Raw genomic sequence first — 54,412 nt, 5'->3', positions numbered from 1 at the left:
CGCGCAAATGTGGAGTTCTTCGACGACCTCGGCTCTCCTGGCGGTGCCGCCAAACTGGGCAAGATCGAGAAGGACCATGAAGTGATCGCTGTCCTGCCGCCGCAGGCTCACGACGAACACTGATTCCCAAGGTCTGACACCTTCCATGCTCACTCTCCCCGAGTACCCCTGGGACGCCATGACTCCCTACCGGGAGTTAGCGGCTGCCCACCCCGGCGGCACAGTGGATCTCTCCATCGGCACCCCGGTGGATCCCACCCCGCAGGTGATCCAGGATGCTCTGGCTGCTGCCAGTGACGCCCCCGGGTACCCCACCACTCACGGCCGGCCCCAGCTGCGCGAGGCTGTGGCTGACTGGTTCGCCCGCCGTCGCGGTGTGCCGAATCTCGACCCTGAGGCGGTGCTGCCCACCATCGGATCCAAGGAGCTGGTGGCCTGGCTGCCGACTCTGCTGGGCCTGGGGGAGGGCGATATTGTGCTGCGCCCCCGCATCGCCTACCCCACCTATGACATGGGTGCGGTGATCGCCGGCGCTGAACCGGTGGCCACCGATGACCCGTTCAGCCTGGATGAGTCCGTGCTGGCCCGGGTGAAGCTGATCTGGCTGAACTCTCCGGGTAATCCCACCGGAAAAGTCGACGACGCCGCCTATATGGCCCGCGTAGTGGAGCTTGCCCGCCGCATCGGCGCCGTCGTGGCCTCTGACGAGTGCTATGCGGAGCTGCCCTGGGAGCTCGAGGATGTGCCCTCGATCCTGGACCCCCGCGTCGCCGGTAACTCGCACCAAGGCCTGCTGGCGGTGTATTCGGTGTCCAAGCAGTCCAATCTGGCCGGCTATAGAGCCGCCTTTGCTGCTGGCTGCCCCGAGCTGATCAAGGGGCTGGTCAACACCCGCAAGCACGCCGGGATGATCATGCCAGCCCCGGTGCAGGAAGCGCTGCGAGTGGCACTTTCCGACGACGACCACGTCCGTTCTCAGCGAGAACTGTATCGCCGCCGTCGTGCCCTGTTGAAGCCCGCTCTGGAAGCTGCCGGCTTCACCGTGGAACATTCGGTGGCGGGTCTGTACCTGTGGTGCACTGACGGCTCCATGACCGAAGATGGACGCGGTGACACCTGGGCTCAGGTTCAGCGGATGGCAGAACGCGGGATCGTTGTGGGACCGGGAGTCTTCTACGGTGAGGCCGGGGCAGGCTACGTCCGAGTAGCTTTGACGGCCTCCGATGAACGAATTGCGGCCGCCGCTGAGCGTCTCGCAGTCTGACAACCTATTGGCGCGTGTGTCTGGTCACACGGTAGGTTGTTTCATGTTGTCACCCACGTGTTTGTCCGCGCGGGGCACCGACGTGCCCCGAAGTGGACCTGACGCAGCCGCAGGATCGGTAAGGAAGCGAGCGAACGATGACTGAGCAGAACTCAGCCCGCCTGGACTATCAGGGGCATGAGCTGGAACTACCGGTGGAAACCGCGGTAGAGGGCAATGATGGCCTCGATATCGCCCCGCTGCTGAAGACCACCGGTGCGGTCACCTACGACCCGGGCTTCATGAATACGGCCAACACCAAATCGGCCATCACCTACATTGACGGTAACGAGGGCATCCTGCGCTACCGCGGTTACCCCATCGAGCAGCTGGCGGAGAAGTCCAGCTTCCTTGAGGTTTCCTACCTGCTGATCTACGGCGAGCTGCCTACCCCGGAGCAACTTCAGGACTTCGACAACGTCACCCGCCGGCACACTCTGCTCCACGAGGAGCTCAAGGATTTCTTCGGCGGATTCCCGCGCGATGCACACCCGATGCCGGTGCTGTCCTCGGCTGTCTCGGCGCTGTCCACCTACTACCCGGACTCCCTGGATCCTTTCGATGCGGATCAGGTTGAGCGTTCCACCTACCGGCTGCTGGCTAAGGTCCCCACCATTGCGGCTTACGCCTATAAGAAGAGCATCGGCCAGCCCATGCTCTACCCGGATAACAATCTGAGCCTGGTGGAGAACTTCCTGCGCGGCTGCTTCGGCGTTCCGGCGGAGAACTACGAGATTGACCCCGATATCGCCAAGGCCCTGGACGTCCTGCTCATCCTGCACGCAGACCACGAGCAGAATTGCTCCACCTCCACGGTGCGACTGGTGGGCTCCTCGCAGGCGAACATGTTCGCCTCCATCTCCGCAGGCATCAACGCGCTCTACGGCCCCGCCCACGGCGGTGCGAACGAGGCTGTGCTGAAGATGCTGCGCCAGATCCAGGCAGGTGACGTCAGCCCCGAGGCCTTCATGGAGAAGGTGAAGAACAAGGAGGACGGCGTCCGCCTCATGGGCTTCGGTCACCGCGTCTACAAGAACTACGACCCGCGTGCTCGCGTGGTCAAGGGCCTTGCTGATGAGCTGCTGGGCAAGCTGGGCGGCGACGACGAGCTCTTCGATATCGCGCAGCGCCTGGAGCAGAAGGCCCTGGAGGATGACTACTTCGTGGAGCGCAAGCTCTACCCGAACGTGGACTTCTACACCGGTCTGATCTACAAGGCCATGGGCTTCCCGGAGAAGATGTTCACCGTGCTGTTCGCACTGGGGCGTCTGCCGGGCTGGATTGCCCAGTGGCGCGAGATGATGGGCGATCGCAACACCAAGATCGGCCGTCCCCGGCAGATCTACGTGGGCGAGCCCAAGCGCGATTACCCCGCCTGAGCTTGTTCATCCAGGAGCGCCCCGGCCAGTTGGTCGGGGCGCTCCTGTGTCTCCTCGTTCGGTCACGCATTTTGACGCTACTTTGACCCGCTAAGCATCGAATCCAGGAGGAAACGCCGTCATATCGCGTGACCGTATGCGTTGTCGGCGCAGAATCAGCTGCGCCACCCCTGTTTCCGCAGTGCCCGGGTGATCTTCGCTATGGCTCCAGCCCCGCTGTGTCGCATGTGTTCTTTGGTGATGCGCAGCTCAACCCAGCCCAGAGCTTCGGTCCGTTCCTGACGCCGGACATCGCGCAGCACCTGTTCCGGGTCCGAATGAACAGACTGCCCCTCATACTGGATCGCCAGCCGGTACTTCTCCACGCTGAGGTCTGGCTGCACGATACGTCGACCGTGCTCGTCCAGCAGCCATACATTTACCTGCGGCTCCGGAAGGTTAGCCTCATACATGTAATAGCGGAGCGTGGTTTCCTGGGGTGAATCGGCTCCGGGGCTCGCCAACAGGCTCGCAGTTCTTACGGTTTTTGCGCCGTTGGCTCGCCCCCGGGCTTTAGCCGCATCCCGTAAATCTGACAACAGCGTCAGTGATCCCGTTGTTTCGCCGAACTCAGTGCGCCCTGGACGCACCGCGATATCAGCCAGAATGAGCGCCTGAAGCATCGGCAGCTTCAATGCCAAGTCTGTCCAGGTCCAAGCGGGATCAGTCACCGGTATCGACTGGTATGTGGCGCAGAAACGCTCAGGCACATCGGCGGTATGAGAGACCACCAGCCCCGAGCGTCGCGTACGCGCCCGACCGCGTGCATGAATCAGATGGTAGGGCGGACCCAGCGGAACTGGCATCAAGCCCCAGAGTGCGGCCGCCGTCTCATGTCCTACGGTCCTGCCGCCTATCGCGGTCAGTGCCTGGAGAGTGTGCAGCGCGGAAAGGCTAGCATTATTCGTTTCTGGTCCCAGAATGCCGTGGCCGAGGGAGATGAGGGAATCATTGGCTAGCGCGTGCCTGATATCTCGTGCTGGCAGTTGCTCCAGGGCTTCCCTTCTGGTCAGCCGTGGCGGGGCACGAGGTAGTTATGGGCGCGTCGTCGTCGATCCTCGGGGGACTTCATGCTCCTCATCCTTGGTCGGCTCTGGCCGGAAGGGGCAGAGGCGGCACCTCAGATGTGGAAGAGCGGCCGTGGTGGACTGCCGAATCATCACTGGGGAAAACTCCCGGACGTTCGGTCACGCGTTTTACCGGTAATAAACCGCCGCGATCGCTGAAAATGGCGCGAAATCTCGTAATAACGCGTGACCGAAAGAGGTCTGCGGGAGGGGTGGCCGGTGGGCGCTGCTTAGTCGCGGGAGAAACCGATGACGACGGCGTCGTCGCTCACTGTCTCCTGGCGCTCCCAGGTCCCGGAATCGCGGTTCCACTCATATGGCCCCGCCGCCACTGACTGCACGCCGTAGTCATAAGCTGCGGCCACCGCCCAATGCGCCACCATCCAGAGGTAGTCATAGTCCCCGCTGCGTTCAGGGACATGAATCACCATCTCCGCAGTGGAGCCTTCGCCGCTGAGTTCCACCACGCCGTCCAACACCGGCTCGGGCTCGAACTCCTCGTCGTCCTGCCCCTCGGGCGCTTCGGTGAAGCTGACCCCCAAGGCGTTGGGCATCAGCGCCACCAGCTCCTCGGTGAGACCCTGGGGATCTGCCTCCGGGGCATCCAGCTGCGGCAGCGTACAGCTCATCACCACTGGCTGCTGGCCGGCTAAGGGCAGCGCAAAAGCCCGCGCTCGGTCAGTGTGCTGGGGATAGAAGCTGGGATTGTGCGGCCGGTCCAGGGCCTCAGCGGCCTCATCCAGGCTCAGCTCCGGAGTCCAGGCTGATCCCTGCTCAGCGTCCTCGTTCTGCTCTTTCTCAGCGTCGCCGTCTCCAGCGGCCCAGCGTTCTTCGAGCATGTCATAGAACCCGTCGATGCTGGCTTCAGCCACCTGGGCACTGGCGCCCTGGGACCAGTCCCGCGCACCGCGGGCAAATAACACCCGGGAATCACGCTCATTGGTCGCCTGCCGTACCGTCAGCTCGGACTCCTGCAGGGAGATCCCCACCGCGTGGACAGCCGCCTGCGGGGGCAGCTCGCGGTCCACCGCAGACACCGAGATCATCGCCGCATTATGCGCCTGTGCCGGGCTCAGTCGCTGGACCTGCTCCGGCAGCGCCACCTCGCAGCGCTCATCCAGCAGATACTCGTTCTGCTCGATGTACTGCCAGGCGCCGTAGCCGGTGCCGGCCACCAGAGCGGTGGTGATACCCAGGGCAACCAGGGCGCGACGACGACGGCGCCGCCGAACCATGGGGCGGGTGGCGACGACGCTGCGGTGGCGGGCGTTCGGTCTCATGACTCAGTTGGCGTGCAGGGCTGCGTTGAGCTCGACCTTCTGGCCCTTACGCGGCCGGGCCTGCACCTGACCGGTGACGGAGTCGCGCAGGAACAGCAGCCCGGAGGAGCCGGAGAGCTCACTTCCCTTAGCGGTGCCGGAGACCTCGCCGTTCTCATCGAGCACGGTCACTTTGGTGCCGGCGGTGATGTAGAGGCCCGCCTCCACCACACAGTCGTTGCCCAGGCTGATACCCACACCGGAGTTCGCTCCGAGCAGCACGCCCTCGCCGAGGGTGATCTTCTCTTTGCCGCCGCCGGAGAGGGTGCCCATGATGGAGGCGCCGCCGCCCACATCGGTGCCATCGCCGACGACGACGCCGGCCGAGATCCGTCCTTCCACCATGGAAGCGCCGAGGGTGCCGGCGTTGAAGTTGATGAAGCCTTCATGCATGACGGTGGTGCCTTCGGCCAGGTGTGCACCGAGTCGCACGCGGTCGGCGTCGCCGATGCGTACGCCCTGCGGCGTGACGTAGTCCACCAGGCGCGGGAACTTGTCGATGGAATGCACCGTGACATGCCCGCGCGCACGCAGCTTCAGACGCGTGGTCTCGAAGTTCTCCAGGGGGCAGGGCCCGAAGTTGGTCCAGACCACGTTGGTCAGATGCCCGAAGATGCCATCGAGGTTGATGCTGTTGGGCTTGACCAACCGGTGGGAGAGCAGGTGAAGTCGCAGCCACACATCGGAGGTCCCGGTGGCTTCGGCATCCAGGTCAGCCTCCACGGAGACGACCTTCAGGGTGACCCCGCGCTCAGCGTCCTGGCCTTCGGCCTCCCGCAGCGAGGACAGCAGGGCGTCGTCGTCGTTCTGGCTCAGCGGTGCAAGAACAGGTGCGGGAAACCAAGTGTCCAGAACGGTTCCGTCAGCGGTGACAGTGGCCAGGCCGTGGCCGGATGCGATGCGTGCGTCAGTACTCATGAGCCCCATCCTACGTGCGCGTTTTATGCCCTCCCAGCGGAGGTCACAGACTGCCCGTCATGTAACAGTTGTGTTTCACGCCACTCACCGGGTAGCCCAAATTCCGCCTGGTGCCTTAGATTGATCACCAACGGATTGGCTGGGGGCACCCTGACTACGTGCTGGACAGCAGGTGGAACTCGCCCATTCCGAACACTTACTCGACCAGGAGGAACACATGAGCATCCGTCGAAAGGCTGCAGGTCTAACCGCAGTCGCAGCGATGACTGCACTTGCCGCATGCGGCAACGGCAACGGCGACAACGAGGCCGCCGACGGCGACGTCCAGGTGGGCGACGAGGACAGCTTCGTCACGGACCTGGAGTTCACCACAGGCGGCACCGGCGGTACCTACTACCCGCTGGGCGGTGAGCTGTCCACGATCTTCTCGGACAACACCGAGGCATCCGTCAACTACGTGGAATCTGGCGGTTCAGCAGTGAACCTGGGCCGTATCCTGCAGGAACAGTCCCAGCTGGCAATGACCCAGAACGACACCGCCGTCAACGCCCTCACCGGCGATCTCGGTGAAGACCTCGAAGGCGTCACTGTCGATAACTTCGGCTGGATCTCGAACCTCTACCCTGAGGCCATGCACATCGTGGTGCGTGAGGATTCCGGTATCGAGACCATCGAGGATCTCGAAGGCGCTACTATCGCCGTCGGTGACGTCGGCTCCGGCACCCGTGCCATCTCCGATGCCATCCTGGACTACTACGAGATCGAATACACCCCTGAGGAGACCGACTTCGCAGCCTCCACCGAGATGCTCGGTGACGGTCAGATCGATGCCTCCATGTTCGTGGCGGGTGTGCCCGTGGCCGCGCTGACCAGCCTGGCCGCCACCACTGACGTGCAGCTGATCTCCCTGCCGCAGGATGAAGCTGAAGAGATCGGCGAGGGCGGCCTGTACGAGGCTTATGACATCCCTGCTGACTCCTACGATTTCCTGGATGAGGACGTCACCACACTGTCGGTGTTCGCCGCCCTGGTGGCCTCCACCACCCAGGTGAGCGAGGATCTGGCGTATGAGATCACCGCAGCACTGTTCGAGCACTCTGACGAAGTGACCCTGGATGTGGGACGCAACATTGACCTCGAGAACGCGCTGACCGGCGTAGGCGAGATCCCGCTGCACCCGGGCGCACAGCGTTACTTCGAAGAGCAGGGCGTCGAACTTCCGTGATGCAGACTGCTGCAGCAGAGCAGCCCCGGGCTTCCTCCTTCCCCAAGGATGCGAAGCCCGGGGCTGCTGCTGAGGAGAAGGCCGAGGACGTCCTCCGCGAGCATGACATCTCCAGCCGGTTCCGCACGGATCTGGGCTGGTGGGGTTGGCTTATCGGAGGACTCTCGGTTGCCTTCACGCTTTACCACCTGTTTTCGGCCTTCTACCGGCCGTATAACACCTGGATGCACGGGTCGCTGCACGTGGCCGGCGCACTGGCGCTGATCTTCCTGCTGTACCCGGCTTCCAAACGGCTGCTCCGACCGTCAGAAGGAAACCGCTGGCTCAATATCCTGCTGGGACGTCACCGCGGCATCGCGTGGTACGACGTCATCCTGGCAGCCGCAGCTATGTTCTGCAGCCTCTACATCTTCTTCAACTATGAATACCTGGTCTCCAACCGGGTGCAGATCCTGGGCTACAGCGACACCGACATTCTGGTGGCCAGCATCGGTCTCATCCTGGTGCTGGAGGCAACCCGCCGTTGCGTGGGCCTTCCCATTGTGATTGTGGCCGGTGTGGCTATTTCCTATGCCCTCTTCGGCAACCACATCAGCGCTGAGGGGTGGGGCCATCGTGGTCAGGACTGGAGCGAGTTCGCCACCAATACGTTCTTGTCCTCCGGCGCTGGCGTCTTCGGCACTCCGATCCAGGTCTCGGCGAACTTCATCTTCCTCTTCCTGTTCTTCGCGGTAGTGCTGTTGCGCACCAATATTGGTCAGTTCTTCAATGACCTGGCTTTCCGCGCTGCCGGCCGTTTCTCCGGCGGACCGGCCAAGGCCGCAGTGGCCGCATCGGGTCTGCAGGGCATGGTGTCCGGCTCCTCAGTGGCAAACACTGTGGCCTCGGGTTCCTTCACCATTCCCATCATGAAGAAAGCCGGATTCAAGCCGCATATCGCAGCCGCTACCGAGGCCACGGCCTCCACCGGTGGCCAGCTGGTGCCGCCCATTATGGGCGCAGCCGCTTTCATCATGGCCCAGAACATCCCGAATCTTGAGTACAACGAGCTGATCGTCATCGCGGTCATCCCGTCGATGCTCTACTTCCTGGGCGTGTTCCTCTCGGTGCACTTCGAGGCCAAGCGCAATGAGCTCAAGGGCCTGCGGCCAGAACAGCTGCCCAGCTGGCGTTCGCTGCTGGTTCGACTGGATATGCTGCTGCCGCTGATCGTCATCATCTCCTCTCTGCTGGTGGGCACCAGCGCCATGCGTGCGGCCCTATTCGGCATCGGAACGGCCCTGGTGCTCAGTTTCGGCCGTGCGGTCATTGAGCACATGGTGCCGGTGGTGATGGAATCTCGTTCCCGCGGAGGCCAAGCTATGGCCGTTGAGATCGGGAAACTCGCGCTGGCCCTGCTGCATGTAGTGATCAACATGCTCATTGCTGGTGCGCGGACTGCGTTGCCGGTCATTGCAGCATGTGCCTCGGCAGGCATTGTGGCCGGTACGGTGACCTCCACCGGTCTGGGCGGTCAGCTCGGCGCGGGTCTGGTGGATCTGGCCGGAGGCAACTTCCTGCTGGTGCTGGTGATGGTCATGATCGCCTGCATCGTGCTGGGCATGGGGCTGCCGACCACCGCTAACTACGTGGTCACCGCAACCATTGCTGCACCGATCCTCTACAACCACTTCGATGTGCCGCTGATCGCCGCGCATATGTTCGTGTTCTTCTTCGGCATCCTTGCTGATGTGACTCCACCGGTGTGTCTGGCGGCCTTCGCCGGTGCTGGTATCGCCAACGCGAACCCCATGCGCGCTGGTGTCAGCGCATTGCGAATGGCGATTGCAGGATTCCTGATTCCGTACGCCTTCATCTTGGAACCGGCTCTGCTGCTGCAGGGCGAGGTGGGGGACATGGTCCTGCCACTGATCACCGTGGTCCTGGGCATGATTGCCGTCTCCTCCGGCCTAGCGGGATATCTGATTGCCCGCGGCACGGTCCTGGACCGGCTTCTGCTGGTGGTCGGCGGCGTCATGATGATTCTGCCGGACCTGGTCATCTCCGGGATCGGCCTGGCGCTGGTGGCAGTTGCCGTGGTGATTCAGGCAGTGCTGCGCGCCAGGGGCCGCGGCAACTCGACGAATACCGACGAAAAGCTGGACATCGAACTGCCCACTACGGCGTAGTCGTTCACACACCCGAAGGGCCGGTACTGCGAATAAGCAGCACCGGCCCTTCGGTGTATGTACCTGATGACTCAGCGCTTCAGCGCCTAGCACCTAGTCCTAGGCGTTGAAGCGCTGCAGCCGAGTTTCGTGCTCGTCGATGACCTCGGTACGGATCTCTGCGCCCAGTCCCGGGGCCGTGGGTACCTGCACCACGCCCTGCTCGGCTGTGACCGCCGGGTCGATGATGTCGCGCGCATAGTACTTCTCACTGGCGGAGACATCCGAAGGCAGGCTGAAGCCGGGCAGCGAGGAGAGCGCCACATTGGCCAACCGTCCCACGCCGAATTCGTGCATTCCTCCACACCACACCGGCCACCCCGCCTCCGTGGCAATCTTGTGGGCCTCGCGGGCGGGACTCAGCCCACCCATGCGCGAGACCTTGATATTGAGCACACCGCCAGCTTTCAGGGCGACGGCGGTGCGCAGATCGTCCAGAGTTTCCACGGATTCGTCCAGGCAGACCGGAGTGTTCAACTCCTTCTGGAGCCGGGCGTGATCCAGCAGATTTCGCGGCGCAAACGGCTGTTCGATCATCGTCAACTCGAACTCATCCAGCGCCCGGAAGACTTCGAATGAAGCCGTGTCGCCCAGGTAGGCGCCATTGGCATCCACGTGGACATCCAGATCAGGAAAGGCCTGACGCACTGCCCGCACCGGCTCCACATCCCAGGCCGCCCCGGTGGAGGACGACGGCGCGATCTTCAGTTTGACCCGGGGATAGCCGGCGGCGACATGCTTCTGCACCTGGCTCAGCAGTTCATCAATGCTTGGTTCGATTCCCAGCGAGACTCCCGCGACTACCGAGTCCCGGGTGCCGCCCAGCGCCTTTCCCAGGGGAGTGCTGGTCTTCTGTGCAAACAGCGTCCAGGCCGCCATATCCAAGCCTGCCTTGGCAAAGAAATGCCCGCGGATCTTGCTGAAGAAACCTGCAACCTCCGTCGGATGCTCCCATTCTTTGCCCAGCACCGCGGGGATCAGGTATTCACTGGCCACGTACCATGCCGTCGTCGTGGTTTCTGGAGCGTAGTAGGGCCCGGCAGGGGAGGCGATCTCGCCCCACCCTCGCGCGCCGTCGGCATCGATCATCTCCACCAGCAGGTGGCGCAGCGAGGACTTGCGGTGGGAGCTGGTCTCAAAGGAATGGACCAGCGGCAGCTCCACATCGTGGAGGATCACATCGGTGATACGCATCAGATATACAGTCCCATCTGTTCAATCAGATCTTCTCGCTCGGCCAGCCGGCGTCGGCTGCCCTTGGAGCTTGCGGTGGTCAGAGCGGTCAGTAGGTGAATGACAGCGACGACGCCGGTGGCTGAATCGGTCACTGAGGCTGAGGCTGTGGGCACAATGATGTGCTCTGCGGCAAACTGCAGCACCGGTGAATCGGCGGCATCGGTCACGGCCACCACCTGGGCGCCGCGCTCGGCGAACTGCTCGGCCAACTGGACCGTCTCTCGGCGGTAGCGCCGCATAGCGAAAACGATCAGCGCATCCGTGGCGCGTACGTCGGGGAGCACATCCAGCGGCCGGACGGTGGTGCCATCAATATGAGTCACATGTGGGACCCCGTGGGAGAGGTCCAGGTCCAGCAGGTGGGCAAAGGCTGCTGATCGCCCAGCCCCGGAGATGAAACGACGGCGGGCCCCGGCCAGCACTGCAGCGACTCGAGCCACCGAGTCTTCGGCCTGGATCTCATCAAAGAGCTGGTCCAAAACGGTGCGTTCCTGTTTGATCAACCGAGCCTGCAATGCGGCCGAGGACGACCGAGCACCCATCCGGCTGCCATAGCGGGCTGCGGGATTATCCGGTCCGCGGGCACCAGCGCGATCCTGTCCTGAGGTGCTCACTGAGGTCTCCTGAACTCATACACGGCCTGGTCCTCGCCCAGGCGACGGCAGGAAACTGCCACGTAACCGGCGGCGAAAAGCTGCTGGAAGCGATCCCGCAACTGCTGAATCAGCTCGTCGTCAACACCGGCAAGAGGCTTGACCGCAGGGATAACAAGCTCTTGGGTGTCCCCGCCGGTGGGGGAGTCCGGAGCAGAGTGCGCGCTATCGGTGAGCGCCCATTCCACGGTGATTCGGTCGGTTCCGGGCAGCCCCTGTGCATCTTGGACGAACCAGCGTCCGCGGGCGCCGAGTACATCGAGGTTGAAGTGGGCGTTGCGGCTCAGCAGCGGATCATAGGTCCAGCGCATTCGAGTGGCCCCAGCGGACGCGGCCACCGCCGCCTGAACCTTCTTCATCGCACGGCCCACACCTTTGCCTTGCAGCGAGGCTGCTACCACTGCTGCCTGCGAGAAGTGGTAGACATGCGGATCCGCTGGGCTCTGGTCAACTGCTGTCCAGCCGTAGGCCATCGCAAGTACAACTCCTGCAGGATTGACTGCCCCGACTACCGAACCACCGTGCTGGGTGAGGCTCAGCAGCAAGCGGGGATTCAGCCCCTGGTCCTCACCGGTATAGGAGAAGACCTCCCGGTAGATGCGACAGGCTCCACGGAGTTCCTCGATCCCGGACAAAGGGCGCACCACCAGGCCCTCATCCAGGGTGAAGGTGTGCTCGTCACCCATGACTGCCGCCTTTCTCGTCAAGACTTTACGTTTCGTATCATAAGCCCAGAATGCTGCTTATGGGGAGCTTTCGCTCAACAATATTGACGGCTTCTCAGCTGCTCGTCAGTGATGTTACGTTCCGTATCATCCGCAGCTCTCAGAAGGATCGGGGGCGCGACTAAGCTGGGCGCATGAGCACTGACACCGCCGCTAAGCCTGTTGCCCTGATCACCGGCGCCTCCCGAGGCATCGGGCGAGCCATCGCCGAAAACCTTGGGCGCGACCACCACATCCTGGTGGGCGGGACCAACGCTGAGCGAGTCCAGGCCGTCGTGGAGGCACTCCCCAGTGCCGAAGCGTTCATCGCGGATCTGGGCGACGCCGAAGCAATGAAGCAGGCCTGGGAGCAGACCGGGCTGACGCGGCTGGATGTGCTGGTGCATTCGGCGGGTCTGGCGTGGATGCGTGACGTGGCCGAGGCCCCCCTGTCGGAATGGCGGCAGATGTTTGAGATCAACGTATTCGCCGTCGCGGAGCTGACCCGGCTGACCCTTCCGGCGCTGCGCGCAGCCCGCGGAGAGGTCATCACCATCAACTCCGGGTCCGGTTACCGTTCCCGCGGGGGAAGCGCCCTCTACTCCGGCACCAAATTCGCGCTGCGTGCTTTTACTGACGCGCTGCGGGATGAAGAGCGCGGGACCGTGCGAGTCACCTCCATCCACCCAGGGCAGGTGGACACTGACATGCAGGTGGCGCTGCAGGAGTCCTATGGCAATGCCAACTACGACGGCGGCCGCTACATCGCACCAGAATCTGTGGCTGATACTGTGCGCCTGGCCATCGAGATGCCCGCGGCCTCCATGGTGGAGGAGCTGGCAATCCGTCCGGTGAACCCATGAGTGAGGCTGCAGCTGCCGCAGTTGAGCAGAGCCTGCAGATCCGCCCACTTCAGGCAGGGGAAATTGACGCCGCCGTCGCCCTCTGGGAAACAGCGGGGCTGACCAGGCCGTGGAATGACCCGCACCAGGATTGCCGGCGGGCCATGGGCGGTCCGGCCTCGGATGTGCTCACCGCCATTGTTGGTGGCCAACTGGCAGGCACAGTCATGGTGGGTCATGAAGGACACCGCGGCTGGATCTACTACCTGGCGGTGGAGCCTAGCCTGCGCGGGCAGCAGATCGGCGCTCAGTTGGTGGCAGCAGCCGAGGACTGGCTGCGTGAGCAAAACATCCCCAAGCTGATGCTGATGGTGCGCGAGGGCAATGACGTGGTCGCTAGTTTCTACGACAAGCTCGGCTACAGCAGACAGCAGGTCATGACCTTCGGCAAGTTCCTCTGAGTCTGTACCGCCGGCGCGAGTCGTCAGCTGAAGAGGTCAGTCGAAACGGACGAAGGAGCGCAGCGCACTGCCGCCGACTTCACGAATCTCGGTGAAGCCTAAGGATTCGTAGAAGGCACGCTGACCGGGCTCGTCGTCGGTCAGCAGCACTTTCTGGCGCACATGGGCGAAGGGGGTGGCCGCACGGATGAACAGCTCCCGGCCGATGCCGCGGCGCTGATGCTCAGGGTCCACCAGAATGTCCTGCAGATACGCGATGGTCTCACCATCGCTGATGACCCGCGCGAGCCCTAACAGCCGGCCGTGCTCCCAGGCGCTGATGACCAGGGATGAACCGGCCGCAGCCCGCACCAGCTGCTCCGGATCCTTGGTGTAACTGGTCCAGCCCACCGCGTTGTAGAGCCGCACCAGCTCTTCGGCGGCCGGGATCACGTCGTCGTGAAACTCCATCAGGTCACATCCTCTGCTGGGGGCTCCCAGGCGCGCAGCTGGCTGATCAGATCCTCAGGGGTGTCGGCGATGACCAGGGCGTCGCGGCGCCAGCCGGCGATGAAGCCCTCATCCACCTGGTGATCGATCATCTTAAGCAGCGGATTCCAGAAGCCCTTGGTGTTGTACAACGCTACGGGCTTGGCGTAGATCCCCAGGTACTGCCAGGTCCACACCTCAAAGAGTTCTTCCAGGGTGCCCATGCCACCAGGGAGCGTGACGAATGCATCACCGAGTTCTCCCAGGCATGCTTTGCGGGTGTGCATATCTGCCACCACCTCAAGCTGGGTCAGCCCGCGGTGTGCGGCCTCGCGCTCCACGAGAACCTCGGGGATCACTCCGATGACTTCGCCTCCGGCCTCCAAGGCGGCATCGGCGATCTGGCCCATGAGCCCGACCTTGCCGCCGCCGTAGACCACGCCGACTCCGGCCTCGGCCAATGCGGCCCCGAGTGTGCGCACTTCCTGTTGGTAGGTCAGGTCATGTCCAGAGGCGCTGCCGGTAAAAATCGAGAGCCGGTTCAGTTCAGTCACAGCCTCCATCCTATGGCGGGAATCCCGCGCTGAGGAGGCCGATTTCCCTCCCCGGCCATTTCCCTGCTACCATTTTTTAGTCGCTTTCCTCCGTAGCTCAATGGCAGAGCACCCGACTGTTAATCGGGTGGTTGTTGGTTCGAGTCCAACCGGGGGAGCTCATAATGTGAAAGGTCCTCACCATGTGGTGGGGACCTTTTGCTTTCCCGGCTAGACTGTCCGGCTGTGACTGCCTCTGCCGATATCGCCCGCCTCATCATCTCCTGCCCCGACCAGCACGGCATCGTCGCTGCTGTATCTCAGACCATTGCGGAGCTGGGGGGCAACATCATCTCCTTGGACCAGTACTCCACCGGTGTGGAGGGTGGTCAGTTCTTCCAGCGCACGGTGTTCCACCTGCCCGGCTTTGCCGCCGCGAGGCCCGAGGTGGAGGCTGCCATTGAAGCCAAGCTCGCCGGACGGTTCAGCATGGACTGGCAGCTGACCGACGCCGCCCGGCCCAAGCGGGTGGCAATCTTTGCCTCCAAGACCGATCACTGTCTGCTGGACCTGCTGTGGCGTCACCGGCGCGGCGAGCTGCCGGTGGATATCGCCATGGTGATCTCCAACCACGCGGACCTGGCCGACGACGTGCGCACATTCGGCATCCCGTACTTCCATGTCCCGGTGGATAAGCACAACAAGGCCGCTGCCGAAGCAAAACACTTGGAGCTTCTGCAGGGGAATGTGGACCTGATAGTCCTGGCTCGATACATGCAGATTCTCTCCCCGGAGTTCCTGGAGCAGGTCGGGGCGCCCATCATCAATATTCACCACAGCTTCCTGCCCGCCTTCATCGGCGCTGGGCCCTACCAGAAGGCCAAGGATCGCGGTGTGAAGCTTATCGGTGCCACTGCTCACTACGTGACGGAGGATCTGGATGAGGGGCCGATTATTGAGCAGGATGTCATCCGGGTGTCCCATGCCGACGACGTCGCCCAGCTCACCCGCTACGGAGCCGATGTGGAGCGAGCGGTGCTCTCTCGTGCGGTGAAATGGCACTGCGAAGATCGGGTGATACGGCACGGCAACACCACGATCGTTTTCTGACCCCATGAACGAGGGCCGCCCGAACTGGGCGGCCCTCGCCTGTCACCAAGGCATTAGACGGCTGCTGCGTTACGCGGCGATCTGCTGCTTCTCGTCCGTGGCGACTTCAACCTGGTCCTTGCTTCCCGGGTGCTCGGAGCGTATGCCCGCGGTGATGCTGATCTTGCGAGGCTTTTCCTCCGCGTACACCCCTGTGACCCGAACGCTGAGAACGCCGTCGGTGTAATCAGCAGAGATCGACTCCTCAGCGACCTCTCCGGGCAGGGTGACAGTGCGGGAGAAACGCCCATAGCGGATCTCTCGCAGGCCTTCGGCGTCATTGCGGCTGCGACGCTCACCGGAGATGGTGAGGGTGCGGCCGCTGAGCTCCACAGAGAGGTCCTGTTCGGGATCCACGCCCGGGAGGTCTACGGCCAGTACCAGGTCCTCATCCTCGCGATGGGCGTCTACAGCCGGTACGAATCCAGCATTTCGCTGGACGTCCTGGCTCAGCGGGCTGCGCATTGAGCGCATCATGTCATCAAAGATCGAGAACGGGTCCAGGCGCGTCAGGTTGGTGGTCATCATCAGCAATCAGCTCCTTCAGCTCATCGGAACTCACTACCGACAACGTTGCCGTTGCGGGGTACCGCATGTTTACGGTGCCATCTATCTCAACAGAGCCGCGCCACAGCATATTCCAAAACTTGAGTGAATCCCGCTCAACTTATGGCGCACGGCGGAAGAGGCCAACGATTGCGTCACAGCAATGTTCGCTAGTGTGCGGCTTCGAGGTAAGGTATACCTTCCTGTAGGCTGGGGGCATGTCCGCTGAAGTCGCCGCTGCTCCCGCCCGCCCTCGTAAACCTCGTGTGCAGACTCTCATGGAGGTGGTCCGCACCGAGCAGTTGACACCGCATATGGTGCGCGTGGTCTTTGGTGGAGCGGGATTCGAGCAGCTGGAGTTCAAGGACGCCACGGACCACTACATCAAACTGCTTTTTGCCGATCCGCAGCTTCAGCTGCAGCGTCCCTACGACCTCGATGTGCTACGCGAGCAGCTGCCTCAGGAGCAGATGCCTGTGACCCGCACCTATACCGTCCGGCACATCGACCGGGAGAACCAGCAGCTCTGGGTGGACTTTGTGATTCACGGTGATGAAGGCCTGGCCGGCCCCTGGGCGGCACAGGCTAAACCGGGGGATCTGATGAGCTTCTTCGGGCCCGGTTGCGGGTACGGCCCGCGTCCTGAGGCCCAGTGGCATCTGCTGGCAGGTGATGAGGCGGCGCTTCCAGCAGTGGCCGCGGCCTTAGAGGCCATGCCCGAGACTGCCCAGGGCGTGGCCCTTCTCGAAGTTCGCGACGCCGCCGAGCAGCTCCCGATCAGCGCACCTGTTGGCATCGACGTCATCTGGTTGTACCGCGGTGCAGACTTCAGCCCTGAGACAACATTGCTCGCCAGCGCGATAGCGCGGCTGGAGATCCCCGCCGGTGATGTGCAGGTCTTCATCCATGGTGAACGCGAGCAGATGAAGCAGGTGCGACGCCTTCTGGTGCAGGAGCGCGGACTCGAGCGCCGGGGCATGTCACTCTCGGCCTACTGGGCTCATGGGCGAGTCGAGGATCAGTTCCAGGCGGAGAAGCGCACGCCTATCGGCCAGATCGACGCTGAGTAGTTCCGATCGGCACTGAGTAGTCCCGCGGGCGAGGAGACCTCGCCACTGCGGGTCGGTTAGTTCCCGGAGACCGCTGCGGAGGTGCCGACCACCATCGCCACCACGACAAAGCCTACGAGGACCAGGACGGTTAATGCCGCGCAGATCCCGCCGTACTTCGCGTAGCCGGCGAGCCGATGATCTTTGCGGTCCCGCATGGTTCCCGAAAGCAGCAGGAACAGGTCGATGATGGTCCATGCGCCCACCACGCCCAGCAGTGCCAGTCCAGGAGTGACGGCTTCCAGCACGAGCAGAACAGCGCCGCCGCAGCACATCAGTGTTTTCAGCATCGCGGTGGGGAGAAAACCCAGATAGTAGCGCTGGGCACCTATGGGACCCAGGAACAGGGCTAGGGCCCAGGCCACAAGGAACTTCTTCTCCGAGGTCGGCTGATTCTCAAAAGCCCGCCGGTCCTCTTCGGTGTAGGTGTTGGCATAAAGCTCGTCGAGGTCATAGTCCCGGGCCATAACATCTATGCTACGCCGTCCTGAGGAGGGTGCTTTATGGGGCTTCAGTGGTAGTTTGGTCCATATTGGACCGCCCGATTCAGGATGGAGGCGCTGTCGTGGTGCAGCAAGCGACGTCGCAGAATAAGAGCACAGCACGCCGCCCTTCGCTGTTCGACCTCATCAAGGTTGTCCTGCGGCTGGGCCCGAAGCAGATCAACGATGAGATTCAACTGGCCATCGGCCAGATGAAGGCCAAAGGCGTTGCCGCTGGTATCGCCGCTGGTCTGATGGTGGTTGGCCTGGTCTTCGTGACCTTCTTGGTGGTGGCGCTCATTGTGGCCGCCATCGCCGCTTTGTCTCTGATCTTCCAGCTCTGGGCTGCGGCACTGATCGTGGCTGGAGTGTTTCTGATCATTGCGCTGATCTTCGCGCTGATCGGACTGCAAAAGCTGAAGAAGACCATGCCCCTTGTCCCGGAGGACGCCATCCGAGGCCTGCGCATGGATCTGGGTATCGCCCGCGAGGGCACTGACTTCGATCCTCGTTCACTGGATCGCGCCGATGAAGAGAAGCGCCGTCAGAAGGAAGAGGCTAAGCGCCGGGCTGCCGAAGCGCGCAAGAAGCCCGGTGGTGGATCACCGCAGAAACCGACGTACCGGGAGCTCCTGCGTCGCACCAGCCTGCGCCGTGATCACCTGGCCGGACTGCAGGATCAGCTGGTAGCCCGACTGCCGAAGAAGCAGGCCGATGACGAGCTGGCCTCCTCCCCGCTGAATCAGGCACAGAACACGGCAGAACCTGCCCAGTCCACTCATGAGACCACTGACAAGGCGCGCGAATTTGTTGCCCAGCGTTGGAAGCCTTTGAGTGTAGCTGCAGGCTCTGTGGCCGCAGGCGCGGTCTTCCTTCGCGAACTGATGAAGAAATAGACTTAATTCTGTGAGACTCATTGGTGCCGGAACCCGGGAGGGTTTCGAGTACACCGTGCGCACTACATTCTGGACTGTTCCGAATGTCATCACCGTACTGCGGTTCCTGCTAGTTCCGGTTTTCGTGTGGTTCGTCAGCGAATCCGAATATATGCACGCCTTCTGGGTGCTGGTAGCGCTGGGGGCCACTGACTGGATCGACGGGTTCGTGGCGCGCTTCTTCAACCAGCTCAGCACCGTAGGCCGCTGGCTGGATCCGCTGGCCGACCGTCTGGCGATGGTGATCGTGACCCTGAGCTTGGTCTACTTCCAGGTTCTTCCGGGTTGGCTTTTCTGGGTCATCTTTGTGCCGGACCTAGTGCTCTTCCTCAACGCGGCGCTGCTATTTGTCGGAACACCGCACCTGCCGGTCTCCGCTATGGGGAAGGTGCGCACCGCAGGGCTCATGGTGGCGCTGCCGCTGATGCTCCTGGCGCGGACTGAGCGCTTCGCTGCCCACCTGGACGGTTTGTTTCCCTTGGTGGCTGAGTCGTTGTTGATTGCGGCATGCGTGATGCATGTGATCGCTTCGGTAGATTATTTTGTGCAGGCCCACGCCAAGTTCCGCCGGCTACGCCGTCATGGCATCAACCCATGGGATCGAAAGAGCTGGGCCCAGCCCCGACCATCCGCTGAGACTGCAGAGGTAAGCGCCACGTGAATTCCGGGAAGCCGCTGCGCATCCTTATTGCTGCCGATACTTATCCACCAGACGTGAATGGGGCGGCTGTATTTGGCTACCGGCTGGCCAAGCATATGAACGCCCGCGGCCATGAGGTCCACATTGCCGCAGCCCGTCCGGGCCCCGGGCCTGACACTGTGGAACAGCGCGATGAGGCCACGATCCACCGTTTCCGCTCCTTCAAAGCGCCCACCCATGAGTATTACAGGCTGTGCCTGCCGTGGCTGGTGGAGCCGGCGATGGGTCGATTGATGGACAGCATCGAGCCGGATGTTGTGCATGTTCAGTGCCATTACATGATCGGCAAAGCCGCGATCGAAGCCGCGGAAGCCCGGCGCATCCGCACTGTGGCGACCAACCACTTCATGCCGGAGAACCTGGATCCGTTCCTTCCTTTCCCGCGGTGGTTCAAGCGCATCGTCTCTGCCAATTCGTGGCGAGATATGGGACGGCTCATGGGGAAGACTTCAGTGGTCACCACTCCTACTCCGCTGGCTGCTCGCACTATGGTGGAGAAGGCCGGTTTCGACCGGGTCCTGCCGCTGTCCAACGGAATCGATGTGGACTACTACACGGTGCGGCCGGGCGAGAACGTGCCAACCCGAGACAAGCCCACCGTTCTTTTCGTGGGTCGGCTGGCGGTTGAGAAGAACGTGGACGTTCTCATTGACGCGATCTCCAAGACCGACCCGGTGCTTGACATTTCTCTGGAGATCATTGGTGATGGGGAGCAGCGCGACAAGCTGCGTGATCAGGTGGAGGCTCTTGGGCTCCAAGATCGGGTCAACATGCGCGGTCATGTCGACGACGTCGAACTGCGGCGTGCCTATATCGCTGCCGATGCTTTCTGCCAGCCTGGCACCGCCGAACTGCAGTCTCTGGTATCGCTGGAGGCGATGAGCGCCGCCAAGCCTGTGGTGCTCGCCAATGCGCTGGCCCTGCCGCATCTGGTCTCGGAGGGGGAGAACGGTTACCTGTTCGAGCCCAATAACAGTGCCGATCTTGCCGAGAAGCTGAATCAGATCTTCCGAAAGTCCGCGGTGGAGCGTGCAGCTATGGGAGCTGCAAGCCGTGAGAAGGCCAACCAACACGCCATCGGTAAGACCATGGCAGCTTACGAGGCTCTCTATGAGGGGGCCGACTGGGTGGAGCTGGACCAGTTCCACGCGTAAGCCGTCTTCCGCGTGGAGGAACTTCTCAGTAATTGCACAGCTAAAACCCCTGGTGAGCCACTGTTCCGGGTCAGTAGAGTCGCGAATATCGCGGTGTTACCGATCCGCCGCGCCGACTAGACAATCCGTAAGGAGAAGTCATGACCACCAAGGTTGACAAGACCGTTGTTGTAAATGTCCCGCTGAGCACTGTGTATAACCAGTGGACCCAGTTCGAGGATTTCCCGCACTTCATGGGCGGGGTGGAGAGCGTTCGCCAGGTCACTGACAAGCAGTTGGAGTGGAAAGCCTCTATCGGCGGAGTCAGCCGCGAATGGACGGCGGAGATCCTGCGGCAGGAGCCGGATGAGGTGATTTCCTGGGCAGCCACAGAAGGCGCCACGAACACTGGCACCGTGACTTTCCGCCCGGCATCACCGGATAGCACCGAAGTGCATCTGGAGCTGGAGTATGAGCCCGAGGACTGGGTGGAGAAAGTGGGCGACAAGCTCAACGTGGTGGAGAACCGCGCAGAGAAGGACCTGGAGCGGTTCAAGGAGTTCATCGAATCTGAGGACTACGCCACAGGCGCGTGGCGCGGCCGAATCTAATCCGCGGGGCGAGCCTTCAGCCCATAAGTGAAGGTCCTTGTACAGCACGAAGCCCGGGCTCAGAAGCGCACGAATCGCTCTGAGCCCGGGCTTCGCTGTGTCAACGAGCCTGACCGGCTGCTCCCATTGGACGCACCGCAGGCCAGGCGTTCTCAACGCGGATAACCGAACACTTCCGTAGGGAGTGCGGGACTTGAACCCGCGACCAAGGGATTATGAGTCCCCTGCTCTAACCAACTGAGCTAACTCCCCGTAAGCCTGACGGCTTCAGCTGCATAAGGCAGCCGTCCCATCCTATCGGAGGGAGAGAATAACCTCAGCGGCCTGTCCCCAGGTGGGCAGATGATGACGACGCCGCTGCGCCGCCTGGTTCAGTTCGTGACGTAGCTCGGGACTTGTCAGGAAGCGATGCAGCGCGGTGGTCCAGGCGTGCGCATTCCGCGGATCCAGCGCGAGACCTGCCTCGCTGGCTGCCTCGACGGCGCCAGTGCCGGAGGCGACAAAGGCCGGAACGCCATATGAGCAGGCTTCGGTCACCACCATGCCGTAGGTCTCCACAAGCGACGGTAACAACAGCAGATCCGACTCTGGCCATAGTGCACTAACACCCTCGGGGCTCAGCAGACCACGGTGATCCACGTGTCCTGCTAAGTGCTTCTCCATCTGGGCAAGCAGGCCCGCTCCGGGCTCCTGATCTGCACCAGGACCAGCCAAGACCAGTCGCCAGTTCATGCCCACCAGCGGTCTAAGCGCCTCCAGCAGAAGACGATGATTCTTCAGCGGGTTCCACGTGGCCACACAGGCGAAACTCAATGGGGCGTCGTCGTTCTCTCTGACGGAGACGGAGGAAAGGGCCTCCGGCACCTGCACCCCCGGTTCTGCCACGGCGATCTCCTGACGACGGTAGCGCCGGCGCAGTTCTGCAGCACCCCATTGGCTCACGGCCACCACATGGTCTGCTTCCTGCACCGCAGTGCGTTCACGCTTGACCGCCTCGGGATCGCCCAGGCCCTCAGCCTCAAGCTCAGCCGCCACCGGCAGATGAACCAGGAGCACCTGGCTCGGCGCGGACGGCTCATCCATGCGGAGGAATAGCTCGGGCATTCTCGAGCCCAATAATCCATCCACCACCGTCAGCTGTGGAGTGAGCTCGCGCTGCTGACTCCGAATGAGTTCCAGCAGATGCGCCACGTCGTCGTCGGTCTGCGGGGGAGGGACGCTCAGCGTAGAGGTCTGCGCTCCAAGCCGATCCAAGGCCTCACGAAGCTGCTGGTTATAACGCAGCCCGCCGCTGACAGTGCCACCGTTGACACTGTCTAAGGCGGGCTCCACCCAGAGGATCACCGCTGCGGATCCAGCTCGATTCGCACACGGGCGCGGGCGCGCGGGTGCTCCTCGGCCTCCACCTCCACAGCGCGCAGACCATGCCCCTGCGGCAGCGCCTCGGCCAGGCGCAGGGCAACATGCTGGACGACCACTTCAGTGGTGGAGAGCTTGTTGACGAAATCAGGGTGCTCATCCAGGTTCCGGTAGCGCAGCGGTTGCAGAACCTGTGCGAGCAGTTCAGATGCTAAGCCGATGTCCATCACCACTCCGTGCTCATCAAGTCCCTGACGCTCGAAGCTGGCATGAATGGCCAAAGTGGCGCCGTGCAGTTGCTGGGCGGGGCCGAAAAACTCGTCCTGCAGCGAATGCGCGATCATCACATGGTCATCTACTGTCAGGGTGAACACCGGGGTGTACTCGATCATCAGTCTGTTCCTCTCGTCGGGACTCATCAGGGCGCTCAAGCATGGGCTGAAGGCCGAACCGGGCCTTAGTAGGTCACTACGTGCAGTATCTCTTGGCGGGAGGTGTTCGTGTGGTCCTCGAGTGGCTTCTCGGGGCCCGCCGTGCCGCGGCCAGCCATCCGGTCCATGACCGCAGGGAGCTCCTCCAGCGGCGAGCGTCCGGTGATCAGCGCATCAAAGCGTTCATCCAGCAGGGTCAACGCGGTGCTCAGCCGTTCAGCCCGCGTGCGGCGTAGTCGCTTCGGTGAAGCCACCTGCCCTACTTGGCTGCCAATAATGCGCAGGCGCCGGGCATGGAAATCCGCTCCTAACGGTACCTGCGGGGACTTCTGGCCATACCAGGAGAGCTCGACGACTGCGCCGTCGTCGCCGGTGATCTCCAAGGCCCGGGCAAGACCCGCCTCGTGCGCGGAGGTGTGGAAGACGACGTCGTTATCTCCGGAGGCATCCTCTGGGGTGACGGCTGTAAGACCCAAGGACTCGACGACGGCGCGGCGGTCAGCGTCGATTTCCACCACTTCCAGCCGCTGCAAGCCGATCCTGCTCAGTAGCAGCGCGGCGCTGAGCCCCACCATTCCGGCACCGATCACGGCGACCCGGTCGGCCAGGGTGACTTGGGCTTCCCAGATGGCGTTTAGCGTGACCTCGGCAATACCTGCCAGCAGGGCGCGCTCAGAGGGGCAGTTATCCGGGATGACATGGCAGGACTCTGCCGGGATCACCACGTGGCTGCGGTGCCCGGAGAGGCTGAAGACCCGCTTACCCAGCAGTTGAGCGGGGCCCTGTTTGACGATTCCCACATTGAGATAGCCGTGGGAGACCGGGCTCGGGAACTCGCCGAGCTGATGGGGCGCGCGCATCAGATCTGAGACGGATGCTGGCACTTCTCCGCGGTGTACCAGGGATTCAGTGCCGCTGGAGATTCCGGAGACTTCGGTTTCGACAAGGACTTCCCCAACTGCCGGTTCCGGAATCGGTACCTGGCGCACCGCACCGGTGAAGGGGGCTTCGGTCCAGTATTCGCGTGCTGTCATCGTCATTCATCGTTCCAAGTCAGCCCTGGAGGAACCTGGACGAGCTGGAATACTTGCAGCATGAGACTCTTCGTGGATTGCAGGTATGTGCGCACTCGGGTGCATGACGGTATCTCCCGGTACACCGCATCCTTGGTGCAGGCGGCTGCGGAGAAGGCCGATGTCACCATGCTGATCCACGACGAACAGCAGCTGGGCATGCTGCCGGATCTTCCCGCAGTCAAGATCTCCTCGCCAACTTCGGCCTTGGAGCCCTTTGTGGCTCAGCAGATCAACCCGCACCAGCCCGACGTCGTGTTCTCTCCTATGCAGACTATGGGGAGTGTGGGGCGGCGTTATCGACTGATCCTGACGCTGCACGATCTGATCTATTACGAGCACCGGACCCCGCCGCGGGACTTGCCTGCGCCGGTTCGGCTGGGGTGGCGGCTGTATCACCTGAGCTATACCCCGCAGCGTATGGCGTTGAATCGGGCTGATGCGGTGGCCACCATCTCTGAGACGACGCGGGGGCTGATGGAGAAGCACCGGCTTACTCGACGCCCACTGCATCTGATCCCCAACGCTGCTCAGCCCGTTGAGCAACCGCGTGACCCTGCCGTACCACCAGCTCGGGAGCTGGTCTATATGGGCTCCTTCATGGAGTACAAGAATGTGGAAGCGGTCATTGCAGGATTGAATCGGCTGCCGGAGTACCGGTTGCATCTTTGCTCGCCGATCAGTCCTGCGCGCAGGGCGCAGTTGGTGGCCCTGGCTGAGCGTCCGGGCCAGTTGATCTTCCACAACGGGATCAGCGAGCAGGATTACACCGCTCTGCTGCAGCAGGTCACGGCGTTGGTGACGCTTTCCCGTGCCGAGGGTTATGGGCTTCCGGTGGTTGAGGCGATGAGCCACGGCACTCCCGTGGTGGTCTCTGATCTGCCGATCTTCCGGGAGGTCACCGGTGTGGCAAACAAAGTGAGTCAGGACGATCTGGCGGCGGGGGCTCAGTGTGTGGATGCCGACGACGACGCCGCCTTCGCCGCGGCGGTCCGCCGTCTGGAGGATCCTGCTGCTTTCCAGGCGGCGAGTGTCCAAGCCCGTACTCGCAGTCAGGCTTACTCCTGGGAGGACTCCGCCGACCGTCTGGTGACCTTGGCCCGGTCGCTGATAGAGCGCTGACGCGTTCTTGCGGTGGTAGTACCCACGCTTCTGCAGAGGCGTCTTAGGCGGGACCACCGAGCTAGGGGGTTACCGCCGTTTCGCGCAGCTCCAGGACGGCGGTGCGATCACCTGTCATGTGCAGGTTCTCTCCACGGCCACGGCCCCACAGGGTCAGGGCGAGGTCTTCAGCAGAGCCGGTGAGGCTCGCCGAGGGTTGACCAGCTGGTGAACCGATGACCCAGCGCCGCTGAACATCCTCGGCGTTGAACATCACGCCGGCCCTCAGCGGCGAGATGCGGTTCACGCGCACTTGCCGCGGGTAGAAGAAGTTGACGACCTCGTCGATACCATCGGCCCAGACTGCTGCTTCCGCCACTGGTCCAGGAACATGAAGGGCGGTGCGAAGATCCCAAAGGTGAATTAACGTCTCGTGGGTCTGACGGCGATGCCAGAAGGACACTGTGTTGTTTCCATTCTGGCCCTGGTCGTCGAGCGTGTCGCAGGGCTGGTCTGCGGGCAGCTCATGCAATGTCTGCTGCAGCAGCTGGGCGCGGGATCGGTAGCGCGCCACCGCGCTAGTGGCCTCAACATCAGCAGGGGAGTCCGAGACCCTGGTGCCGTCGCGGCGGCATTGGGCTGCGGCCCACACGTGGACTCCGCCCAGATGCTCGGCCAAGTCTCCCACTGTCCATCCACCGCAGCTGGGGACCGGCTGATGAGGGTCAGCGTCCTCCAGGGAGGCAGCAAACTCCTGTTGCAGCAGGGTCAGTGTGCTGAGGTAATCGATCATCTGCGGCTCCAGCTTCCTCGAGTGGTGCGGTGGCTGTGCTGCGTCCGTGGAGAAAACCAGTAGGCACTCCAAGTGTCACCGGCGCCGGTGCGGGGTCTGCACTTCTCGGCTGCGCTGAGCAACAGGACGACGCCGGCATCTCCGCCGCCGGTTCTTGAAGCTCCGGATCCGTCGCAGAGCACACCCCAGTCTCGGGAAGGTTCAGATTCTGTGCCGTTGAATCCTTCCCGGCAAGGTGCGCTGCTATGGAGCGTACCTGTTCGTACCCGGTGGCCAGCAGGAATGTAGGTGCCCGGCCGTAGGACTTCATGCCCGCGATGAAGAAGTCAGTCTCTGGATGAGCTAGTTCCTTGGCGCCGTGGGCAGGGACTGTTCCGCAGGAGTGGAACTCCGGATCAATCAGCGGCGCCAGCTGGACCGGGGACTCCACGGCCGGGTCCAGCTCAAGGCGCAGTTCGCGCAACATATCCAGGGCTGGACGGAAACCGGTAGCGGCAACGATGAAATCAGTCTCCACGGTGTCTCCGCCCCGAAGCTGCACGTGGACAGTACCCGGCCGTGCTTCGAGTGCCTGCACTTCCGCAGAGGTCAGCAGTTGAATGTCACCAGCCTCTACCAGATTCTTCAACCGCACACCCAGGTGGCCGCGGGCTGGAAGTCCGTCGCGGTCCCCACCGCCGAAGCTGCGTTCCGCACTCTGGCCGCGGATGGCCCAAGAGATTCTTGTGGAGGGGGCTTCACGCTTCAGTGCGGCCAGATTCAACAGTGTATTGACCGCGCTGTGGCCCGAACCGACCACCATGACCCGTTTCCCAGCGACACGGTGACGCTGTGCGCCTAGGACATCTGGCAGCGGCCTAAGCAGATGAGCGGCGACGTCGTCGTCGTTCTCCCCCAGGGCAGGTAGACCTGAGGTGCCCAGCGGGTTGGGCTGCTCCCAGGTTCCGCTGGCATCAATGACGGCCCCGGCTCGAAGATCCTGAACCTGGCCGGCGCGGACCGTCCGGACGAGGAAGGGCTGCTCCGCACGCTCGGACAGGTGCGTTTTGTCTCGGTTCCCGCGGGAGACTCCGAGCACGCGAGTGTTGAGCAGGATGCGTTGCTTTAAAGGAGTCTTATCCGCCAGAGGTTCCAGGTATCGCTCGCGCAGCTCGGATCCTGTGGGCAGGGCTGCGGGTCGCGGCTCCTCCCAACCGGTGGGCAGCAGAAGGCGACGGCAGGCGGCGTCGATGTTGTACTGCCATGGCGAGAACAGCTTGATGTGCCCCCACTGATCGACGGCAGCACCTACTCGGTCTCCCGCTTCCAGGACCAGCGGCTCGAGTCCCTGTTCCAACAGGTGTGCGGCAGCGGCAAGGCCTACCGGCCCAGCTCCTATGACGACGACGGGGTACGCGGCTTTCATGGTGACATCTCCTCCGTGGGTTCTGTTCAGACCGATGTGGCGGTGCTCTGCGTCTCTACGCCGAACTCGGCAAGCAGCGCTATCACTCGAGTTTTGATGTCATCCCGGATGTCACGCACAGTCTCGATGCCCTGTCCGGCCGGGTCATCCAGCTGCCAGTCCTCATAGCGCTTGCCGGGGTAGTACGGGCAGTCATCGCCGCATCCCATAGTGATGACAGCATCGGATTCCTGAAGCATGTCTGCGGAGAGCTCATTAGTGCCCCGCCCGGCGATGTCGATACCCAGCTCGGACATGGCCTGAACAGCGACGGGATTGACCTCGTCCGCGGGCTGAGTGCCGCCTGAATAGACCCGAACTCGATCTCCACCGAGGTGACGCATGAACGCGGCAGCCATCTGGGAGCGGCCAGCATTGTGTACGCAGACGAATGTGACGGTGGGGACGTGCGGAGTCTCGGATGCGGGGATCATGGCTTCTCCTCATATGAGTCGAATTGGGCAGATGAGTGGGCAAGTTCTGGAGTCCTCGCCGGTAGCGCCGAGTGGTGTGGATTGCGGAAGAAGCGGCGGGACCATAGAGCGACATAGACCAGGGCCACCAGAACCGGCACCTCAATGAGCGGACCGACCACTCCTGCCAGGGCTTGGCCTGAGGTGGCGCCGAAGGTCGCGATGGCCACGGCGATGGCCAGCTCAAAGTTGTTCCCGGCAGCAGTGAAGGCCAGCGTTGTGGAGCGCTCGTAGCCCATGTTCAGCAGGCCGCCAATGCCCAGACTCACAGCGAATGTGAGGAGGAAATAGATCAGCAGGGGCAGGGCAATCCGGGCCACATCCAGCGGTCGCGCCAAGACCTGATCGCCCTGCAGGGCAAAGAGCATGACGATGGTGAACAGCAGCCCATACAGCGCCCAGGGGCCAAGCTTGGGCAGCAGGGTGTCTTCGTACCACTGGCGGCCGCGGCGTCGTTCTCCGATGGTGCGGGTGAGGAATCCAGCAGCAAGTGGGATGCCCAGGAAGACCAGAACGGAGAGGGTAATGGCCCAGATGCTGAATTCTGCGCTGGTGGTTTCCAGCCCCAGCCAGGTCGGCAGGACCTGTAAGTAGAACCAGCCCAGTACCCCGAACATGAAGACCTGGAAGACCGAGTTGATGGCTACCAGCACAGCGGCTGCTTCTCGGTCGCCGCAGGCCAGGTCATTCCAGATCAGCACCATCGCTATGCAGCGCGCCAGGCCCACAATGATCAGCCCGGTGCGGTACTCCGGAAGATCCGCCAGAAAAATCCAAGCCAGAGCGAACATGAACGCCGGTGCAAGCAGCCAGTTGATGACCAGTGAGGTGATCAGCAGCTTCTTATCGCGCAGAACAAGGTGGGATTCCGAGTACCGGACCTTGGCCAGTACTGGATACATCATCAGTAACAGGCCCAGCGCGATGGGCACCGAGACTCCAGCGACCTCCACCTGGTGAAGCAGGGCGCCAACTCCAGGTGCCAGGACCGCCAGCAGTAGACCAAGTCCCATGGCACCGAGAATCCAAACGGGCAGGAACCTGTCAAGCAGGGACAACCTGCCGGTTACCGAGGCGGGTGCAGGAAGAGCGGGTGCAGTCACCACGAGCCTTTCATTGACGATGATCGATATAGAAGAGAGTATGGTGTTTGATCGAAGAACGTCAATATACTGAGCCAGTGGAACTGCTCGTGACAAGCTCAACAGAAGGAGGCCCGATGACCGCCGTCGATGACTGTTGTTCGCCGGATCCCAGTGCTGCTCCTCTTGAGTCTGAACAGGCCGCGGACCTGGCAAGCCGGATCAAAGCACTGGCTGACCCGAACCGGCTGACTATTCTGTCCCTTATTGCCGCCGGTGAGAATGCGGAAGCCTGCGTCTGTGATCTGACCGGTCCGCTGGGTCTGGGACAGCCCACGGTTTCACATCACTTGAAGATCCTTGTCGACGCCGGGCTGCTGACTCGTGAGCGCCGCGGCACCTGGTCGTACTACTCCGTAGTGCCCGGGGCTGTTGAATCTCTTGCTGCTGATCTCACCTCGGTGTCCCTTACTACTAGGAGTAACTCGTGAATCCCCGGAAGCCTGCGGTCCTCTTTGTATGCGTCAAGAACGGCGGCAAGTCACAGATGGCGGCGGGCCTGATGCTTAAAGAACTCACAGATCAAGGACGACCCGACGCTGTGGACATCTCATCCGCCGGGACACTGCCCGGGAAGCAGATCAACGCGCTCTCCGCAGAGGTGCTCAATGAAGTGGGCGTGGACATCACCGGGCAGAGGCCGACGCAGCTGACCGAAGAAGCCATGCTCGACGCCGGGCACGTGGTGGTCCTCGGGGCTGAGGCCAAGGTGCCAGAACTAGAAGGTGTGACCGTGGAGCGTTGGATCACCGATGAGCCCTCGGAGCGCGGAATCGAGGGTCGGGAGCGGATGGAGCTGGTTCGCGATGACATCCAACGCCACGTCAAAGAACTCGTCGCCCGGCTTGCCTGATCTGGATCCCTGCCAGGAGTGGGGCCCTTATGGCGGTCCTGGGGAACTCAGTGGCAGCAGCACCGAAGGTTCGAGCTCACCGAGCAGCAGCAGCGGATTGATGTAGTCACCGTGGTGGCGCACACCCCAGTGCAGACAGGGCTGGGCGGGCTTATGTTCGTCGGTGCAGTGATCAGAGCCGTCCTCGTAGGTTCCCAAGGCGGCGATGACATCACCGGCACTGACTTCATCACCCACGACGAGGTCTGAGACCACCGGTTCAAAGGAGCTGATGTACCCGGCTCCGTGATCGATACTGAGCACCTTGCGATTGACCACCACCCCGGAGAAGCTCACCACCCCATCGGTGGGGGAGCGGACCTCTCCGCCAGTGGTCATAGCCAGATCCACTCCTCGATGACCTGCCGCCCATGGAGCCGGTGGGGCGGCGAACTCACGGACCACCTGGCCCGCTGCTGGGTGACGCCACTCCGAACGCTCCCCTTCCTCTACTGGGGCATCCGGCGTCGCTGACGCTGCCGGTGGGAAGCCCAGCAGGGTCAGCGACGCCAGCAGGACCAGCAGCACTTGGCGGGACCGCGGCCACCACAGGATCGGCCGGCCAGCAGCCGGGAACGGCGTCAGGGTCAAGCCCTCAGGGCAGGTGCGCGGTGGTGCAGCTGAGTCCATACACCAAGACTGACGAGCCGCCGTCGTCGGTGGGTTCACGAGCAGCCGGACTGTGAGGGCATCGGCGCGCCGGTTCAAGCTGCCGGGGCTGGGGAAAACTCCCTGGACAGTATTGGGGGCGAGGAGCTGATCAGCTCGCATTCTCCGGTTAGTGGAACCCGCATCTACGCGGTAGACTAAGCACCAGCAGTTGACCTGTGCGCATTTTGCTGTGCCCGCGTCAGCTGACTACGCGCTGTGACTCCCTGCATCAAGCCCACGCTTATGCAGGACGTTCCCACCGGTCCATACACCTGATCCGCTTCGGCTCAGAGTATGTCCGGGAACGGGGCCTTAAGGCCGCGGCACAGCCAGGACTCCGGGAGATCCGGAGAACGGGGAAGCATGTGCTTCCTCAACCCGTAACCGAGAAAAAACTACGCCGGTGCTGCAGGGCCACGCCCTGTTCAAAGCCCGGCCAAGAGAGGACATCATGCCTGTCGTCACCATGCGCCAGCTGCTCGACTCCGGTGTGCACTTCGGCCACCAGACCCGCCGCTGGAACCCCAAGATGAAGCGCTACATCTTCACCGAGCGCAACGGCATCTACATTGTGGACCTGCAGCAGTCGCTGAGCTACATCGACCGCGCCTACGACTTCGTCAAGCAGACTGTCGCCCACGGCGGCACCGTCCTGTTCGTCGGCACCAAGAAGCAGGCCCAGGAGGCCATCGCTGAGCAGGCCACCCGCGTGGGCCAGCCCTACGTGAACCACCGTTGGCTCGGCGGTATGCTCACCAACTTCTCCACCGTCTCCAAGCGCGTCCAGCGCATGAAGGAGCTCGAGGAGATCGACTTCGACGACGTCGCCGGCTCCGGCCACACCAAGAAGGAACTGCTGCTGCTCAAGCGCGAGCTGGAGAAGCTGCAGGCCAACCTCGGTGGTATCCGCAACCTCACCAAGACTCCCTCCGCCCTCTGGGTTGTTGACACCAACAAGGAGCACCTGGCTGTGGATGAGGCCAAGAAGCTGGGCATCCCGGTGGTGGCCATCCTGGACACCAACTGCGATCCCGACGACGTCAACTACCCGATTCCGGGCAACGACGACGCCATCCGCTCCGTGGACCTGCTGACCCGCGTGGTCGCAGACGCAGTCGCTGATGGCCTCATCGCCCGCGATGAGAAGCGCGGCGGCGGCTCCGGCGCAGCTGCTGAGCCGATGGCTGAGTGGGAGCGCGAGCTGCTGGAGCAGCACGCAACTGAGCAGGCAGCTCCTGCTGCTGCTGAGGCTCCCGCCGAGTCCGCTGAGACCACCGAAGCCTGATCCCCCTTTTTACGAGAGGAACGCGAACCTATGGCGAACTACACCGCTGCCGACATCAAGGCCCTGCGCGAGCGCACCGGCGCTGGCATGATGGACGTGAAGAAGGCCCTCGACGAGGCTGAAGGCAACGTCGACAAGGCCATCGAGATCATCCGCATCAAGGGCCTCAAGGGCGCTGCCAAGCGCGAAGGCCGCTCCGCTGTTGAGGGCCTGGTGATCGCCAAGGTCGTCGACGGCACCACCGGCTACCTGCTGGAGGTCAACGCTGAGACTGACTTCGTCGCTAAGTCCGACAAGTTCGTCTCTCTGGCTGAGAAGGTTCTCGACGTCGCCGTCGCCGGCGGCCACGAGACCGTGGAGGCACTGCTGGAGGCCGACGTCGAGGGCAAGAAGCTCTCCGACTTCGTCACCGAAGAAGCCGCCATCCTCGGCGAGAAGGTCGTTGTGCGTCGCCTGGCCAAGGTCACCGGATCCTACGTGGACTCCTACCTGCACAAGACCAGCAAGGACCTGCCTGCACAGGTGGGCGTGCTGGTTGCAGTCGATGCCGACAGCGATGACGCCAAGGGCGCAGCCCACGATGTGGCAGTGCACGCCGCCGCATTCTCCCCGGCCTTCCTGACCCGTGACGAAGTTCCCACTGAGACCGTGGAGAACGAGCGTCGCATCGCCGAGGAGACCGCCAAGGCTGAGGGCAAGCCCGAGCAGGCCCTGCCGAAGATCATCGAAGGCCGCACCAACGCGTACTTCAAGGAGCACGTTCTGGTCGACCAGCCTTTCGCCAAGGATCCCAAGATCTCCGTGGCCAAGGTGCTCGAGACCGCAGGTACCTCCGCAGTGGCGTTCGCACGCTTCCGCGTCGGCTCCTGAACCCCGCTTCGGGTCAGTGTTTAGAATGATCTCTAACGCCTGACCGACTTGAGAGGGGGTGACCACCTTAGAACACAAGGTGGTCACCCCTTTTTCATGCCCAGAATCCACCCCCCCCTCCAGAACCCGCCCCCTCAGCCCGCCCCTGGCGAAAGGAACCTGATGACTGAGACCGCTCCCACCCGCCGTCGCGTCCTGCTCAAACTCTCCGGTGAGGTCTTCGGCGGAGGTTCCGTCGGCGTCGACCCGGCCACTGTCCGGGGAATAGCTGAGCAGATCGCTGCGGTACGCGACCAGGTAGAGGTGTCCGTCGTCGTCGGCGGTGGAAACTTCTTCCGCGGCGCCGAACTCTCCAAAGCCGGTATGGACCGCGCCCGTGCTGACTACATGGGCATGCTGGGCACCGTCATGAACTGCCTGGCGCTGCAGGACTTCCTCGAACAGGCCGAGCAGCCGACCCGCGTGCAGACCGCCATCCACATGGCGCAGGTCGCCGAGCCCTACATTCCGCTGCGCGCAGTGCGCCACATGGAAAAGGGACGGGTCGTGATCTTCGGTGCCGGTGCTGGTATGCCCTACTTCTCCACAGACACCGTCTGCGCCCAGCGCGCCCTGGAGGTAGGCGCCGACATGGTGCTGATGGCTAAGTCCGGAGTCGACGGCGTCTACACCGCTGATCCGCGCAAGGACTCCACCGCCCAGAAGCTTGACCACCTGACTTATGGTGACGCCCTGCGCCGCGATATCCGCGTCATGGACCAGACTGCGATGACCATGTGTAATGACAACAACCTGAATATGCGAGTCTTCGGCATGGAAGGTGAAGGCAACGTCACCCGCGCGCTGCTGGGCGAAGAGCTCGGAACCCTGGTCACGCCGTAAGGGCCCACATAACCTGGCCGCGCGAACACGTAGACTCATCTCAAAGACCCTGACCCAAGGAGACACCTGTGATTGACGAGACCCTTCTCGAAGCTGAGGAGCAGATGGAGCGCACCGTGGAGGCGACCTCCGAGGACTTCGCCACTGTCCGCACCGGCCGAGCCAACCCCTCCCTGTACTCGAAGGTGCTGGTGGACTACTACGGCTCAGCCACTCCGCTGCAGCAGCTGGCCAGCTTCACGGTGCCAGATGCTCGCACCATCCTGATCACCCCCTATGACGTCTCAGCAATGCGCGAGATCGAGAAGTCCCTGTCTGACTCGGAGATCGGTGCCAATCCCTCCAATGACGGTAAGCAGATCCGCATCACTATGCCGGAGCTGACCGAGGAGCGCCGTCGCGAGTACGTCAAGCTCGTCAAGGGCAAGGGCGAAGACCACAAGGTGTCGGTGCGCAACGCCCGCCGTAAGGCTAAGGACACCATCGAGAAGGCTGTCAAGGATGGCGAGATCGGTGAGGACGAAGGCGAGCGCGGCACCAAAGAACTCGAGGCGATGACCAAGAAGTACGTGGAGCGCATCGACGAGATGATCAAACGCAAGGAAGCTGAGCTCCTCGAAGTCTGAGCCTCTATGAGTCAGCACAACGCAGGCAGAGAGACGACGGCGGGGGAGCAGGCCATCAGCGCAGCGCCTGAGGCCCCGCAGCGCACTTCACGCGCCGGACGCAACCTGCCTGCGGCCATCGCCACGGGCGTCGTCCTGCTGGTGCCGGCACTGTTCGGGATCTTCTTCCTGGTGCCGCTGCTGATAGCGGTGTGGGTGGTGCTGCTGTGCATGGGTGTCTGGGAAGTTGCCCGGGCACTGGAGGCCCGTGATGTCCAGCCGGAGCACCGGCTTCGACTGCCCAAGATTCCGCTCTATCTAGGTGCGACGGTCATGCCGATCGCCGCCTACTGGGGCGGTGTTGAGGCGCTGACTCTGGCAATGATGCTCACCGGTGTGGCCATCATGATAGGCGCCGCGCTGTCCCGAGTGCCAGACCCCGGGCGCAGCGTGATGGCCTCACTGTTCGTGGCCTGCTGGGTGCCGTTCCTCATCTCCTTCGCGGTGCTGCTGCTGGCAGCGCCTCAAGGGGACTGGCGGTTGGTGGTCGTGGTGCTGCTGGTGGTCTCCAATGACACCTTCGGCTACATAGCCGGCGTGCTCTTCGGCAAGCACCCGATGGCGCCGAAGATCAGTCCCAAGAAGTCCTGGGAGGGCTTCGCTGGGTCCCTCACTGGCGCCGTCGTCGTTGGAGTGCTCACTTCTTGGCTGATCTTCGATGAGCCGCTCTACATCGGCGCGCTGCTGGCGATTGCTGTGGTGATTGCCGCTACGGCCGGTGACTTCAGTGAATCCATGGTCAAACGTGAACTGGGGATCAAGGACATGTCCGCGGTGCTGCCCGGACACGGCGGTGTGATGGATCGGCTGGATTCGCTGGTCTTCGCCATGCCCACGGCGTTCTTCGTGATTGTGGCGCTTACCGGGGAAACCGGCGGGCTTCCCTTAGGCTTATGAGTATGGCCACCACTTCCACCCCACTGTTTACGCTCCTGTCTGAGAGCGAGCAGGGCTACAACCGCGATGAAGTTGATCAGTTCATGGCGCGTGCCCGGCATGCCTACGACTCCGGTCGCGGAATGGCGCTTTCAGAGATTCGCGAAGCCAGCTTCTCCATGGGCCCTGGCGGCTACAACCCTGCAGAGGTCGACGCCGCCCTGGACCGTCTCGAGGATGCCTTCGCCGGAGCCGAGCGGGACCGGTATATCGAGCAGTACGGCGAGGACGCCTGGTTCGAGCTGCTGCACGAGCGCTCCCAGCCGCTGCGCCGTCGTATGGAACGCGGTGCCGGTGAACGATTCCGTGAGCCCTCCCATGCCGGCGGCATCGGATACCGCAAAGACGAAGTCGACCAGCTGTGCCAGCAGTTGGAGCAGTACCTTGACGGTGAAAACCCGATGAGCGTGGACGAGATCCGCACCATTACTTTCACCTCCGCGACCGGTAGCAACGCCTATGACGAAGCTCAGGTGGATGCGTTCCTGGACAAGATGACGGAGATTATGGCCTCAGTGGGCTAATGCCCTGAGCGGAAGTTGCGGGTCATCCCTACGGGGGATGTTGCGCGAGCATGTGCCGCATAGGTTGTTCTGCGTAGGCAGGGCGCCTGCACCTCTTCCAGAAGGGCATCATCATGGCTCAGCACGCAGCAACGCCGTCCTCGCTGGAAGCTCCGGGAACCGGGGCGCTGGGCTGGCAGCGGCTGGAGAACGCCCTCATCGCCGCTGCTGTGCTGCTGATGCTGTTTGCTGTGGGAGAAGCCTGGTGGTGGCCGCTGGCACTGTTCCTGGTCTTCGATATCTGCGCACTTGGTTATATCGCTGGGGAACGAGTCGGGAGCTTTACCTACAATCTGATCCACAGCTACGCGGGCCCAGCCGCGGTCTGGCTGCTCTACAGCGGGCTGCTGATGGATGGCAAGGACATCAGGTGGCTACTGATCATCGCCGCCAGCTGGACATTCCATATCGGCGTCGACCGTGCCCTGGGGTATGGGCTGAAGCTTGGTCCTTTTACTCACACGCACCTGGGTCGGATCGGACGCTCCACTGAGCGGAACTATCCCAGCGATGGCTCTTCGCCGGGATAGACCACGCCAATCTGGCGGCGAATCTCATCCAGAGTTCCCATGATCTCCACCGAATCAGTCAGCGTGATCAGCTCGCCGTCGAAGTTCCCGCAGGCCACATACTCCTCGGCGGCAATCGCCTGGAACTGCATACCGCGCCCCTGGATATCCGGGGTGAACTCCTCGACGACGGCGCCCGCGGCGTCGTAATGGGTGAAGCCAGCCGAGGTGAACCAGACGCGGTCAATATCGATCCGGCCTGTGGTGCCCACAATATGCGCGGTGTTGTGGCCAGCTGCCCGCGATGAAGCCATCAGGGTGGAGAGGGCGTCGCCGGCATGGCGCATCACCACCGCTACGTCAGTGTCAGCGCCGGTGGGCCCCAGTCGCCCACTGGCTTGGATGCTCTCGGGTGCGCCCAGAATGCTCCAGGCCAGGGAGACCGGGTATACACCTAAGTCCAGCAGGGCCCCGCCGCCCAACGCCAGCGAATTGATGCGATGCTCGGGGTCCTCGTCCAAGTGCTGCATGTGGTCGGCGAAGACCGCGCGGACCTCCCCGATGCCTCCTGCGGCGATGATCTCTCGGATACGGACCATATGCGGCAGATACCGGGTCCACATCGCCTCGGTGACCAGCACCCCGGCAGACTGGGCGGCGCGCTTGAGCTGCTGGGCCTCGGACTTATTCAGCGTGAAGGGTTTCTCCACCAGGGCGTGCTTGCCGTGCTGGATCGCCAGCAGCGCATTGGCGTAGTGCATGGGATGCGGGGTGGCGATGTAGATGATGTCCACCTCGGCATCTGCGGCCAGCTGCTCGTAGGAGCCGTAGCTGCGCGGGATGGTGAACTCCGCTGCGAATCGCTGGGCGGATTCGGCTGACCGTGACCCTACGGCCACGATGTTCAGTCCGGCCAGCTGGGCGTCCTGGACGAAGGCGCGGGCGATGCCGCCGGTGGCCAGGATGCCCCAGCGCAGTGGGTGTCGGAGAGTCATGCCAGCAACCTATCACCAGGTGGTGTGAGTCACACTGGTCTGCCGAGGGCGCTCGCGCTGACTCTGGTCGTTACCCCCAGCGTTCGGTCACGCGTTTTCACTGTATGAGAGGCCCATTTCGACCGAATCTGGCCGAAACTGCCGTCATATCGCGTGACCGAACGGGGTGCGCCCGCGGGACTCTTTAGGTGTGAAGGCCGCGGGACTCTTCAGGTGTGAAGGCCGCGGCCACTGCACGCGGCCGAGAGCCGAGCGCGGCTTGTACGCGCCGCCGGGACAAACTCAGTGATCCACGGCTTTCTCCGCGCCGACTCCGGTCAGCGAGCGAATCTCCATCTCTGCCTGCTTAGCCGGATCTTCGGCCACCTTGGAGGTCACCGAGCCCAGCCAGCCCAGGAAGAAGGCCAGCGGAATGGAGACCAGCCCGGGGTTGGTCAGCGGGTACAGATCCAGCGATCCTTCCGGGAAGAAGCTGGTGGGACGGCCCCACACCACCGGTGAGAAGGCAATCAGCACCAGTGCTGAGATCAGGCCGCCGTACATCGACCACAGTGCACCGCGGGTGGTGAACCGCTTCCAGAACAGTGAGTACAGGATGGTCGGCAGGTTGGCGCTGGCGGCAATGGCGAAGGCCAGGGCCACCAGGAATGCCACATTCTGGCCCTGCGCGCCGATGCCGCCCAGGATCGCCAGAATGCCGACGACGACCACGGTGATCTTGCCGGCCCGCATTTCGCCCTTCTCGTCGAGCTGGCCCTTTTTAATGACCTGGCCGTAGACGTCATGGGCGAAGCTTGCTGAGGCGGTGATGGTCAGTCCGGCCACCACGGCCAGGATGGTGGCGAAGGCCACTGCTGAGATCACGCCCAACAGGAGGGTTCCGCCGAGCTCATAGGCCAATAGCGGCGCTGCCGCGTTCTGTCCGCCGGGGGCCGCCAGGATGGTTTCGTGGTCCAGCAGCGCTGCTGCGCCGTAGCCCAGCACCAGGGTGAACAGGTAGAAGGCACCGATCAGGGCGATGGCCACCACCACGGACTTTCGGGCGTCCTTCGCGGTGGGCACCGTGTAGAAACGGATCAGCACGTGGGGCAGGGCGGCGGTGCCCAGCACCAGAGCGAAGCCCAGGGAGACGAAGTCCAAGCGGGTGAATGCGTCGGCACCGTACTGCAGGCCGGGGCCGAGGATGGCTTCGCCGTCGGGGTGGTTGGTGGCGGCATCGCCCAGCAGCCCGGAGAAGTTGAAGCCGAAGAGCGCCAACACCCAGATGGTCATGACCGCTGAGCCCAGGATCAGCAGGGTGGCCTTGATGATCTGCACGAACGTGGTGCCCTTCATGCCTCCGATGAACACGTAGACGATCATCAGCGCACCGACCACCGCGATCACCAGAGCCTGCCCGGCCCAGGAATCAACACCGATCAGCAGGGCCACAAGTCCACCGGCGCCTGCCATCTGCGGCAGCAGGTAGAACACGCAGACGGCCAGGGTGGTGATGGCCGCGGCGATGCGGACCGGGCGTTGACGCAGCCGGAAGCTGAGCACATCGGCCATGGTGAACTTGCCGGTATTGCGCATCAGCTCCGCCACCAGCAGCAACGCCAGCAGCCATGCCACCAGGAAGCCCACCGCGTAGAGGAAGCCGTCATAGCCGTAGACGGCCACTGCACCGATGACGCCCAGGAAGCTGGCAGCCGAGAGGTAGTCACCGGCAATGGCCGTGCCGTTCTGCGTGCCGGAGAAGCCGCGGCCGCCGGCGTAGAAGTCTGCTGAGGTCTTGGTGGTCCGTGATGCGCGGATAACGAAGTACAGGGTGACCACCACGAACAGCGCGAAGATTCCCAGGTTCACCCAGGGGCTTCCCACGTCGGTGGACAATGTTGCCTCCCCGGAGGCTACCGGCAGCTCACCGGCTGCTGAACGGGTGGAAATGGTCCAGGTGCTCATGCTTTTACCTCCTCAGGCAGTCCGACGCCGGCGGCCTCAAGCTCTTCGCGGATTGCTTTGGACTTGGGGTCCATGCGGGCGTTGGTGTACCAGACGTAGACGGCGGTGATGCCGAAGACCACCACGAAGTTGCTCAGGCCGTAGAGGACTCCGAGGTTCACATTGCCGATCACTTTGATGGTGAACAGTTGCGGGAAGAAGGAGCCCAGCACCACATAGGTGAGGTACCAGAGCAGGAAGAACACGGTCATGGGAAAGGCGAAGCTGCGGTGGGTGCGACGCAGTTCGCGGAAGTCCGCGCGCGCCTGTACCTCTTGGTAGTTCACGTCCGCCCCGCGGTGGTCGTAGGCCGAGGTCATAGGTCCTCCTGCAATAGAAACTCTGGTTGTGGCGCCCATCACATACGAGCGACTTCTAGAGTGTGGCAGGGTTCAGCGCAGTGGTGCCCGGCGGATGATGAGCGGTTCGATAAGCGGCAGCATTCATGCGCCAAACGGCCTTCCTGTGATCCCGCCAACAGCCAGACCGTACACTCGGTGCATGCTCTTCAGGCGAGGCAGGCAGGACCGTAAGGCGACTGTGTCTGTAGTGTCCCCAGAGGTGAATAAGCACATTGCCGACGACGACGCCGCAGCCGCTTCGGCGCAGACAGATCCAGACCAGGCGGATGTCTCCGCCCAGCTCCTTGCCGCTCAGCTGCGCACCCTGCGCGCGCAGATTTCACCGCACTTTCTCTACAACGCACTCAACGCGGTGGCCGCCATCATTCCTATGGATCCGCACCGGGCTCGGGAGCTGCTGCTGGACTTCGCAGACTTCACCCGGTACACCCTCCGCCATGAGGCCGACACGGTTCCGCTTGCCGAAGAGCTGACGGCTGTGGAGCATTACGTCGAGCTTGAGCGTGCCCGCTTCGCTCAGCGGCTGCGCATCAGTCTGCAGATCGCCCCGGAGGTGCTCAACGCGCCCATCCCGCATCTGAGCCTGCAGCCGCTGGTGGAGAACGCCGTACAGCACGGCCTGGGCTCGACCGCAGAAGGAGTGAATGTGCTGATCACTGCCGCGGATGAGGGCACTCATGTGCTGGTTTCGGTGGAGGATGATGGCCCTGGCACTGACCCGGCGCGCCTGGAGCAGCTGTTGGCCGGAGAAGTGCAGGACAAGGACACTCATATCGGGTTGCGTAATGTAGACCTGCGGCTGCGCAGTATCTACGGGCCTTCTGGTGGTCTGACCTGTGAAACGGCGCCGGGTGCGGGGATGCGCGCCTGGTTCCGGGTACCGAAGTTCCACGCTCCGCTGATCGATCACCACACAGCCTTCAGGGGTAGCCGATGAGAGCACCTGCGACACGACCGCTGAGTGTCCTAGTCGTTGATGATGAGCCGCTGGCGGTCAGCCAGATGCGCTGGCTCCTGGAAGCCGAGCAGCAGGCGGCGGTTGTGCATACCGCTGACAGCGCAGCTGCTGCTGAACAGGCGCTGCGTACCGAGCAGATCGATGTCGTGCTCCTGGATATTCATATGCCCGAGACCAGCGGTCTCGAGTTGGCCCGCAGGCTGCGGGACACCCCGGTCATCTTCGTGACCGCTGATGCACAGCCGGCTGTTGAGGCCTTCGAGCTGGAGGCCTGCGACTACCTGCTCAAACCGGTGCGCGCCCAGCGTTTGAGCGAGGCGCTGCGGCGAGCGTCAGCGGCACTGACGGCAGTGCCCCCGGAAGCGCAGCGGATCTCTGTGCTGCAGGGCGACTCCACAGTGCTGGTGGATATCCGCGATATCCGCTGGGTGCAGGCTCATGGCGATTATGCGCGGCTGCACACCGTCAGCGGCTCGTATCTGCTCCGCGCGGCACTCAGTGATCTGGAGCAGCAGTGGGAGGAGCTGGGCTTCCTGCGCATTCACCGCTCTTACTTGGTGAATATCCACCAGGTCCGTCGGCTGCTGCACCGGCAGTCCAAACTCAGTGTTGACCTCGGGGACGTGCACTTAGAAGTCAGCAGGAGGCTGGCCCCGGCCGTGCGGCGGCGTCTGGAGGCCGGGTGAGCAACACCTCGGGGGGCTGTGATGATTCGGCCGCGGAGGTCCGGTTTCAGCAGCTGCGCAGCCGGCGGGCCACCGTGCACGGCCCGCGCGCCGATCCCACCCTTGCCGAGACCATCGGCGACCCGCGCCACGGGATCCTGCGCCAGCAGGAACGGATCCGCAGCGCACAGCGGCTGCGTCGTCGTCAGCTGGTGATTGCGCTGTGCGCCGCTGCTGTCTTAGGTGGCATCTTCGCGCTGGTGTGGGTGCTGGCTGCCTCAGCCAGCGACGCGACCGGTCCGCTGCTGCCGGCAGCAGTGGGATTCGGCGCGATGTTCCTCATGGGACTTGGGGTGCTCCGGGCCATGAGCCGCGCTGAGAAGACGTTCTCCAGTGGGCGCACCGATGCCGCCCGAGGGCCATCATGACTTACACCGCAGTGCTGCTGATCTGCGCGGTGACACTGGCGCTGGCTTTCTGGGGACTGCGCTTGCGCCGCACCACCGGGGACTTCTACGTGGCCTCCCGGCGGGTGAGCCCGTGGATGAATGCTGCTGCCATCGCCGGAGAGTATCTTTCAGCGGCCAGCTTCCTCGGGGTCATCGGACTCATCGTCTCCGTTGGGGCGCTGGGGCTGTGGCTGCCGCTGGGGTACGCAGCGGGCTTTGTCATGCTGCTGGTATTTGTTGCCGCACCGCTGCGCCGGTCCGGTGCGTATACCCTGCCGGACTTCATGATGCTGCGGTTCCGCTCTGCTGCGCTGCGCAGGATCACCGCGCTCGTAGTGGTGGTGCTGGGTTGGTTCTATGTGGTGCCGCAGCTGCACGGAGCCGCTCTGGTGACAGACTTCGCCACCGCGCTTCCGGGGTGGACCGGTGCTGCCTTGGTGGTGGGGCTCGTGCTTGCCGTGGTGTTATCCGGCGGCATGCGCTCAGTCACTCTGGCCCAGGCGGTGCAGTACTGGATCAAGCTCACGGCATTGCTGATTCCCGCGATCTTCATTGCACTGCGCTGGGACAGTGTGCAGCACACAGCCAGCGGCGGAGGAGCAGGCGCTGCCAGTGGGGCGGTCGCATCCCTCAGCGAGCAGTTGCCGGGGGATCCGCTGGTGGTCTTCTCGCTCGTGCTGGCCCTGAGTCTTGGGGCGCTGGGGCTGCCCCATGTGTTGGTGCGCTTCTATACGAATCCGGACGGGGCATCGGCCCGGTCCACGGTGACAGTGCTGCTGGCGCTGTTGGGACTGTTCTACCTCATCACAGTCTTCTTGGGTGTCACCGCAGCTCTGGTACTTCCCGACGACGACGCCGCAGCCGATGCAGATACGGCGCTGCTTCAGTTGCCTGCAGTGCTTTTTGACCCGCTAGCGAGTGATGTTCTTCTGGCGCTGCTGGCGGCGGGAGCTTTCGCAGCATTTCTTTCTACCGCCTCGGGTCTGGTGGTCTCAGTCTCGGCGGTGGTCAGCCAGGAACTCTTCGGCGGCAGTGTGGCAGGCTTTCGCTGGGGCGCGGTGATCGCCGTCGTCGTCCCGGTTCTGCTGACGGTCATGACGGCATCGCTGGGGCTGGCAGGTGCTGTGGCGATGGTCTTTACGATGGCGGCCTCGACCGTGGCGCCGGTGATGCTGCTCGGTATCTGGTGGCAGCGGATGAACTCCGCCGGGGCAGTAGCGGCCATGCTCACTGGCGGGGCTGCCTCCACCGCTGCGCTGCTATCTGGCATTCTCTTCTTCGGCAGCGATGCACCGGTGCTGCTGGCTTATCCCGGAGTATGGAGCATTCCGCTGGCTTTCTGCGTGGCAGTGACCGTGAGCCTGGCGACTGCCCCGATGCCCAGCGCGGCGGCGGTGGTGGCGCGACTCCACCTGCCCGAGGGTTAGTGAAGTCCGGGCAGTGAGGTCCGCGCCGGGGGTGTAGACAAGCAGTTCACTGGTCTACTTCAAGGGCGTCGACGTCGCGCTGACGCACAGTCAGTATGGGATACATCAAAGCGGCGCCCAGGACGGCGGCCACCGCAATATGCAGTACAGCGAACCCGAAGACCTCCGCTACCAGCCCGCCGGCCAGCGCTCCGACTGGGGCCAGCCCGGAGGAGAACGTCTGGGCAGTGCCGCTGAATCTGCCCAGCATCCGCCCGGGCACCAGCTTCTGGGCCAGGGTCATAGCGATGACATTGCCTACGGTGAGCGAATAGCCCAGCAGCAGCATCACGACCACCATGACCCAGGGGCCAGGCCAGATCACCTGGATGATCAGCAGAAACGGCATGCACCAGAAGCCGATCATCATCAGCGGGAAGTCCGGAAGCAGCTTCAGTAACTGGCTGATGGTCAGTGTGGCGGTGACGGCACCGACAGCCATCACTGTGAAGTACAGCGGGAAGACCTCTGCAGGTACACCGATTGGTGAGTCTGGCCCGGTCATCCACAGCACAAAGACGGCGAAGTAGGCAGCGCTGGCGAAGTTTGCCACCAGGGACATGGTGAAAATCGGACGCAGGACCCGGTGGGTCAGGATGAAGCGCAGGCCTTCGCGGATATCCCGCGCAGCTTTGATGATGCCGCGGGTGTGGTCGTCGGCTCCTGGCTCTTCCTGCGGGGCGCGGAAGCTCCGGCCGCGCAGCCCTGACCACAGCAGCAGGACGGCGAGGATGCCGAAGAGGCCCGGAACGCCGAAGATCCAGAAGGACCCGGCCAGCACCAGTACCGCCGCGATGGGTGCACCGACTATGTCCTCGAAGACGAACGTTGCGCCCTGGATCCGGCTGTTGGCGGTGGCCAGCAGCGGGCGCGGTGCCACCTGGGGCACCATGGCACTGTTGGCTGCAGCAATGAACACTCCACCCAACGCATAGAGGAGCATCAGTACCGCCAGTGCCCAGACCGTGAGGTTGCCGGTCAGTGCCACTGCGGTGGCTCCGAACACGAGTCCGGTGCGGGCTCCCATGGTGATCAGGCGCAAGCGACGCCGGTCGGTCCTGTCCACCACCAGGCCTGCCAGGATGCCGATGAGTGCCGGCAGCTGGGTGGCCGCGGAGATGATGGAGATCTCCTGCGGTGAATCCGTGAGCGTGGCGGCCACCAACGGCACCCCGGCCATGAGAATGCCTCCGGCCATGGCGTTGAGTGCAACGGTGCCCAGGTGGATGCGGAAGTCGCGGCCCAGTGTGGGCGCTGCAGTGTCTTCGGCGGGGGATGGGGTTTCAGCAGGGATGCTGGGGGAGGGTGTGGCGGAATCCTGCGGCATGGTGGTGTACTCCGTAGACTAGTGCCAAGAAAGGCTTGCAGAGATTACTTTGCAAGTGGTTGTCTGCAAGCATACGAGTGCAAAGGTTCTCCTGCAATATGTCTGAACCCCGTTCCATCGAACCCCGTTCCACCACCGAACGCTTCGCGGCAGAGCCGCGGATCACCGATGTCCAGACGCTGAAGGCGTTCACGCACCCGCTGCGCATGCGCATCATCGAGTACCTCAACGACCGGGACGCAGCCACCTCCACCACCCTGGCTAAGCATCTGGGGGAGTCCACCGGTCAGACCTCGTACCACCTGCGGCAACTGGCCAAATACGGATTCGTCGAAGAGGTGGAGGGCATGGGCACCGCCCGCGAGCGCTGGTGGAAATCCGAGGGCCTCAATATCCCCGCTGAAGAGGTTCAATCCCTCGCCCAGCAGTCCCCGCTGGTGGGAACCCTGGCGGAGCACCAGGTGCGCAACACTGCCGCCCGGCTGCTGGAGTTCTTCCGCCGCATCCCGGAGGAGAAGTCTGAGTGGACCTCTGCTTCTGCGATCACTCAGATCGGCACCCAGCTGACAGTCGATGAGCTGATCGCGCTGCGGGATGAAATCTGGGATGTATGCGAGAAGCACACCGATGCGGCCCAGAAACGCCGCGACGAGGGCGAGACTGAAGGGCGGCGTCGGGTCCGCATCAACTTCGCCGCGTTCCCGCTGCCCCTAGAGGAATCAGAAGACCCAGGAGAGTAGATGTCTGCCGCCCAGCTTCCGCCCTGGCCTCCTGCGCCCCCGCGTTGGGGCAGTGTGCTCCTGCGGCAAGTGCAGGAGAAGGATGTGCCGATGGCGCAGGAGATGTCTGCCGACGCCTATATCCCGCAGATCGGTTCTCTTCCCCCACATGCAGACCACAGGCAGGCGCGGGAATGGGTACAGCGCCAGCAGACCCGGCATGAGCAGGGAATTGGTTTCTCCTTCACGATTGCCGATGCAGGCAGCGATGAGCCGGTCGGCCACTGCGGGCTATGGCTGAAGGAGATCAGTGCCGGGCGAGGATCTGCGGGCTATGCCATTCGCCCTTCGGCCCGGGGGAGAGGACTGGCCGCCGAAGCGCTGCTGGCATTGACCAGCTTCGGCTGGGATATCCCGCTGCTGCACCGCATCGAGCTCTACATCGAGCCCTGGAACACCGGGTCCATACGTACCGCCGAGCAGGCCGGCTATGCGCGCGAAGGTGTGTTGCGCAGTCACCAAGAAATCGGTGGGGTGCGCCGGGACATGCTGCTGTTCGCCGCGGTCCGGCCGTGAGCCTGGCCCTGGCCGTTTAGGGGCGCGGACGTAAAAACCCGCCCGCGCCAGGAGTGCCGGCACAGGCGGGTTCGGGCTAGGTCTTGCAGACCTAGATCAGTTCAGCTGCAGAATCTTTTCGGTCACCACTTCGGCACGCGCATTGGAGAAGACCTGTTCCTCGCCCACCTCGGTGAAGCCGCGGGACTCCAGAATCTTCAGCGAACCCACGTTGTCCACTACCACGCGAGCACGCAGCGGCCGCGGCGTGAACTCGTCCAGGAACAGGTCCATCGCGGTGGTGGTGATGCCCTGGTCCCAGAACTGCTTATCGGTCCAGAACATCACTTCATGGACGTCTCCATCACGGAAAACCGCAATAGAACCGGCAGGCTGGCCATCAGCATCAATAGTGCGCACCAGCGACTTCTCGTCATTGAGAAGCTCGCTCCAGTGGTGATCGAAGATGCTGCGGTCGTTAGGGTTAGTCGGCGCGAACCCGGCCATGTGGGCGGCGTCGGCATCCTGCTGGAAGCGGAAAAATTCGTCCAGGTCGCCAGCGGCGACGTCCCGCAGTGTGATCTTCATAGAAGCTCCTTATGTTCCCGGCTTGCGGCCGGGTACGGCATATTGCTGTGACTCCAGCCTACTCGGAATATCACCTGATTCTTGCTTCCCGTCGAGGCTTAAGGTCACAACGGGATGCCGGGACTGCCTCAATACTGCGCAATAATGGGGCTCATGTCCGCAGCAGCACCTGATCGTCCGCGCCGCATCGCCATCCTCGGCTCCACCGGATCTATCGGCACCCAGGCGCTGCAGGTTATTGCAGCCCACCCGGAGCGCTTTGAGGTGGTGGCATTGGCCGCCGGTTCCAATGCCGAGCTGCTGGCCCGCCAGGTGCAGGCCACCGGCGCCGGCGTCGCCGCAATGTACGACGACGACGCCGCAGCCCAACTGCGCGAAAGACTCACCTCCACAGGGCTGACCGATGTGGAGGTGCTCAGCGGTCCTGATGCCTGCGAGCAGATCGCCGCAGAGGTCCAGGCTGATGTGGTGCTGAATGCCATCACCGGGTCCATTGGCCTGAAACCGACCCTTGCCGCTTTGGGCTCGGGAGCCACCCTGGCACTTGCCAATAAGGAGTCCCTGGTGGTGGGCGGTGCCTTAGTGACTGCGGCCCTGCAGCGTCCAGGGCAGGTGGTCCCTGTGGATTCTGAGCATTCGGCACTGGCTCAGGCGCTGGCTTCAGGCCGGCATGAGCGTGGACTGTGCTCCCCGGTCACCACCGGCTACAGCGAGGTCAGCCGGTTGGTGCTCACTGCATCCGGTGGTCCCTTCCGCGGCTGGAGTGCCGAGCAGCTGGCTGGGGTCAGCCCGCAGCAGGCGCTGAAGCACCCCAACTTCGATATGGGCCTTATGGTCACCACCAACTCCGCCACCATGGTCAACAAGGCCCTGGAGGTCATCGAGGCGCATCTGCTCTTTGATGTGGACTTAGAACGCATTGACGCGGTGATCCACCCCCAGCAGTACATCCACTCGTTGGTGGAATACCAGGATGGGTCCAGCATCGCGCAGGCGGGACCGCCGCGGATGCTGGTGCCCATTGCCTTAGGCCTCTCCTGGCCGGACCGCCTTCAGAAAGTGGATACCGCTATCGACTGGACCCGCGCCATGGACTGGACTTTCGAGCCCCTGGATGACGCAGCATTCCCCGCAGTGAGGCTGGCAAAACAGGCTGCAGCTGCCTCGGCAACGCATATGGCGGTCTACAACGCCGCCAACGAACAGGCCGTTCAAGCCTTCCACTCCGGGGCGCTGGCCTTCCCCGGAATCTTGAAGACCGTCGAGCAGACACTGGCGGCCCACTCCGGTATCGCTGCTTCGCAGACTGATCTGGAGACGGTCCTCGGGGTCGAGGAATGGGCACGGGCGACGGCGAATCAGATCATCAGCTCAGCGGCGCTGACCACCACGACCGGAAGCGGGCAGAAAGCATGACCGCCCTGCTGACCGTCGTCGGAATCCTCATCGTGGTGGTGGGGATCATCGTCTCCGTGGCCCTGCATGAGATCGGGCATCTGCTGCCGGCCAAGCTCTTCAAGGTCCGGGTCACCCAGTACATGGTGGGCTTCGGACCCACTATCTGGTCCACCCGCCGGGGTGAGACCGAATACGGTATCAAAGCCATCCTGCTCGGCGGCTATGTCGCGATGATCGGCATGTACCCGGAACCGGAGAAGAAAGCCGACGACGCCGCCGCTACAGGGGAGGAGCCCGGTGAGCAAAAAGTCACCGAGCCCACTGACTCTTATCTGCGGGAAGTTGGCGCCCAGTATGCTGCCCCGCCCATTGAGCGCAGCGCCGCCGCAGAGCAACTGCCTGATGAAGCTAAGCGCACGGTGGCCTCGCACTCCACCGGACTGTTCCAGCAGATGTCCGCAGAGGCTCGTGAAGTCGCCGCGGAGGAGCTGAAGGAAGGCGATGAGGACCGGCTGTTCTACAAGCTGCCGGCGTGGAAGAAGATCATCGTGATGCTCGGCGGGCCGGCCATGAACGGCCTGCTGGCGCTGGGGCTGACGGCGGGCACTATCTCCCTGCACGGCACCAATGAGGCAGTTCCGCGGGTCACTGAGGTCTATGAATGCGTGGTCTCCGTGCAGGCCTCCGAGTCCGGACGCGATGAATGCACCGCACAGGATCCGCCGGGTCCGGCCTATGAAGCCGGGCTGCGCCCCGGGGACGAGATCATCGAATTCCGTGGCGAACCCATCGAAGAATGGGACGAGCTGACCGCGCTGATCCGCGAGGCCGCCGGCGACTCCAGTCAGCTGGTCTATCTGCGTGACGGCCAGCAGCACACCACCACGCTGACTCCTATCGAGACTGAACGACCGGTGACCGACCGACTCGGCCGGGTCCAGACTGACGCAACTGGTCAGATGATCACCGAGCCGGTGGGCTTCATCGGCATGGGGGCCGATCAGGAGGTCATCCGGCAGCCTCCCTGGGAGGCCGGGCCCATCGTATGGGCGCAGACCGAAGCGGTGGTCGGCGTCGTTGCCACCCTGCCGGTGCGGATGTATGACGTGGCAGTGACCACATTCACCGATGCTGAGCGTGATCCTGACGGACCAGTCTCGGTGGTCGGCGTCGGGCGTATTGCCGGGGAGATCTCTGCCCAGGAGCAAATCCCCTGGGAGTCTCGGCTGGCGACTCTGCTGTCCCTGGTGGCCGGGGTCAACGTGGCGCTGATGGTCTTCAACCTCATCCCGCTGCTGCCCCTTGACGGCGGACATGTGGCCGGTGCGCTGTGGGAGGCGCTGCGCCGTCGGCTGGCGAAGCTGCGGGGCCGGCCTGACCCGGGTCCCTTCGATATTTCGAAGCTGCTGCCGCTGACTTATGTGGTGGCGATTCTGATGTTCGCTATGGGCGGTCTGCTGATGTATGCAGACATTGTGGACCCCATACGCCTCTTCGAGTGACGACGGCGGACAAGCGGGTCCGCGCACGCCGATACACTGGATGACATGACCGCCATCAATCTCGGCATGCCCAGTGCACCTCCGCCGGTCCTCGCCCCGCGGCGCAAGACACGCAACTTCCACGTCGGATCGGTCGGGGTCGGCAGCGACCACCCCATCTCGGTGCAGTCGATGACCACCACCAAGACCCATGACATCAACGCCACGTTGCAGCAGATCGCAGAGCTGACCGCCTCCGGCTGTGACATTGTGCGCGTGGCCTGCCCTACCGATAAGGACGCGCAGGCGCTTCCGATCATCGCGATGAAATCGCAGATCCCGGTGATCGCAGATATCCACTTCCAGCCCAAATACGTCTTCGCCGCCATCGAGGCTGGCTGCGGCGCCGTGCGGGTGAACCCCGGCAATATCCGCCAGTTCGATGACAAGGTCGGCGAGATCGCCAAAGCCGCCAAGGATGCCGGAGTGTCCATCCGCATCGGCGTCAACGCCGGATCCCTGGACAAGCGACTGATGTCCAAATACGGCAAGGCCACCCCGGAGGCGCTGGTGGAGTCCGCCGTCTGGGAAGCGAGCCTCTTTGAAGAGCACGATTTCCATGACTTCAAGATCTCCGTGAAGCACTCTGACCCGGTGGTCATGGTGGAGGCCTATAAGCAGCTGGCCGAACGCGGCGACTGGCCTCTGCACCTGGGTGTGACAGAAGCCGGACCCGCATTCCAGGGGACTATCAAATCCGCTACCGCCTTCGGCGCACTGTTGTCCCAGGGCATCGGTGACACTATCCGCGTCTCGCTCTCTGCACCACCGGCGGAAGAGGTCAAGGTCGGCAACCAGATCCTGGAGTCGCTGAACCTTCGCCCGCGCAAGCTGGAGATTGTCTCCTGCCCCTCCTGCGGGCGTGCCCAGGTGGATGTCTACACTCTGGCTGATGAAGTCACTGCAGGGCTGGAGGGTATGGAGGTTCCGCTGCGCGTTGCCGTGATGGGCTGTGTGGTCAATGGACCCGGTGAAGCCCGCGACGCCGATCTCGGTGTGGCCTCCGGCAACGGCAAGGGCCAGATTTTTGTCAAGGGCGAGGTCATCAAGACTGTGCCCGAGGACCAGATTGTGGAGACCCTGATCGAAGAGGCGAACCGCCTGGCCGAGCAGATGGACCGCGAATCCGGAGAGGACGCTGCTGCCGGTGCCCCTGTGGTCTCCGTCAGCTAACACTCCTACCGCCAAGGTGGCACGTGCCACCGGCGGTGCAGTGCGGGTGCTGAGCCACCAGGACACACCCGCACTGCATAAGCTGCTGGATGCTGATCCAGTAGCCAACGTCACCGTCACTGCCGCCGTGCGGCAGCGCGGCAGCGCCGGTCCTGGCAAAAGCCGTGCCGGTGCGCTGATTCTGGGCGTCGACGGCGCCCAGCCAGGTGAGCTGCAGGCCGCCTGCTGGCTGGGCTCCAACGTGATCCCGGTAGGCGGCGACGCCGCGGACGGAGAGCTTTTCGGGCTCGCAGCCGGGGCCCTGCGGCGTCGAGTCTCCTCCATTTACGGCCGGGCCGAGCCGGTGCTGGCACTTTTTGACGCCACCCGATGGAATAACCACCGCGAAGTTCGGCCCAACCAACCGCTGATGGTGATCACCGGAGCACCCGCCGTCGAACCTTTGCCCGGGGTGCGACCCTCCCGGATGGAGGAGAACGCTGAGGTGGAACGGGCATGTGCGGCGATGTTCACCGAGGAGCTAGGTTTCTCCCCGTACCAGCAGGGCGGCGCTCAGTACCGGGACCGGATCCGCGGGCTGATCCGCAGCGGCCACTCGCTGATCAGCGTTGATGAACCATCCGGGCAGATCATCTTCAAAGCCGAGTTCGGCGCCGTGATTGACGAAGTGGCGCAGATCCAGGGGGTCTGGGTCAACCCGCGCTGGCGTGGTCGCGGACTTGCCGCACCGGGGATGGCGGCGGTAGTCGAATACGGTCTGCAGCTGGCCCCTACGGTCAGTCTCTACGTCAACAGCTGGAATACCCCGGCCCTGCGCACCTATGAGCGCGTGGGCTTCAGATACGACGGCGCCTACGCCACGGTGCTGTTTTAATGGCGGTTGTCCTCGCGGACGCCCTCTCGCTTTACCATGCGGTTTTCACAAAACCATCCCGGATACGGGGCGGTAATGCGAAAACTGGATGGTAAAACGCATGCCGATGCGCTGAGCCGCTGGGCCGGGTGCGGTGATACGGGGCGGGGGCTGAGGCTCTCCTCGCGCAATGCCCCGACGACGGGGACGGTGGCCTGTATAGACTTTCTGGCATGAGGGGCGAGGCGCAGCAGACGCAGGAAGCGGACGACGCCGCCCTCGAAGCTGCCATACGCGAGGGCAGAATCTTCACTGCTCGGACTCTCTGCCGGGATGCGGTGGAAATTGGTCAGCACGAAACCGTGCTCCGCACCCTCGCCCGCCTGGCGAGTCAGGAGCCACGAGCCGCCGAGCTGTTCATCGAGACTCTCGATGCCTCCGGCACAGTGCGGCGGTTCACTCACGCAGCGCTGTTGGACACCACTGCTGTTGAAGACGTCAGCCAGGATGCGCTGATCTCCATCGCCTCGTCACTGAACTCATTTGACGGCCGAAGCAAAGTGACCACCTGGGTGCATTCGATTGTCCGCAGGCGAGTCGCCGATTACCTCCGGCGAGCACGCGATGCCGCACCTCTGCCCGATGATGAGCAGGCACCGGCTGAGCGGATGAGCTCGATGATCGCCACTCGGGCCACCGTGCAGCAGGCTCTGGAGACGCTGGATCCCCTGTACCGTGAACCGGTAGTGCTCAGGGACATCGAAGGGCTGCCCTATGCAGAGATCGCCGCTCGGCTGGATCGGCCGGTAGGCACGGTGAAAGCACAGATCAGCCGTGGACGCGCTATCGTGGCGGCCCTGCTGCGGGATGCTCCCGCGGAGCCGGGGACGGCATGAACGTCGTGGACCGCTACCAACTGCACGAGGTCATCGGGGTGGGCTCCTTCGCCACAGTGCACCGAGCCTATGATCCGTTGCTTAATGACACGGTAGTAGTCAAAGTACTGGCTGAGAACCATAGTCTGAACCCCGAAATCCGGGAACGGTTCATCGCCGAGGGGCGTAGCCTGCGCAAAGTGGCCAGCAGACACGTGGTCAGTGTCCATGACATCGGAGAATCTGCGCGCCAGCAGCCTTTCCTAGTACTGGAGTATGCAGACCGCGGCACCCTTGCCGAACGGATCCGCAGCCTTCGCGCACAGCAGTGGCGCGCCCGGCCTGCTGATGTGCTGGCGGTGGCCCGTCCCCTTGCGGCTGCGCTGGAGGCGGTTCACGGGGCGAACCTGGTGCACCGGGATCTCAGCCCCTCCAACCTGCTGCTCACCAGTGACGCCCAGCCCCGGAGTCTGAATGGCCCAGAGCTGCTGGACAACCGGCAGCCGGATCACCAGCAGCCCTCGGCGCTGATCCGGCCCGGGGAGAGTCTGCTGCTCTCCGACCTCGGGATGTGCAAGGACCTGGCCATCAACTCCGGGCTGACCGTCTCCGGCGGCACAGCCGGGTTCCGACCACCGGAGCAGAACACCCCCGGGGTGGTGGACACCCGAGCTGACATCTGGGCAGCAACGGCGTTGCTGCGCTGGCTGAGCGAGGGTGCGGATCTTCCGAGCAGCTTCCAGAAGGTGCTCAAACGCGGACTGGCAGTGCGGCCGGAGCGCCGCCACCGAGATATCGCCGAATGGCTAGCTGATTGTGAATATGCGTTGGCACCAGAGCCTGAGCCAGATGCCCGTTCACGGCCGGTTACGGCGTCGCAGACAGATGCTTCTCCTGCACCTGGTGCAGGCAACGGATCCGTGGCCGAGCAGAAGACTGGTCACCCGCGGCGAAGCTGGGTGCTGCGGCTCGCCGCCGTCGCCGTTGCCGCGCTGCTGGGGCTGGTGGGTGGAGTGCTGCTGAGCCACAACCCTGGACCTGCCTCCTCCCAGGACGGCGTCTCGCTGAGCATTGTTGGCCCGGGGCAAGTGAGCATCGGCGAGCCCGCGCAGTTCGAAGCTGAGGTGACAGGTGCGGATTCGTGGGTGTGGATCCTCCCCACCGGCCGGCATGTGGCCGACGAGGACCAGGTCCAGCTCACGCCCACAGCACCAGGTACTGCGGAACTGATCCTGCGAACCACAACTTCCGACGGCGCGGTTCTGGAAACTGTTCACGGAATCAGAGTCACCGAATAAGAGGCGTCGCGAGGCATACACCCGGGAAGAGAGTGCAACTTTTTCGACACAACCTCCGACTCATGGGTGTAACTGTCCTCACCAGCCGATCTTTCGAAGGAGAGAATATGACCCCGCAGGAACCTCAGCTCGAGCCCAGGGCCGCGCGACGCACGACAACTCTGGCCGCCTTAGCTGCCGGATTGGTGTTCATGACGGCCTGCGCCCCCGAGGGTGAAGCAGAGTTCGCAGAAGCCAGCGGCCCAGCGGCGGAAACCGAGCCCGCCGCCGCCGAGCCAGCAGAAGCGACCGCCACGGAGAGCGGCGAGACCCAGGAACCTGAACCGCCGGCGGAGGAGACCGATCCTGCAGCCGAAGATGACTCCGCTGACACCGCCGCGATGCCGCTGGATTCTCAGGACGCCATCGAGACGATCTCCTATGAAGTGCCCGGTGAAAGCAACACCACCGTCGAGGTGGGGCTGCACAGCCTGCGCGTAGAAGGCGAGGTTATGCTGCTTGAACTGTCATTCACCGGAGAGTTCTACGGCCGAGACGCCAGCAACATTTACCAAATGTTCGGGGGGCACGCTGTCTATCCGGAACTTAACGACCGCGAGAATCTGAAGCAATACACCGTCATCGGCAGCGGTAATAGTCGCTGGTCCACCCCGGCGACTAACTCCGGCTTCCACTATGAGAGTGGCCAAACCGCGCCCTACTGGGCCTACTACGCCGCGCCGGTGGATGAGATCGAGACCATCACCGTCAGTGTGATTCCCGGAGCCATCGAGTTTGAGGACGTGGAGATCGACTGGGACGGACAGGTTTCTGCCGAAACCGCCGAGGACGCCGCCGATAACGGTGAAAGCGAGGGCGAATGACCATGAACTACCGCCGGAACTACCGCCCGCGGAAGCTGACCGTCCGAACCTCGCTGACCGGCCTCGCCGCAGGGCTGCTGGCGTGTGTCCTCATTCCCACCGCAGCGGCAGCCGCACCGCAGGGGCCGCCTCCGGAACCGGAAGGCGGCATCTCACAGGGAGACCTCGACGCATCCATCAAGGTCTGGGACATCAGCGACAACATCATCGAGCTGGGCCAGAGCGCCGATGAGGACGACGTCCTAGTCCTCGAGAC

Annotated in this window: 60 protein-coding genes and 2 tRNA genes (2 of these 62 only partly in view); 38 read left to right on the top strand and 24 right to left on the bottom strand. The window is 63.2% G+C overall.

The genetic code is table 11. The features are described 5' to 3' along the window. The 3 genes from fdxA to ABEA23_RS00520 form a co-directional block, all read left to right on the top strand. On the top strand, window positions 1-123 hold the 3' portion of the coding sequence (fdxA, locus tag ABEA23_RS00530; RefSeq protein WP_260072098.1) for a ferredoxin. It extends 207 nt beyond the left edge of the window; 123 of the gene's 330 nt are visible here — the last part of the coding sequence; its start codon lies off the left edge, out of view; it ends in the stop codon at window positions 121-123. A 22-nt stretch (window positions 124-145) separates the two neighbouring features. Continuing rightward, window positions 146-1,264 (top strand): succinyldiaminopimelate transaminase, encoded by a 1,119-nt coding sequence (gene dapC / locus ABEA23_RS00525; protein ID WP_345476188.1) that lies wholly within the window; start codon window positions 146-148, stop codon window positions 1,262-1,264. A 137-nt stretch (window positions 1,265-1,401) separates the two neighbouring features. Beyond that, window positions 1,402-2,682, top strand: a complete 1,281-nt coding sequence (locus ABEA23_RS00520; RefSeq protein ID WP_345476187.1) for a citrate synthase — start codon at window positions 1,402-1,404, stop codon at window positions 2,680-2,682. Window positions 2,683-2,837: 155 nt separating this feature from the next. On the opposite strand, the gene ABEA23_RS00515 is transcribed toward ABEA23_RS00520, so the two are convergent. The 3 genes from ABEA23_RS00515 to dapD form a co-directional block, all read right to left on the bottom strand. Beyond that, entirely contained in the window at window positions 2,838-3,527 is a 690-nt protein-coding gene (locus tag ABEA23_RS00515; RefSeq protein WP_345476186.1) for an endonuclease domain-containing protein, read from the bottom strand. Window positions 3,528-4,018: 491 nt separating this feature from the next. Beyond that, entirely contained in the window at window positions 4,019-5,068 is a 1,050-nt protein-coding gene (locus ABEA23_RS00510) for a hypothetical protein (RefSeq protein ID WP_345476185.1), read from the bottom strand. A gap of 3 nt (window positions 5,069-5,071) precedes the next feature. Continuing rightward, the gene (dapD, locus tag ABEA23_RS00505; RefSeq protein ID WP_345476184.1) at window positions 5,072-6,025 is read right to left on the bottom strand and encodes a 2,3,4,5-tetrahydropyridine-2,6-dicarboxylate N-succinyltransferase; all 954 of its coding nucleotides are present in this window, start codon (window positions 6,023-6,025) and stop codon (window positions 5,072-5,074) included. 217 nt (window positions 6,026-6,242) lie between these two features. Between dapD and ABEA23_RS00500 the strand changes: the two genes are divergently transcribed. Together ABEA23_RS00500 and ABEA23_RS00495 are read left to right on the top strand one after the other, a co-directional pair. After that, the gene (locus tag ABEA23_RS00500) at window positions 6,243-7,250 is read left to right on the top strand and encodes a TAXI family TRAP transporter solute-binding subunit (protein WP_345476183.1); all 1,008 of its coding nucleotides are present in this window, start codon (window positions 6,243-6,245) and stop codon (window positions 7,248-7,250) included. Further along, complete coding sequence (locus tag ABEA23_RS00495; RefSeq protein WP_345476182.1) at window positions 7,250-9,418, top strand: TRAP transporter permease; 2,169 nt, start codon at window positions 7,250-7,252, stop codon at window positions 9,416-9,418. Before ABEA23_RS00500 ends, ABEA23_RS00495 begins: the two co-directional genes overlap by 1 nt. Before the next feature lie 99 nt (window positions 9,419-9,517). Here the strand turns inward: ABEA23_RS00495 and menC are convergent, their stop codons facing one another. Genes menC through ABEA23_RS00480 form a run of 3 tightly spaced genes read right to left on the bottom strand, consistent with a single transcriptional unit; the run spans window position 9,518 to window position 12,032 of the window. Beyond that, window positions 9,518-10,651, bottom strand: coding sequence for an o-succinylbenzoate synthase (menC, locus tag ABEA23_RS00490; RefSeq protein WP_345476181.1), 1,134 nt, complete (start codon window positions 10,649-10,651; stop codon window positions 9,518-9,520). Next, window positions 10,651-11,307, bottom strand: coding sequence for a MurR/RpiR family transcriptional regulator (locus ABEA23_RS00485; RefSeq protein WP_345476180.1), 657 nt, complete (start codon window positions 11,305-11,307; stop codon window positions 10,651-10,653). Before ABEA23_RS00485 ends, menC begins: the two co-directional genes overlap by 1 nt. Further along, window positions 11,304-12,032, bottom strand: a complete 729-nt coding sequence (locus tag ABEA23_RS00480) for a hypothetical protein (RefSeq protein ID WP_345476179.1) — start codon at window positions 12,030-12,032, stop codon at window positions 11,304-11,306. Before ABEA23_RS00480 ends, ABEA23_RS00485 begins: the two co-directional genes overlap by 4 nt. 173 nt (window positions 12,033-12,205) lie before the next feature. Here ABEA23_RS00480 and ABEA23_RS00475 point away from each other — a divergent pair, with 173 nt between their 5' ends. Beyond that, window positions 12,206-12,913 carry an SDR family oxidoreductase gene (locus ABEA23_RS00475; protein WP_345476178.1) on the top strand — a complete coding sequence of 236 codons (708 nt, stop codon included), beginning with the start codon at window positions 12,206-12,208 and terminating at the stop codon, window positions 12,911-12,913. Further along, entirely contained in the window at window positions 12,910-13,353 is a 444-nt protein-coding gene (locus ABEA23_RS00470) for a GNAT family acetyltransferase (RefSeq protein WP_345476177.1), read from the top strand. The genes ABEA23_RS00475 and ABEA23_RS00470 overlap by 4 nt, the downstream gene beginning before the upstream one ends. A 36-nt stretch (window positions 13,354-13,389) precedes the next feature. Here ABEA23_RS00470 and ABEA23_RS00465 read toward each other — a convergent pair whose 3' ends face one another. Both ABEA23_RS00465 and ABEA23_RS00460 read right to left on the bottom strand, forming a co-directional pair. Continuing rightward, entirely contained in the window at window positions 13,390-13,803 is a 414-nt protein-coding gene (locus tag ABEA23_RS00465; protein WP_345476176.1) for a GNAT family N-acetyltransferase, read from the bottom strand. Further along, window positions 13,803-14,375 carry an LOG family protein gene (locus ABEA23_RS00460; RefSeq protein ID WP_345476175.1) on the bottom strand — a complete coding sequence of 191 codons (573 nt, stop codon included), beginning with the start codon at window positions 14,373-14,375 and terminating at the stop codon, window positions 13,803-13,805. The genes ABEA23_RS00465 and ABEA23_RS00460 overlap by 1 nt, the downstream gene beginning before the upstream one ends. An 86-nt stretch (window positions 14,376-14,461) precedes the next feature. On the opposite strand from ABEA23_RS00460, the gene ABEA23_RS00455 reads away from it, so the two are divergent. Together ABEA23_RS00455 and purU are read left to right on the top strand one after the other, a co-directional pair. Next, window positions 14,462-14,533 (top strand) — tRNA-Asn (locus ABEA23_RS00455). 67 nt (window positions 14,534-14,600) lie between these two features. Continuing rightward, window positions 14,601-15,464 (top strand): formyltetrahydrofolate deformylase, encoded by an 864-nt coding sequence (gene purU, locus ABEA23_RS00450; RefSeq protein ID WP_345476174.1) that lies wholly within the window; start codon window positions 14,601-14,603, stop codon window positions 15,462-15,464. Between the two features lie 69 nt (window positions 15,465-15,533). Here purU and ABEA23_RS00445 read toward each other — a convergent pair whose 3' ends face one another. Beyond that, entirely contained in the window at window positions 15,534-16,031 is a 498-nt protein-coding gene (locus ABEA23_RS00445; protein WP_345476173.1) for an Hsp20/alpha crystallin family protein, read from the bottom strand. A gap of 236 nt (window positions 16,032-16,267) precedes the next feature. On the opposite strand from ABEA23_RS00445, the gene ABEA23_RS00440 reads away from it, so the two are divergent. Further along, window positions 16,268-17,119, top strand: a complete 852-nt coding sequence (locus ABEA23_RS00440; protein ID WP_345476172.1) for a siderophore-interacting protein — start codon at window positions 16,268-16,270, stop codon at window positions 17,117-17,119. Between the two features lie 56 nt (window positions 17,120-17,175). Here the strand turns inward: ABEA23_RS00440 and ABEA23_RS00435 are convergent, their stop codons facing one another. Next, entirely contained in the window at window positions 17,176-17,625 is a 450-nt protein-coding gene (locus tag ABEA23_RS00435; protein WP_345476171.1) for an NINE protein, read from the bottom strand. A 98-nt stretch (window positions 17,626-17,723) separates the two neighbouring features. Here ABEA23_RS00435 and ABEA23_RS00430 point away from each other — a divergent pair, with 98 nt between their 5' ends. The 4 genes from ABEA23_RS00430 to ABEA23_RS00415 all read left to right on the top strand — a co-directional run bounded on the left by ABEA23_RS00430 (window position 17,724) and on the right by ABEA23_RS00415 (window position 21,019). Further along, the gene (locus tag ABEA23_RS00430; RefSeq protein WP_345476170.1) at window positions 17,724-18,536 is read left to right on the top strand and encodes a phage holin family protein; all 813 of its coding nucleotides are present in this window, start codon (window positions 17,724-17,726) and stop codon (window positions 18,534-18,536) included. Window positions 18,537-18,546: 10 nt separating this feature from the next. Next, the gene (locus ABEA23_RS00425) at window positions 18,547-19,236 is read left to right on the top strand and encodes a CDP-alcohol phosphatidyltransferase family protein (RefSeq protein ID WP_345476169.1); all 690 of its coding nucleotides are present in this window, start codon (window positions 18,547-18,549) and stop codon (window positions 19,234-19,236) included. After that, the gene (locus ABEA23_RS00420; protein WP_345476168.1) at window positions 19,233-20,429 is read left to right on the top strand and encodes a glycosyltransferase; all 1,197 of its coding nucleotides are present in this window, start codon (window positions 19,233-19,235) and stop codon (window positions 20,427-20,429) included. The genes ABEA23_RS00425 and ABEA23_RS00420 overlap by 4 nt, the downstream gene beginning before the upstream one ends. Window positions 20,430-20,569: 140 nt before the next feature. Continuing rightward, the gene (locus ABEA23_RS00415) at window positions 20,570-21,019 is read left to right on the top strand and encodes an SRPBCC family protein (RefSeq protein WP_044494478.1); all 450 of its coding nucleotides are present in this window, start codon (window positions 20,570-20,572) and stop codon (window positions 21,017-21,019) included. 178 nt (window positions 21,020-21,197) lie between these two features. Here ABEA23_RS00415 and ABEA23_RS00410 read toward each other — a convergent pair. The 4 genes from ABEA23_RS00410 to ABEA23_RS00395 all read right to left on the bottom strand — a co-directional run bounded on the left by ABEA23_RS00410 (window position 21,198) and on the right by ABEA23_RS00395 (window position 23,849). Next, window positions 21,198-21,271: transfer RNA gene (locus ABEA23_RS00410), tRNA-Ile, on the bottom strand. Window positions 21,272-21,313: 42 nt separating this feature from the next. Next, window positions 21,314-22,363 (bottom strand): glycosyltransferase family 4 protein, encoded by a 1,050-nt coding sequence (locus ABEA23_RS00405; RefSeq protein WP_345476167.1) that lies wholly within the window; start codon window positions 22,361-22,363, stop codon window positions 21,314-21,316. Then, on the bottom strand, window positions 22,360-22,770 hold the full coding sequence (locus ABEA23_RS00400; RefSeq protein ID WP_345476166.1) for a 6-pyruvoyl trahydropterin synthase family protein: 411 nt from the start codon (window positions 22,768-22,770) through the stop codon (window positions 22,360-22,362). Before ABEA23_RS00400 ends, ABEA23_RS00405 begins: the two co-directional genes overlap by 4 nt. Window positions 22,771-22,835: 65 nt before the next feature. Continuing rightward, window positions 22,836-23,849, bottom strand: coding sequence for a zinc-dependent alcohol dehydrogenase (locus ABEA23_RS00395; protein ID WP_345476165.1), 1,014 nt, complete (start codon window positions 23,847-23,849; stop codon window positions 22,836-22,838). A gap of 54 nt (window positions 23,850-23,903) precedes the next feature. Between ABEA23_RS00395 and ABEA23_RS00390 the strand changes: the two genes are divergently transcribed. Further along, on the top strand, window positions 23,904-25,004 hold the full coding sequence (locus tag ABEA23_RS00390; RefSeq protein ID WP_345476164.1) for a glycosyltransferase family 4 protein: 1,101 nt from the start codon (window positions 23,904-23,906) through the stop codon (window positions 25,002-25,004). Window positions 25,005-25,065: 61 nt separating this feature from the next. On the opposite strand, the gene ABEA23_RS00385 is transcribed toward ABEA23_RS00390, so the two are convergent. The 4 genes from ABEA23_RS00385 to arsB are packed head-to-tail and all read right to left on the bottom strand — an operon-like array spanning window position 25,066 to window position 28,796. After that, window positions 25,066-25,776 carry a maleylpyruvate isomerase family mycothiol-dependent enzyme gene (locus ABEA23_RS00385; RefSeq protein WP_345476163.1) on the bottom strand — a complete coding sequence of 237 codons (711 nt, stop codon included), beginning with the start codon at window positions 25,774-25,776 and terminating at the stop codon, window positions 25,066-25,068. After that, window positions 25,709-27,181 (bottom strand): FAD-dependent oxidoreductase, encoded by a 1,473-nt coding sequence (locus ABEA23_RS00380; RefSeq protein WP_345476162.1) that lies wholly within the window; start codon window positions 27,179-27,181, stop codon window positions 25,709-25,711. Before ABEA23_RS00380 ends, ABEA23_RS00385 begins: the two co-directional genes overlap by 68 nt. Before the next feature lie 26 nt (window positions 27,182-27,207). Further along, window positions 27,208-27,654: an arsenate reductase ArsC gene (locus tag ABEA23_RS00375; protein ID WP_345476161.1), complete on the bottom strand. Its 447-nt coding sequence runs from the start codon at window positions 27,652-27,654 to the stop codon at window positions 27,208-27,210. Continuing rightward, complete coding sequence (gene arsB, locus ABEA23_RS00370; RefSeq protein WP_345476160.1) at window positions 27,651-28,796, bottom strand: ACR3 family arsenite efflux transporter; 1,146 nt, start codon at window positions 28,794-28,796, stop codon at window positions 27,651-27,653. Before arsB ends, ABEA23_RS00375 begins: the two co-directional genes overlap by 4 nt. A 116-nt stretch (window positions 28,797-28,912) precedes the next feature. Here arsB and ABEA23_RS00365 point away from each other — a divergent pair, with 116 nt between their 5' ends. Together ABEA23_RS00365 and ABEA23_RS00360 are read left to right on the top strand one after the other, a co-directional pair. Continuing rightward, window positions 28,913-29,266 (top strand): ArsR/SmtB family transcription factor, encoded by a 354-nt coding sequence (locus tag ABEA23_RS00365; RefSeq protein ID WP_345476159.1) that lies wholly within the window; start codon window positions 28,913-28,915, stop codon window positions 29,264-29,266. After that, window positions 29,263-29,688 (top strand): arsenate-mycothiol transferase ArsC, encoded by a 426-nt coding sequence (locus tag ABEA23_RS00360; RefSeq protein WP_345476158.1) that lies wholly within the window; start codon window positions 29,263-29,265, stop codon window positions 29,686-29,688. The genes ABEA23_RS00365 and ABEA23_RS00360 overlap by 4 nt, the downstream gene beginning before the upstream one ends. 27 nt (window positions 29,689-29,715) lie before the next feature. Here the strand turns inward: ABEA23_RS00360 and ABEA23_RS00355 are convergent, their stop codons facing one another. After that, entirely contained in the window at window positions 29,716-30,357 is a 642-nt protein-coding gene (locus ABEA23_RS00355) for a M23 family metallopeptidase (RefSeq protein WP_345476157.1), read from the bottom strand. 472 nt (window positions 30,358-30,829) lie between these two features. Here ABEA23_RS00355 and rpsB point away from each other — a divergent pair, with 472 nt between their 5' ends. From rpsB to ABEA23_RS00320, 7 genes are all read left to right on the top strand, one after another. Beyond that, complete coding sequence (rpsB, locus tag ABEA23_RS00350; protein ID WP_044494485.1) at window positions 30,830-31,663, top strand: 30S ribosomal protein S2; 834 nt, start codon at window positions 30,830-30,832, stop codon at window positions 31,661-31,663. Window positions 31,664-31,693: 30 nt separating this feature from the next. Continuing rightward, complete coding sequence (tsf, locus tag ABEA23_RS00345; RefSeq protein WP_260072125.1) at window positions 31,694-32,533, top strand: translation elongation factor Ts; 840 nt, start codon at window positions 31,694-31,696, stop codon at window positions 32,531-32,533. 162 nt (window positions 32,534-32,695) lie between these two features. Beyond that, complete coding sequence (gene pyrH, locus ABEA23_RS00340; protein ID WP_260072126.1) at window positions 32,696-33,415, top strand: UMP kinase; 720 nt, start codon at window positions 32,696-32,698, stop codon at window positions 33,413-33,415. A gap of 68 nt (window positions 33,416-33,483) precedes the next feature. Next, window positions 33,484-34,041 carry a ribosome recycling factor gene (gene frr, locus ABEA23_RS00335; protein ID WP_260072127.1) on the top strand — a complete coding sequence of 186 codons (558 nt, stop codon included), beginning with the start codon at window positions 33,484-33,486 and terminating at the stop codon, window positions 34,039-34,041. A gap of 6 nt (window positions 34,042-34,047) precedes the next feature. Beyond that, complete coding sequence (locus ABEA23_RS00330; protein ID WP_345476156.1) at window positions 34,048-34,977, top strand: phosphatidate cytidylyltransferase; 930 nt, start codon at window positions 34,048-34,050, stop codon at window positions 34,975-34,977. A gap of 2 nt (window positions 34,978-34,979) precedes the next feature. Next, window positions 34,980-35,540, top strand: coding sequence for a DivIVA domain-containing protein (locus tag ABEA23_RS00325; protein ID WP_049897494.1), 561 nt, complete (start codon window positions 34,980-34,982; stop codon window positions 35,538-35,540). A gap of 113 nt (window positions 35,541-35,653) precedes the next feature. Beyond that, window positions 35,654-36,109, top strand: a complete 456-nt coding sequence (locus ABEA23_RS00320; protein WP_345476155.1) for a DUF4260 domain-containing protein — start codon at window positions 35,654-35,656, stop codon at window positions 36,107-36,109. On the opposite strand, the gene ABEA23_RS00315 is transcribed toward ABEA23_RS00320, so the two are convergent. The 3 genes from ABEA23_RS00315 to ABEA23_RS00305 all read right to left on the bottom strand — a co-directional run bounded on the left by ABEA23_RS00315 (window position 36,079) and on the right by ABEA23_RS00305 (window position 39,386). Next, the gene (locus ABEA23_RS00315) at window positions 36,079-37,083 is read right to left on the bottom strand and encodes a Gfo/Idh/MocA family protein (protein ID WP_345476154.1); all 1,005 of its coding nucleotides are present in this window, start codon (window positions 37,081-37,083) and stop codon (window positions 36,079-36,081) included. The two genes, ABEA23_RS00320 and ABEA23_RS00315, sit on opposite strands and share 31 nt — an antisense overlap. Window positions 37,084-37,365: 282 nt before the next feature. Continuing rightward, window positions 37,366-39,027, bottom strand: a complete 1,662-nt coding sequence (locus ABEA23_RS00310; protein WP_260072130.1) for a solute symporter family protein — start codon at window positions 39,025-39,027, stop codon at window positions 37,366-37,368. Further along, window positions 39,024-39,386 (bottom strand): DUF485 domain-containing protein, encoded by a 363-nt coding sequence (locus tag ABEA23_RS00305; protein WP_345476153.1) that lies wholly within the window; start codon window positions 39,384-39,386, stop codon window positions 39,024-39,026. The genes ABEA23_RS00310 and ABEA23_RS00305 overlap by 4 nt, the downstream gene beginning before the upstream one ends. A gap of 241 nt (window positions 39,387-39,627) precedes the next feature. Here ABEA23_RS00305 and ABEA23_RS00300 point away from each other — a divergent pair, with 241 nt between their 5' ends. From ABEA23_RS00300 to ABEA23_RS00285, 4 genes are read left to right on the top strand one after another with little or no spacing between them, the layout of a single operon-like run. Beyond that, the gene (locus tag ABEA23_RS00300) at window positions 39,628-40,365 is read left to right on the top strand and encodes a sensor histidine kinase (RefSeq protein WP_345476152.1); all 738 of its coding nucleotides are present in this window, start codon (window positions 39,628-39,630) and stop codon (window positions 40,363-40,365) included. Next, a complete protein-coding gene (locus ABEA23_RS00295; RefSeq protein ID WP_345476151.1) occupies window positions 40,362-41,072 on the top strand; it encodes a LytR/AlgR family response regulator transcription factor in 711 nt (236 codons plus the stop codon). Before ABEA23_RS00300 ends, ABEA23_RS00295 begins: the two co-directional genes overlap by 4 nt. Further along, window positions 41,069-41,479 (top strand): hypothetical protein, encoded by a 411-nt coding sequence (locus tag ABEA23_RS00290; protein ID WP_345476150.1) that lies wholly within the window; start codon window positions 41,069-41,071, stop codon window positions 41,477-41,479. Before ABEA23_RS00295 ends, ABEA23_RS00290 begins: the two co-directional genes overlap by 4 nt. Continuing rightward, window positions 41,476-42,927 carry a sodium/solute symporter gene (locus ABEA23_RS00285; protein ID WP_345476149.1) on the top strand — a complete coding sequence of 484 codons (1,452 nt, stop codon included), beginning with the start codon at window positions 41,476-41,478 and terminating at the stop codon, window positions 42,925-42,927. The genes ABEA23_RS00290 and ABEA23_RS00285 overlap by 4 nt, the downstream gene beginning before the upstream one ends. 46 nt (window positions 42,928-42,973) lie before the next feature. Here ABEA23_RS00285 and ABEA23_RS00280 read toward each other — a convergent pair whose 3' ends face one another. Beyond that, a complete protein-coding gene (locus ABEA23_RS00280; RefSeq protein ID WP_345476148.1) occupies window positions 42,974-44,293 on the bottom strand; it encodes an MFS transporter in 1,320 nt (439 codons plus the stop codon). A gap of 98 nt (window positions 44,294-44,391) precedes the next feature. Between ABEA23_RS00280 and ABEA23_RS00275 the strand changes: the two genes are divergently transcribed. Both ABEA23_RS00275 and ABEA23_RS00270 read left to right on the top strand, forming a co-directional pair. Further along, window positions 44,392-45,033 carry a winged helix-turn-helix domain-containing protein gene (locus tag ABEA23_RS00275; protein ID WP_345476147.1) on the top strand — a complete coding sequence of 214 codons (642 nt, stop codon included), beginning with the start codon at window positions 44,392-44,394 and terminating at the stop codon, window positions 45,031-45,033. Next, window positions 45,034-45,588, top strand: coding sequence for a GNAT family N-acetyltransferase (locus ABEA23_RS00270; RefSeq protein WP_345476146.1), 555 nt, complete (start codon window positions 45,034-45,036; stop codon window positions 45,586-45,588). It abuts the gene before it with no gap. 96 nt (window positions 45,589-45,684) lie between these two features. Here ABEA23_RS00270 and ABEA23_RS00265 read toward each other — a convergent pair whose 3' ends face one another. Further along, window positions 45,685-46,155 (bottom strand): GNAT family N-acetyltransferase, encoded by a 471-nt coding sequence (locus ABEA23_RS00265; protein WP_345476145.1) that lies wholly within the window; start codon window positions 46,153-46,155, stop codon window positions 45,685-45,687. Between the two features lie 153 nt (window positions 46,156-46,308). On the opposite strand from ABEA23_RS00265, the gene dxr reads away from it, so the two are divergent. The 8 genes from dxr to ABEA23_RS00225 form a co-directional block, all read left to right on the top strand. Further along, the gene (gene dxr / locus ABEA23_RS00260) at window positions 46,309-47,571 is read left to right on the top strand and encodes a 1-deoxy-D-xylulose-5-phosphate reductoisomerase (RefSeq protein ID WP_345476144.1); all 1,263 of its coding nucleotides are present in this window, start codon (window positions 46,309-46,311) and stop codon (window positions 47,569-47,571) included. Further along, complete coding sequence (locus ABEA23_RS00255) at window positions 47,568-49,055, top strand: M50 family metallopeptidase (RefSeq protein ID WP_345476143.1); 1,488 nt, start codon at window positions 47,568-47,570, stop codon at window positions 49,053-49,055. The genes dxr and ABEA23_RS00255 overlap by 4 nt, the downstream gene beginning before the upstream one ends. A 45-nt stretch (window positions 49,056-49,100) precedes the next feature. Continuing rightward, window positions 49,101-50,267 carry a flavodoxin-dependent (E)-4-hydroxy-3-methylbut-2-enyl-diphosphate synthase gene (gene ispG / locus ABEA23_RS00250; RefSeq protein ID WP_260072137.1) on the top strand — a complete coding sequence of 389 codons (1,167 nt, stop codon included), beginning with the start codon at window positions 49,101-49,103 and terminating at the stop codon, window positions 50,265-50,267. Then, window positions 50,242-51,141: a GNAT family N-acetyltransferase gene (locus tag ABEA23_RS00245; RefSeq protein WP_345476142.1), complete on the top strand. Its 900-nt coding sequence runs from the start codon at window positions 50,242-50,244 to the stop codon at window positions 51,139-51,141. The genes ispG and ABEA23_RS00245 overlap by 26 nt, the downstream gene beginning before the upstream one ends. A gap of 212 nt (window positions 51,142-51,353) precedes the next feature. Then, window positions 51,354-52,016, top strand: a complete 663-nt coding sequence (locus ABEA23_RS00240) for an RNA polymerase sigma factor (RefSeq protein ID WP_345476141.1) — start codon at window positions 51,354-51,356, stop codon at window positions 52,014-52,016. Beyond that, on the top strand, window positions 52,013-53,293 hold the full coding sequence (locus ABEA23_RS00235) for a serine/threonine-protein kinase (RefSeq protein WP_345476140.1): 1,281 nt from the start codon (window positions 52,013-52,015) through the stop codon (window positions 53,291-53,293). Before ABEA23_RS00240 ends, ABEA23_RS00235 begins: the two co-directional genes overlap by 4 nt. 107 nt (window positions 53,294-53,400) lie before the next feature. Continuing rightward, window positions 53,401-54,156 (top strand): hypothetical protein, encoded by a 756-nt coding sequence (locus ABEA23_RS00230; protein ID WP_345476139.1) that lies wholly within the window; start codon window positions 53,401-53,403, stop codon window positions 54,154-54,156. Continuing rightward, a protein-coding gene (locus ABEA23_RS00225; protein WP_345476138.1) for an OmpA family protein crosses the window boundary here: on the top strand, window positions 54,153-54,412 show its beginning. It continues 331 nt past the right edge of the window; the window shows 260 of its 591 coding nt (coding positions 1-260); its start codon is at window positions 54,153-54,155; its stop codon lies beyond the right edge, outside the window. The genes ABEA23_RS00230 and ABEA23_RS00225 overlap by 4 nt, the downstream gene beginning before the upstream one ends.

This window comes from Nesterenkonia rhizosphaerae, assembly GCF_039544555.1.
GTDB lineage: Bacteria > Actinomycetota > Actinomycetes > Actinomycetales > Micrococcaceae > Nesterenkonia > Nesterenkonia rhizosphaerae.
The sequence above is the reverse complement of the archived record's forward strand: the minus strand, read 5'-3'. Positions and strand labels throughout refer to the sequence as shown.

Coding starts and splice junctions, on each gene's coding strand:
- ABEA23_RS00330 (WP_345476156.1), top strand. CDS start 34,048: ATGAGTCAGCACAACGCAGGCAGAGAGACGACGGCGGGGGAGCAGGCC.
- ABEA23_RS00280 (WP_345476148.1), bottom strand. CDS start 44,293: ATGCCGCAGGATTCCGCCACACCCTCCCCCAGCATCCCTGCTGAAACC.
- ABEA23_RS00500 (WP_345476183.1), top strand. CDS start 6,243: ATGAGCATCCGTCGAAAGGCTGCAGGTCTAACCGCAGTCGCAGCGATG.
- ABEA23_RS00440 (WP_345476172.1), top strand. CDS start 16,268: ATGTCCGCTGAAGTCGCCGCTGCTCCCGCCCGCCCTCGTAAACCTCGT.
- ABEA23_RS00320 (WP_345476155.1), top strand. CDS start 35,654: ATGGCTCAGCACGCAGCAACGCCGTCCTCGCTGGAAGCTCCGGGAACC.
- ABEA23_RS00285 (WP_345476149.1), top strand. CDS start 41,476: ATGACTTACACCGCAGTGCTGCTGATCTGCGCGGTGACACTGGCGCTG.
- ABEA23_RS00295 (WP_345476151.1), top strand. CDS start 40,362: ATGAGAGCACCTGCGACACGACCGCTGAGTGTCCTAGTCGTTGATGAT.
- ABEA23_RS00365 (WP_345476159.1), top strand. CDS start 28,913: ATGACCGCCGTCGATGACTGTTGTTCGCCGGATCCCAGTGCTGCTCCT.
- ABEA23_RS00400 (WP_345476166.1), bottom strand. CDS start 22,770: ATGATCGAGTACACCCCGGTGTTCACCCTGACAGTAGATGACCATGTG.
- ABEA23_RS00380 (WP_345476162.1), bottom strand. CDS start 27,181: ATGAAAGCCGCGTACCCCGTCGTCGTCATAGGAGCTGGGCCGGTAGGC.
- ABEA23_RS00305 (WP_345476153.1), bottom strand. CDS start 39,386: ATGACCTCGGCCTACGACCACCGCGGGGCGGACGTGAACTACCAAGAG.
- ABEA23_RS00310 (WP_260072130.1), bottom strand. CDS start 39,027: ATGAGCACCTGGACCATTTCCACCCGTTCAGCAGCCGGTGAGCTGCCG.
- dxr (WP_345476144.1), top strand. CDS start 46,309: ATGTCCGCAGCAGCACCTGATCGTCCGCGCCGCATCGCCATCCTCGGC.
- ABEA23_RS00470 (WP_345476177.1), top strand. CDS start 12,910: ATGAGTGAGGCTGCAGCTGCCGCAGTTGAGCAGAGCCTGCAGATCCGC.
- ABEA23_RS00325 (WP_049897494.1), top strand. CDS start 34,980: ATGGCCACCACTTCCACCCCACTGTTTACGCTCCTGTCTGAGAGCGAG.
- ABEA23_RS00235 (WP_345476140.1), top strand. CDS start 52,013: ATGAACGTCGTGGACCGCTACCAACTGCACGAGGTCATCGGGGTGGGC.
- pyrH (WP_260072126.1), top strand. CDS start 32,696: ATGACTGAGACCGCTCCCACCCGCCGTCGCGTCCTGCTCAAACTCTCC.
- ABEA23_RS00390 (WP_345476164.1), top strand. CDS start 23,904: ATGAGACTCTTCGTGGATTGCAGGTATGTGCGCACTCGGGTGCATGAC.
- ABEA23_RS00510 (WP_345476185.1), bottom strand. CDS start 5,068: ATGAGACCGAACGCCCGCCACCGCAGCGTCGTCGCCACCCGCCCCATG.
- ABEA23_RS00480 (WP_345476179.1), bottom strand. CDS start 12,032: ATGGGTGACGAGCACACCTTCACCCTGGATGAGGGCCTGGTGGTGCGC.
- ABEA23_RS00395 (WP_345476165.1), bottom strand. CDS start 23,849: ATGACGATGACAGCACGCGAATACTGGACCGAAGCCCCCTTCACCGGT.
- ABEA23_RS00240 (WP_345476141.1), top strand. CDS start 51,354: ATGAGGGGCGAGGCGCAGCAGACGCAGGAAGCGGACGACGCCGCCCTC.
- ABEA23_RS00435 (WP_345476171.1), bottom strand. CDS start 17,625: ATGGCCCGGGACTATGACCTCGACGAGCTTTATGCCAACACCTACACC.
- ABEA23_RS00415 (WP_044494478.1), top strand. CDS start 20,570: ATGACCACCAAGGTTGACAAGACCGTTGTTGTAAATGTCCCGCTGAGC.
- ABEA23_RS00385 (WP_345476163.1), bottom strand. CDS start 25,776: ATGATCGATTACCTCAGCACACTGACCCTGCTGCAACAGGAGTTTGCT.
- ABEA23_RS00520 (WP_345476187.1), top strand. CDS start 1,402: ATGACTGAGCAGAACTCAGCCCGCCTGGACTATCAGGGGCATGAGCTG.
- dapC (WP_345476188.1), top strand. CDS start 146: ATGCTCACTCTCCCCGAGTACCCCTGGGACGCCATGACTCCCTACCGG.
- menC (WP_345476181.1), bottom strand. CDS start 10,651: ATGCGTATCACCGATGTGATCCTCCACGATGTGGAGCTGCCGCTGGTC.
- ABEA23_RS00315 (WP_345476154.1), bottom strand. CDS start 37,083: ATGACTCTCCGACACCCACTGCGCTGGGGCATCCTGGCCACCGGCGGC.
- ABEA23_RS00265 (WP_345476145.1), bottom strand. CDS start 46,155: ATGAAGATCACACTGCGGGACGTCGCCGCTGGCGACCTGGACGAATTT.
- ABEA23_RS00445 (WP_345476173.1), bottom strand. CDS start 16,031: ATGATGACCACCAACCTGACGCGCCTGGACCCGTTCTCGATCTTTGAT.
- ABEA23_RS00515 (WP_345476186.1), bottom strand. CDS start 3,527: ATGCCAGTTCCGCTGGGTCCGCCCTACCATCTGATTCATGCACGCGGT.
- ABEA23_RS00495 (WP_345476182.1), top strand. CDS start 7,250: ATGCAGACTGCTGCAGCAGAGCAGCCCCGGGCTTCCTCCTTCCCCAAG.
- ABEA23_RS00375 (WP_345476161.1), bottom strand. CDS start 27,654: ATGATCCCCGCATCCGAGACTCCGCACGTCCCCACCGTCACATTCGTC.
- ABEA23_RS00230 (WP_345476139.1), top strand. CDS start 53,401: ATGACCCCGCAGGAACCTCAGCTCGAGCCCAGGGCCGCGCGACGCACG.
- tsf (WP_260072125.1), top strand. CDS start 31,694: ATGGCGAACTACACCGCTGCCGACATCAAGGCCCTGCGCGAGCGCACC.
- ABEA23_RS00270 (WP_345476146.1), top strand. CDS start 45,034: ATGTCTGCCGCCCAGCTTCCGCCCTGGCCTCCTGCGCCCCCGCGTTGG.
- ABEA23_RS00275 (WP_345476147.1), top strand. CDS start 44,392: ATGTCTGAACCCCGTTCCATCGAACCCCGTTCCACCACCGAACGCTTC.
- ABEA23_RS00255 (WP_345476143.1), top strand. CDS start 47,568: ATGACCGCCCTGCTGACCGTCGTCGGAATCCTCATCGTGGTGGTGGGG.
- ABEA23_RS00465 (WP_345476176.1), bottom strand. CDS start 13,803: ATGGAGTTTCACGACGACGTGATCCCGGCCGCCGAAGAGCTGGTGCGG.
- rpsB (WP_044494485.1), top strand. CDS start 30,830: ATGCCTGTCGTCACCATGCGCCAGCTGCTCGACTCCGGTGTGCACTTC.
- ABEA23_RS00355 (WP_345476157.1), bottom strand. CDS start 30,357: ATGGACTCAGCTGCACCACCGCGCACCTGCCCTGAGGGCTTGACCCTG.
- ispG (WP_260072137.1), top strand. CDS start 49,101: ATGACCGCCATCAATCTCGGCATGCCCAGTGCACCTCCGCCGGTCCTC.
- ABEA23_RS00475 (WP_345476178.1), top strand. CDS start 12,206: ATGAGCACTGACACCGCCGCTAAGCCTGTTGCCCTGATCACCGGCGCC.
- dapD (WP_345476184.1), bottom strand. CDS start 6,025: ATGAGTACTGACGCACGCATCGCATCCGGCCACGGCCTGGCCACTGTC.